Annotated in this window: 45 protein-coding genes (1 of these 45 cut by a window edge); 20 read left to right on the top strand and 25 right to left on the bottom strand. The window is 57.6% G+C overall.

What is annotated here, in order from left to right; all coding sequences use genetic code 11:
- Positions 1-1,002, top strand: the 3' portion of a protein-coding gene (locus tag EDB95_RS25665; protein WP_133999427.1) for a threonine aldolase family protein. Its footprint begins 15 nt before the window's first position; 1,002 of the gene's 1,017 nt are visible here — the last part of the coding sequence; its start codon lies beyond the left edge, outside the window; the stop codon is at positions 1,000-1,002.
- A 122-nt stretch (positions 1,003-1,124) separates the two neighbouring features.
- Here the strand turns inward: EDB95_RS25665 and EDB95_RS25660 are convergent, their stop codons facing one another.
- The gene (locus tag EDB95_RS25660) at positions 1,125-3,350 is read right to left on the bottom strand and encodes a carboxy terminal-processing peptidase (RefSeq protein WP_246073786.1); all 2,226 of its coding nucleotides are present in this window, start codon (positions 3,348-3,350) and stop codon (positions 1,125-1,127) included.
- 173 nt (positions 3,351-3,523) lie between these two features.
- On the opposite strand from EDB95_RS25660, the gene EDB95_RS25655 reads away from it, so the two are divergent.
- Entirely contained in the window at positions 3,524-4,801 is a 1,278-nt protein-coding gene (locus EDB95_RS25655; RefSeq protein WP_133999424.1) for a hypothetical protein, read from the top strand.
- Between the two features lie 15 nt (positions 4,802-4,816).
- Here EDB95_RS25655 and EDB95_RS25650 read toward each other — a convergent pair whose 3' ends face one another.
- Both EDB95_RS25650 and EDB95_RS25645 read right to left on the bottom strand, forming a co-directional pair.
- The gene (locus EDB95_RS25650; protein ID WP_133999421.1) at positions 4,817-6,076 is read right to left on the bottom strand and encodes a hypothetical protein; all 1,260 of its coding nucleotides are present in this window, start codon (positions 6,074-6,076) and stop codon (positions 4,817-4,819) included.
- 59 nt (positions 6,077-6,135) lie between these two features.
- Positions 6,136-7,806 carry a sodium:solute symporter family transporter gene (locus EDB95_RS25645; protein WP_246073785.1) on the bottom strand — a complete coding sequence of 557 codons (1,671 nt, stop codon included), beginning with the start codon at positions 7,804-7,806 and terminating at the stop codon, positions 6,136-6,138.
- Between the two features lie 232 nt (positions 7,807-8,038).
- On the opposite strand from EDB95_RS25645, the gene EDB95_RS25640 reads away from it, so the two are divergent.
- From EDB95_RS25640 to EDB95_RS25630, 3 genes are read left to right on the top strand one after another with little or no spacing between them, the layout of a single operon-like run.
- Positions 8,039-8,335: a hypothetical protein gene (locus EDB95_RS25640; RefSeq protein WP_133999415.1), complete on the top strand. Its 297-nt coding sequence runs from the start codon at positions 8,039-8,041 to the stop codon at positions 8,333-8,335.
- Positions 8,325-11,870: a sialidase family protein gene (locus EDB95_RS25635; RefSeq protein WP_133999412.1), complete on the top strand. Its 3,546-nt coding sequence runs from the start codon at positions 8,325-8,327 to the stop codon at positions 11,868-11,870. The genes EDB95_RS25640 and EDB95_RS25635 overlap by 11 nt, the downstream gene beginning before the upstream one ends.
- A 12-nt stretch (positions 11,871-11,882) precedes the next feature.
- Positions 11,883-12,068 carry a hypothetical protein gene (locus EDB95_RS25630; protein WP_133999409.1) on the top strand — a complete coding sequence of 62 codons (186 nt, stop codon included), beginning with the start codon at positions 11,883-11,885 and terminating at the stop codon, positions 12,066-12,068.
- Here the strand turns inward: EDB95_RS25630 and EDB95_RS25625 are convergent.
- Positions 12,054-13,472, bottom strand: a complete 1,419-nt coding sequence (locus EDB95_RS25625; RefSeq protein WP_133999406.1) for an alpha-L-fucosidase — start codon at positions 13,470-13,472, stop codon at positions 12,054-12,056. The genes EDB95_RS25630 and EDB95_RS25625 overlap by 15 nt on opposite strands.
- Before the next feature lie 35 nt (positions 13,473-13,507).
- Here EDB95_RS25625 and EDB95_RS25620 point away from each other — a divergent pair, with 35 nt between their 5' ends.
- From EDB95_RS25620 to EDB95_RS25605, 4 genes are all read left to right on the top strand, one after another.
- Entirely contained in the window at positions 13,508-14,467 is a 960-nt protein-coding gene (locus EDB95_RS25620; RefSeq protein WP_133999403.1) for a nucleoside hydrolase, read from the top strand.
- A 98-nt stretch (positions 14,468-14,565) separates the two neighbouring features.
- Complete coding sequence (locus EDB95_RS25615) at positions 14,566-14,814, top strand: DUF6364 family protein (RefSeq protein ID WP_133999400.1); 249 nt, start codon at positions 14,566-14,568, stop codon at positions 14,812-14,814.
- On the top strand, positions 14,807-15,220 hold the full coding sequence (locus tag EDB95_RS25610) for a type II toxin-antitoxin system VapC family toxin (protein ID WP_133999397.1): 414 nt from the start codon (positions 14,807-14,809) through the stop codon (positions 15,218-15,220). Before EDB95_RS25615 ends, EDB95_RS25610 begins: the two co-directional genes overlap by 8 nt.
- Positions 15,221-15,458: 238 nt before the next feature.
- Positions 15,459-15,839, top strand: coding sequence for a hypothetical protein (locus tag EDB95_RS25605; RefSeq protein ID WP_133999394.1), 381 nt, complete (start codon positions 15,459-15,461; stop codon positions 15,837-15,839).
- Between the two features lie 156 nt (positions 15,840-15,995).
- Here EDB95_RS25605 and EDB95_RS25600 read toward each other — a convergent pair whose 3' ends face one another.
- From EDB95_RS25600 to EDB95_RS25540, 13 genes are all read right to left on the bottom strand, one after another.
- Entirely contained in the window at positions 15,996-17,471 is a 1,476-nt protein-coding gene (locus EDB95_RS25600) for a glutamate synthase subunit beta (RefSeq protein ID WP_133999391.1), read from the bottom strand.
- 1 nt (position 17,472) lies between these two features.
- Positions 17,473-22,020, bottom strand: coding sequence for a glutamate synthase large subunit (gene gltB / locus EDB95_RS25595; protein WP_133999388.1), 4,548 nt, complete (start codon positions 22,018-22,020; stop codon positions 17,473-17,475).
- Between the two features lie 143 nt (positions 22,021-22,163).
- Positions 22,164-23,420, bottom strand: coding sequence for a threonine ammonia-lyase (gene ilvA, locus EDB95_RS25590; protein WP_133999385.1), 1,257 nt, complete (start codon positions 23,418-23,420; stop codon positions 22,164-22,166).
- Between the two features lie 97 nt (positions 23,421-23,517).
- Positions 23,518-24,570, bottom strand: a complete 1,053-nt coding sequence (gene ilvC / locus EDB95_RS25585) for a ketol-acid reductoisomerase (RefSeq protein ID WP_133999383.1) — start codon at positions 24,568-24,570, stop codon at positions 23,518-23,520.
- A gap of 33 nt (positions 24,571-24,603) precedes the next feature.
- A complete protein-coding gene (ilvN, locus tag EDB95_RS25580; RefSeq protein ID WP_133999380.1) occupies positions 24,604-25,194 on the bottom strand; it encodes an acetolactate synthase small subunit in 591 nt (196 codons plus the stop codon).
- Between the two features lie 10 nt (positions 25,195-25,204).
- Positions 25,205-27,067 (bottom strand): biosynthetic-type acetolactate synthase large subunit, encoded by a 1,863-nt coding sequence (gene ilvB, locus EDB95_RS25575; protein ID WP_133999377.1) that lies wholly within the window; start codon positions 27,065-27,067, stop codon positions 25,205-25,207.
- 27 nt (positions 27,068-27,094) lie between these two features.
- Entirely contained in the window at positions 27,095-28,774 is a 1,680-nt protein-coding gene (gene ilvD, locus EDB95_RS25570) for a dihydroxy-acid dehydratase (RefSeq protein ID WP_133999374.1), read from the bottom strand.
- Between the two features lie 345 nt (positions 28,775-29,119).
- A complete protein-coding gene (gene leuB / locus EDB95_RS25565) occupies positions 29,120-30,235 on the bottom strand; it encodes a 3-isopropylmalate dehydrogenase (protein WP_133999371.1) in 1,116 nt (371 codons plus the stop codon).
- A gap of 5 nt (positions 30,236-30,240) precedes the next feature.
- A complete protein-coding gene (locus EDB95_RS25560; RefSeq protein WP_162852791.1) occupies positions 30,241-31,872 on the bottom strand; it encodes an ATP-binding cassette domain-containing protein in 1,632 nt (543 codons plus the stop codon).
- Positions 31,853-32,431: a 3-isopropylmalate dehydratase small subunit gene (gene leuD / locus EDB95_RS25555; RefSeq protein WP_133999365.1), complete on the bottom strand. Its 579-nt coding sequence runs from the start codon at positions 32,429-32,431 to the stop codon at positions 31,853-31,855. Before leuD ends, EDB95_RS25560 begins: the two co-directional genes overlap by 20 nt.
- A 5-nt stretch (positions 32,432-32,436) precedes the next feature.
- On the bottom strand, positions 32,437-33,189 hold the full coding sequence (locus tag EDB95_RS25550) for a class I SAM-dependent methyltransferase (RefSeq protein ID WP_133999362.1): 753 nt from the start codon (positions 33,187-33,189) through the stop codon (positions 32,437-32,439).
- 3 nt (positions 33,190-33,192) lie between these two features.
- On the bottom strand, positions 33,193-34,596 hold the full coding sequence (leuC, locus tag EDB95_RS25545) for a 3-isopropylmalate dehydratase large subunit (protein ID WP_133999359.1): 1,404 nt from the start codon (positions 34,594-34,596) through the stop codon (positions 33,193-33,195).
- An 89-nt stretch (positions 34,597-34,685) separates the two neighbouring features.
- Entirely contained in the window at positions 34,686-35,852 is a 1,167-nt protein-coding gene (locus tag EDB95_RS25540; protein ID WP_133999356.1) for a 2-isopropylmalate synthase, read from the bottom strand.
- A gap of 150 nt (positions 35,853-36,002) precedes the next feature.
- On the opposite strand from EDB95_RS25540, the gene EDB95_RS25535 reads away from it, so the two are divergent.
- The 3 genes from EDB95_RS25535 to EDB95_RS25525 are packed head-to-tail and all read left to right on the top strand — an operon-like array spanning position 36,003 to position 39,493.
- A complete protein-coding gene (locus EDB95_RS25535; protein WP_133999353.1) occupies positions 36,003-37,568 on the top strand; it encodes a hypothetical protein in 1,566 nt (521 codons plus the stop codon).
- Positions 37,569-37,586: 18 nt separating this feature from the next.
- Positions 37,587-38,450, top strand: a complete 864-nt coding sequence (locus EDB95_RS25530) for a hypothetical protein (protein WP_133999350.1) — start codon at positions 37,587-37,589, stop codon at positions 38,448-38,450.
- Between the two features lie 8 nt (positions 38,451-38,458).
- A complete protein-coding gene (locus EDB95_RS25525; protein ID WP_133999348.1) occupies positions 38,459-39,493 on the top strand; it encodes a hypothetical protein in 1,035 nt (344 codons plus the stop codon).
- Positions 39,494-39,522: 29 nt separating this feature from the next.
- Here EDB95_RS25525 and murQ read toward each other — a convergent pair whose 3' ends face one another.
- Positions 39,523-40,332 (bottom strand): N-acetylmuramic acid 6-phosphate etherase, encoded by an 810-nt coding sequence (gene murQ / locus EDB95_RS25520; protein ID WP_133999345.1) that lies wholly within the window; start codon positions 40,330-40,332, stop codon positions 39,523-39,525.
- A gap of 33 nt (positions 40,333-40,365) precedes the next feature.
- A complete protein-coding gene (locus EDB95_RS25515; protein WP_133999342.1) occupies positions 40,366-41,208 on the bottom strand; it encodes an N-acetylglucosamine kinase in 843 nt (280 codons plus the stop codon).
- Positions 41,209-41,292: 84 nt separating this feature from the next.
- Here EDB95_RS25515 and EDB95_RS25510 point away from each other — a divergent pair, with 84 nt between their 5' ends.
- From EDB95_RS25510 to EDB95_RS25495, 4 genes are all read left to right on the top strand, one after another.
- Positions 41,293-42,891 carry a S41 family peptidase gene (locus tag EDB95_RS25510; RefSeq protein WP_133999339.1) on the top strand — a complete coding sequence of 533 codons (1,599 nt, stop codon included), beginning with the start codon at positions 41,293-41,295 and terminating at the stop codon, positions 42,889-42,891.
- A 115-nt stretch (positions 42,892-43,006) separates the two neighbouring features.
- Positions 43,007-44,365, top strand: coding sequence for a pyridoxal-phosphate dependent enzyme (locus tag EDB95_RS25505; RefSeq protein ID WP_133999336.1), 1,359 nt, complete (start codon positions 43,007-43,009; stop codon positions 44,363-44,365).
- Positions 44,362-45,063 carry a helical backbone metal receptor gene (locus EDB95_RS25500; RefSeq protein ID WP_133999333.1) on the top strand — a complete coding sequence of 234 codons (702 nt, stop codon included), beginning with the start codon at positions 44,362-44,364 and terminating at the stop codon, positions 45,061-45,063. Before EDB95_RS25505 ends, EDB95_RS25500 begins: the two co-directional genes overlap by 4 nt.
- Before the next feature lie 3 nt (positions 45,064-45,066).
- Complete coding sequence (locus EDB95_RS25495) at positions 45,067-46,161, top strand: hypothetical protein (protein WP_246073783.1); 1,095 nt, start codon at positions 45,067-45,069, stop codon at positions 46,159-46,161.
- On the opposite strand, the gene fbaA is transcribed toward EDB95_RS25495, so the two are convergent.
- A complete protein-coding gene (gene fbaA, locus EDB95_RS25490; RefSeq protein WP_133999330.1) occupies positions 46,158-47,225 on the bottom strand; it encodes a class II fructose-bisphosphate aldolase in 1,068 nt (355 codons plus the stop codon). The genes EDB95_RS25495 and fbaA overlap by 4 nt on opposite strands.
- A gap of 72 nt (positions 47,226-47,297) precedes the next feature.
- Between fbaA and EDB95_RS25485 the strand changes: the two genes are divergently transcribed.
- From EDB95_RS25485 to smpB, 4 genes are read left to right on the top strand one after another with little or no spacing between them, the layout of a single operon-like run.
- A complete protein-coding gene (locus EDB95_RS25485) occupies positions 47,298-48,356 on the top strand; it encodes a class I fructose-bisphosphate aldolase (RefSeq protein ID WP_133999325.1) in 1,059 nt (352 codons plus the stop codon).
- A 40-nt stretch (positions 48,357-48,396) separates the two neighbouring features.
- Complete coding sequence (gene accD, locus EDB95_RS25480; RefSeq protein WP_133999322.1) at positions 48,397-49,311, top strand: acetyl-CoA carboxylase, carboxyltransferase subunit beta; 915 nt, start codon at positions 48,397-48,399, stop codon at positions 49,309-49,311.
- Positions 49,312-49,325: 14 nt separating this feature from the next.
- Positions 49,326-50,840, top strand: a complete 1,515-nt coding sequence (locus tag EDB95_RS25475) for a hypothetical protein (protein WP_133999319.1) — start codon at positions 49,326-49,328, stop codon at positions 50,838-50,840.
- A gap of 17 nt (positions 50,841-50,857) precedes the next feature.
- Entirely contained in the window at positions 50,858-51,298 is a 441-nt protein-coding gene (gene smpB, locus EDB95_RS25470; RefSeq protein ID WP_133999316.1) for an SsrA-binding protein SmpB, read from the top strand.
- 37 nt (positions 51,299-51,335) lie between these two features.
- Here smpB and EDB95_RS25465 read toward each other — a convergent pair whose 3' ends face one another.
- Genes EDB95_RS25465 through EDB95_RS25445 form a run of 5 tightly spaced genes read right to left on the bottom strand, consistent with a single transcriptional unit; the run spans position 51,336 to position 57,445 of the window.
- Positions 51,336-53,840, bottom strand: coding sequence for a DNA gyrase/topoisomerase IV subunit A (locus tag EDB95_RS25465; RefSeq protein ID WP_133999313.1), 2,505 nt, complete (start codon positions 53,838-53,840; stop codon positions 51,336-51,338).
- 18 nt (positions 53,841-53,858) lie between these two features.
- Positions 53,859-54,245, bottom strand: coding sequence for a hypothetical protein (locus EDB95_RS25460; RefSeq protein ID WP_133999311.1), 387 nt, complete (start codon positions 54,243-54,245; stop codon positions 53,859-53,861).
- The gene (gene gloA2 / locus EDB95_RS25455) at positions 54,242-54,628 is read right to left on the bottom strand and encodes an SMU1112c/YaeR family gloxylase I-like metalloprotein (protein ID WP_133999308.1); all 387 of its coding nucleotides are present in this window, start codon (positions 54,626-54,628) and stop codon (positions 54,242-54,244) included. Before gloA2 ends, EDB95_RS25460 begins: the two co-directional genes overlap by 4 nt.
- Positions 54,629-54,631: 3 nt before the next feature.
- Complete coding sequence (locus tag EDB95_RS25450) at positions 54,632-55,540, bottom strand: DUF1835 domain-containing protein (protein WP_133999305.1); 909 nt, start codon at positions 55,538-55,540, stop codon at positions 54,632-54,634.
- Entirely contained in the window at positions 55,541-57,445 is a 1,905-nt protein-coding gene (locus EDB95_RS25445) for a DNA topoisomerase IV subunit B (protein ID WP_133999302.1), read from the bottom strand.
- Between the last annotated feature and the right edge of the window lie 226 nt (positions 57,446-57,671).

Below are 57,671 nucleotides of genomic sequence, written 5' to 3'. Positions count from 1 at the left end.
CGTTCCGACACCGTCACCAAACCCACCGAAGCCATGCTCACCGCCATGTTTCAGGCCAAAGTCGGGGACGATGTGTTCCGTGAGGATTCCACCGTAACCGAGCTGGAAACCCGTCTGGCAGCCGAGTTTGGCATGGAGGCCGGGCTTTTTTGCCCGTCCGGAACCATGACCAACCAGATAGCTATCAAAATGCATACCCAGCCTGCGGACGAGGTAATTTGCGACAGATCGGCGCACGTCTATATCTACGAAGGAGGCGGTATTGCCTTTAATTCCGGCTGCCAGGTGCGTGCCATCGATGGCATTCGCGGACAGATCAATGCCCTCCAGGTGGAAGAGGCGATCAATCCCGACGACGTCCACAAGGCCCCTACCCGTCTCGTTTGCCTGGAAAACACGGCCAACCGCGGCGGCGGCAGTTGTTACGACTGGGCCTCGATCGTGGCCATCCGGGAGGTCTGTAACCGGCACGGCCTTGTCCTCCACCTGGACGGCGCGAGGATTTATAACGCACTGATTCACAAGAAAGAAACGCCCAAACAATACGGTGAAGTTTTCGACTCTATTTCCATCTGCCTGAGCAAGGGTCTGGGCTGCCCGGTCGGAAGCGTGTTGGTCGGCCGCAAAAAAGACATCGACCGCGCCCGCCGCATCCGCAAGGTGTTTGGGGGCGGGATGCGTCAGGCAGGATACCTCGCGGCGGCGGGTTTATATGCCCTGGACCACCACGTCACGCGGCTCGAAGAAGACCACAAACACGCAAAGGCACTGGCGGACGCCTTGAAGGGCAAAGACTTCGTAGCGGACATCCTTCCCGTGGAGACGAATATTGTCATTTTTACAGTTAAAGGGCGGTATACGGCCGCCGGTCTGTCAGAAACTTTGCGCAAACATGATATCCTCGCAGTGGCTATTGCGCCCACGCAGGTCCGTATGGTGACCCATCTCGATTTTACGCCGGAGATGCTGAGCGCCGTGCAAGGAGTCTTGGCGGGGCTGTAAAGGCGCCGGGCGGCGCCCGCCCCGCCGGAGGACCGCTCGCGCGGCGGCCGCGCGCGTAGCGCGGGCCACAAACGAAAGGGCCCCGCGACATGCGCAGGGCCCCTTCCACTATAGCTGGTTGTCTATTGCTGCTGGTTGTTGAAATTGACCTTCCCCGAAGCAAGGTTCCCCTGCTTGATCATATCTCCCACGATATGTACGGATTCGCCGAGCTCCAGGTCGTTTTTAAAGCTGTTGAGGAACATCTGGTTCCTGCCGGCCAGGATGGCGCCCTTGCCGGAGGTGGTATCCTGGGCGCCGCCGATCGAGGAGGGCATCGGCATCAGGGTCATGTCCAGGGGTGAGGGCAGCTTCTGCACCTTTTCCAACTCCTGGTAGATCTTTTGCATCTGGGTCTTCTCGTCCTTGTAGGCGGTCATCTCCAGGGGATAGCGTTTGTCGTCCTGGTCGGCCAGCCAGCGGGCGTCCTTGGAAATGGTCTGGAAGGAAGGATTGCGGTCTACGCGCTCTTCACTTTCCTTACGGATCAGCACGGGGTCGTACCCGGGCCTCCACGGTTCGTATTCGGCCTTGGAGATCTCATCCCATTTCAGGGCGTCGGGGTTGTCCCGTTCGCGGTCCTTGAGGTACTCCATTTGGTCGGGTATAGCCACGTCGGGGGTGACACCCTTTAACTGGGTGGATCCGCCGCTGATGCGATAGAACTTCTGAAGAGTCAGTTTGATAGAACCGAGGTCGGCGACGGAGTCTTTCGGCCAGTTCCCGGTGATCCGGGGATCGAGCTCGATTTCCCTTTGCACGGTGCCTTTTCCATACGTATCGCTGCCGATGATCAGCCCGCGGTGGTAGTCCTGGATGGCGGCGGCAAAGATTTCGGAAGCAGAGGCACTGTTGCTGTTGACAAGGACGGCGAGGGGACCGCTATACAGCACACCCTGGTCATTGTCCCTCATCACGGAGGGCTGGGCGTCTCCCCTGCCCCGGACCTGGACAACAGGACCGGATTTGACAAACAGGCCAACCATATTGACGACGTCCATCAGCGAGCCGCCCCCGTTACCGCGGAGGTCGATGATGATCCCGTCTACCTTTTCTTCCTTGAGCTTCTCTACTTCTTTGGCCACGTCCACGGAACAACGGGCCCCGTCCCTATGGTCAAAGTCGGCATAGAAAACCGGCAGGTAGATGTAGCCCAGCTTGCGTCCATTGTCGTTGATGGTGGCGCTGCGGGCAAAAGTATCTTCCACGAGGATTTCGTCCCGGATAAGGGCAACCACCTTGGTGCTGCCGTCGGCTTTTTTGATGGTGAGTTTGACAACGCTGCCCTTGCTGCCCCGGATGATCTTGACAGCGTCCTCGCGGGCGTACCCGGTGAGGTCCTGGGCGGAGTCATTCCCCTGGGCTACTTTGAGGATAATGTCCCCTGCGGCGATCTGACCGGACTTCCAGGCAGGGCTACCCGCTACCAGGGTGGCGATTTTTATGTTCCCGGCGTCATCCTCTTCGAGGGAGGCGCCGATACCGTAAAAGTGACCGCTCATCAACTCGTTAAACGAACGGCGCTCGACGGGGGGGAAAAAGTCGGTATGGGGATCCATCGTGTTCGTGATGCAGTTGACCATGCCGTCGAACTGTGCGTCTTCCGTTTCCTGTGTTTTCAGACGGGTAAAATTCCGGTCCATGATTTTGTAGATCGCGAGCCGGGCCTGGGCTTCGAGCTGGACGTCGGTCTTGAGGGTGGTGGTATCTTTGCTCTTCCCCTTGTCGCGGGCTTCCTTCTCCTTGTCGCGGGCCTCCGTCAGGTCAACATACCGTTCCAAAACCAGGTATTTCAGCCGCTTCCGCCAGCGGTCGTAGAGATCGGCGTCGGAAGAGGCGAACGACATCTTATCGTAATTCATATCGACGTCTTCCTTTACGGAAAAGTCAAACGGCTGGGCCAGGATCTGTTTGAACAACTGCGAGGCGTGGTCGAGGTCGCGGGAGTAGACGGTACTGATGCCATAGAACGACTTCAGCGGCGCGCCATGCATCTCGTCGTCGATGCGATCCCCGTACAGGCCTTTCAGGGAGTCCACGTCCTTTTTCAGGAAGTAGCCCTTATCCCCGTCCAGGGTCGTGATGAATTTGTCAAACACTTTTTCGGAAAACGCGTCGTCTACGCGTTGAGGGCTGTAGTGGCCTTCTTCGAGGAAAGCGCCGACGGTCTGCAATATCCTTTCGTATTTGGAGGCGGGATTATCGAAGGATTTTACCTTCAATGCGTACAATACACTTGCGACACCAAGCAACACTAGGATAATGGGTACACTTTTCTTACTAAACATAGACTTAAGCCATTTTTGCATCTTGTAAATATAACGCAAATTGGGCGTACAATGTTTTTGACAAAACCCGAATTAACAAAGGATTTGATGTGCGGTCCACAACAAACGGGGGGCTAAAACGTTAAAACACGGGTAAAGCGTTGATTAAGACTCAAAAATACGTAACTTTGGCGCGTTCGCAACCGGAAGTAACTATGCACCGAAAATCGCTACTATCCCTGGGAATCTGTCTGGTCTTTACCACAACAACCAGCTACGCCCAGACTATCAAAGACACCACTTCCCCGGCGACCCTGCCCCTCCCCGCCGTTGCGACGGATACCGCTCTCCGCATCCGCAATCTGAACCCGTACTTCACCATCCATGTGGACTCCACCCTAAGCTACAAGCTTGAAATAAACAAGGATTCCTCACGATATTACTGGTTCCTCCGGAACTCCCCCGTCGGTCTGCGCATCAACAAGGACAACGGCCTGCTGACTTTCCGCGCCGACAAAAGCTTTTTCCTTTCCGGCCGTTTGAAATACGACTTCCCCTATAAAGTGTCCGTGGGGGTACAAAACCTCAACAATCCCCAGGACCGGGTGGACACCTCCTTTATGATCCAGTTTTACAATACCGAGATCATCCCCTCCCACGTGAAACCATCCGTGGCCGGTGGCAACCTCATGGTATTGGAAGGCGACACCGTCAGCTTTGCCGTACAATGCGACGACGGCAGCTTCCCCATCGAAAACATTCAGTTTTTCAGCAACACCCCGATCAACAAGTTTACCCTGGTCCAGAAATGCGGAGACAATTTCGTTTGGGGGGTACCGTATGATTTTATCCGGGAAGACGATCCTGTCAAGGAAAAAAACGTGGTCCTGAGCTTCGTGGGGACAGACAAATTCTACAACAAAGACACCGCCCTGGTGCACATCACGGTCCGCTTTGCCACCAACTACCCGGAACGGATGACCGAATACCATATGCTGGAACACAGCATCCACTTTTATATCCTCCAGCTCAAATACACCTTTATGGTGCTGGACCGCCAGATCAAACACAACAAGGGCACCCGCACCTCGTTCGACCTGACCAGCGCCGCCACGGCCCTGAGCGGAACCGTGGTGGGTTCCCTCCCCAATAACTCTGGGCAGCCCACCGGCACGATCCTCCCCAGCGTGGGTGTCGCGCTGGTGCCGGTCAAGGAAGCCGTTGCCCCGACAAAAAGCTACGAGCAAAACGCCGCTTCCGCCATCCGCTCCAACATCAAACGACTGGAATTCTCCCTCAACGAAAACGCGCCCATCGGGGACCGCGACCCCGACCTCACCAGCAAGATCAAAAAGATCCGGGACGACCTGAAACAGGTGCAGCTCCAACTGATCGATGTGCCGCTCGAAATTGCGGAGAACATGAATGAGGAGCAGTTGAACGCTTACTTTAACAATCCGAAGGTTAATAAGAAGTATCGGACCCGCCGTTAGGCGGTGGCTGCGCCGCTAGCGCCGCGCCCTCAGCCGCTCCTGCGTCTCCAATGCTTCCCTGGAAGGATATAACGCGACTGCGCGGTCTGCCCAGGCGCCCGCCTGCCGCAGCAAAGCGCTGTCGGCGGTCATGGTCGCCATTCGCCGCGCCCCCACCTCCAGTTGCGTCCCCACGAACCGGGCGACGGAGAGGTCCTCCGCCCGGTGGAAGATCGAATCCTGGCGGCGGAGCGAGTCTGCGTTAAAGGGCATCAGGAAGCGGTCGTAGTAGGTCTTTGCGAAGTCCAGGAAGTGATTGGTGTCGGCCACGCCATAGTAGAACTCCAGCATAACCCCTTGAAAGGCCCTGATCTTGGCGGTGGGGTTGTTGTTGGTATTGGCGGCGAAAGTCGCGGCCAGCGTGGCCTCCTCCTGGTCTTGGTCCTTGACGGCTTTGGCCCGGGTTTTCGCAATGACCTCGTTGTTGATGTGGATGCGTTCGGCCATGGTGAGGCTCTTCCAGACGATATTGAAGAGGTCGCCGTCCTGGCGCAAAACCTGGTTGGCGGTGCTGTTCAACACCGGGGCCTGGAGGGCGAGGAAACGAAGGACCCGGTAGGATCCCACCGAATCCTTGGGCAGGCCGTCTACGTACAGGTCCAGGAGGCTGTCGGCGGGCAGGCCTTCGCGGTTTCTTTCGGCGATGATGTCTTCGAGGTTGGCGGGGTCTTTGTCGCCGAGCACGCGTTCCGCTTCGAGGAGGCGGAGGTTGTGGACGCCGTTTTTGCGTTCGATCGCGGCGCGCAGGCCATCGAGGTAGGTTTCGGCGGTGGGCTCGCGAAGGGCAGAATAGCTGTACAGGGGCGTACCGTCGTCGAGGATGTAGGCAAAAACAGCGTTTCCGAGGGCCGCGGCGCCCTCCGTATCGGACGGGGCGAGGTAAACGCCGGCGGCGCACAGGAGGCGAAGACTGTCCATCACCATTTTTCCACCCAAAATCTTATCCTTTGCCAAAGAGGAGCCTTTGCGGATCAGGAACATACCGCCGGTCCCGGCGGCCTTGGTGCGGGCGTCAGCGTAAGAGAGCCAGAAGGGCGGCGGCGCCGCGGGCCTCCGGGTGGCCGGCGCGTGCGAAGGGTGCTGCGCCCGTGCCGTGGCGGCGTGCGAAGACGGTTGCGCCTGTGCCGTGGTGGTGTGCGAAGGCTGTTGCGCCTGTGCGGCGGCGGGCGCAAACGACAGGGCGGCCGACGCGAGCAACAGCGCGAAAAAAAGTATAAGGAGGAAAGTCTTTTGCATAAACGCCCCAAAGTACGCAGTTTTCCAGCGGACCTAAGAGGGGTTTAACAAAACCTTGCCTACCAGAACCGGACGTACAGGGCGGACAGCACCAGGAGGATGAACGCGATGAGCAGCCAGTTGGCGCGGCTGAGGCGGAACATGGACGCGTCGAGGCGGATGGCTTTGGCTTTGTCGGCCGTGCCGGCGAGGCTGAGCCCGATCATGAGCAGGAGGGTAAAGAAAAATACCCAGCCCATACAGACAAAGAAGGGGATCTCGTACGCACCGTGACCGTTCGGAAATGCGGTATAGAGGAGCGTTTCGGGACCAAAGAGCCGGACGGCGAACTGTCCGAAAAAGATGGAGCCGAGGAAGCCGGCCACGATGCCGGTGATGGCGGCGGTGCCGGTGGTTTTTTTCCAGAAGATCCCTAAGATGAACGTGGCGAAGATACCGGGGCTGATGTAGCCGGTATATTTTTGTATAAACGTATACCCCCCGCTGCCACCGATGCCGAGCATGTCGTGCCAGGTCAGGATGATGGCCATACAAAGCGCGACGATGGTGGAAAGGCGGCCGATCCATACCATGCGACGCTCGCTGGCGCCTACTTTGATATAGCGGCGATAGATGTCGAGGGTGAAGATCGTCGAGATGCTGTTGGACTTGCCGGCAAGCGACGCCACAATGGCGGCGGTGAGGGCGGCGATGGAAAGACCGCGGAGCCCATTGGGCAGGAATCCAAGGATGGCGGCATACGCGCCGTCCTTCCCGGTGGCGCTCAATTGCGGTAACTGGCCGTTCTTGTACAACACCCAGGCGACGATGCCCGGAAGCATGACGATGATGGGCATGAAAAGTTTCATCACCCCGGCGAAAAGGATCCCCGACCGGGCCGTGGGCAGGTCTGCGCCGAGCGCGCGCTGGGTAATGTATTGGTTACATCCGAAATAGTTCAGGTTGTTGATCCATTGCCCGGCCATGTACATCGTGATACCGGGGAGGATCAGGTATTTGTTGATGTCGACCTGGGGCGTGTTCGGGCCGGGTTTGTGGAAGATCATGTGGAAGTGGTCGGGTGCCTCACGAAGCAACACCTTGAAACCCGCGATGAAGTCTTTCCCGAAACCAAATCGTGTACTCACGATGGTCAGGGCGATATACACCGTGGCGAGCCCGCCGATGACGAGCACGGACACCTGGATCACGTCGGTGTACCCGATGACCTTCATCCCGCCGAGGGTAATGAACAGTGCAAACACCGACAGGGCGATCAGTACCAGGTGGAAGTAAGCGCCCCCCAAAAGACCGTTGATGGCCAGGGCGCCGAGGTATAAGATCGACGTCAGGTTGACGAAGACATACAGGAACAGCCAGAAGACGGACATGATCAACGCCACGGTTTCATTGTAACGCGTCTTCAGGAACTGCGGCATCGTGTAGATCCGGTTCTTCAGGTACACGGGCATGAAGAACACCGCCACGATGATGAGCGCCACCGCGCCCAGCCACTCGTAGACGGCGACGGCCATCCCGGCAAAAAACCCATCTCCGCTCATTCCAATGAACTGTTCCGCGGAGATGTTGGAAGCAATGATAGAGGCGCCTATTGCCCACCAAGTGAGCGATCCTTCGGCTAGAAAATATTCCTTGGTGCCACCCGAGGTGGCTCTCCCTTTTTTTCGATAGACCCAGAAGCCATAGAAAGCGACCAGGACAAAATAGCAAGCAAATACGATAGCGTCCACAATCGAATATCCCTCTTTTTTTTACATATCGCGTAATCGCAGCCGTTTTATTTACGAAACCGTTTTCATAATGTCAAGAGCGTGACCCCGGATTCAGACTTTATACGCATGATCTCAGGTAATACTACGCAACTTCGTTAACGATTCTTTCTTTGACTGGATTCTCTCTAGCTTGGCGGCACACACCTCCCTCCTCATGTCTCAGCAACCTTCAACACCAAAATGGCCCTCCTTGGAAGAACAACTTACCAAAGACAACATCCAGCCCGGAACGGCGTTGGATGCCCTGGTCAGGGCTAACCAGGATCTCACGATGCTTTATCCGGACGAGGTCAACGACGCGCTGAAGCAGCCGCCCTGGATCCGGATCTATTTCCGGAAACAACACCCGGAACTAGGGCCGCCGGGCTCCCGGGTGGCCTACCCGCTTGCCATAAGGGACATCCGGGAATGGATGGTCAATCACCAGGACCTGCCGCAAACCGGCGATTCTTCAACATCTGAAAAAGGAGGATCCCATGGCCACTAACCTCCTCCTCTCCGGTACGCAAACCAGCGGCCGGAGCGAGTCCGACGTCCGGTTCAACTACAACAACATGAACCAGATCATCGGCGCCTCCAACGTCAATACCCATCTCGGCGTCGTCGAAACCCAGGCACAGTTCTACTCCTCAGACGGAGGCGCCACCTGGGGACAATCCTACCTGCCCCAAGCGACCGGGGACAGTTTCCAAAGTGACCCCGCAGTCGACTGGACTTCGGACGGAACCGCCTGGGCGCTCACGATCGGCATCAACGCCGCGGTGACCAACCTTGCCTTGAGGAGCTTCAAATCCATCGATGGCGGCCAGAACTGGACCTTTGACGCGACCCTGTCTCCCAGCAGTCAGACCCTGACGGACAAGCCGGCAATATGGGTAGACCATAGCGCCAGTTCCCCACACCGGGACAATATTTACGCGACCTGGCATAACAACGAAAATGCCTTTGTGGCCCGGAAAAAAAGCACGTCTACTACCTGGGACGCCGCCGTTCAGGTCAACGGGTCAGAAACCACGTTCACCGCCGACGGGGGCGACGTCAAAACAAACGCAGACGGAGACATTTTTGTTTTTTGGCCAAACGCGGGCGGTCTGACCGTGCTGATGGTCAAATCCACGGACGGTGGCAATACCTACACCGCCCTGGGGAGCTCGCCCACACAGATCGCCACGCTCAAATCCTCCTTCCTGGTGACGATCCCCGCCCAGTCAGAGCGGTCTTGCCTGGTGTATATATCCGGGGGCTGTTACAAAACCGCTTCGTTGGACATGGTATATGCCGTATGGATGGACCTGGCCGGCGGTTCGGGCTGTAACGCGCAATCGGACGCCCCTGGCAGCGATACCAGCAGTCCGTGCAAAACCCGGATCTGGTTCTGCAGCTCCAGCGACGGCGGTCAGCACTGGGGAACGCCCACCAAGCTCAACGACCAGTCTTCCCTGAACGACCAGTTCTTCCCGCGTCTGGCCGTGGACGAAACCAATGGGGACCTGATGGTCATCTATTACGATACCGTTGCCGATCCCGGCCGTTTGAAGGCAGACGTCTGGATGCAAAGCTCCGTCGACAACGGGGCGACGTGGACAAAGGCCGTCAAGGTCACGACCGCGCCCACCAACGAAGCCGTCAACCCCCTGGACTCTTCGGACAATCCCCAGCAATACGGGGACTACCTCGGGTTGACGGGCAATGCCGGGCAGTTTTTTGCCTGCTGGACGGACAGGAGGGGCAGCACCAACGACTTCGAACAGGTCTGGGGCGCGCCCCTGGCGATGCCGTCGATCAACTTCCAGATCAACAAAAGCACGTATGGCGTCGACGAAGTAACCGACAGCCCTACGTACTCCGACGCCTTTTGCGTCGTCGTCGACAATATTTCTCCAAATGCGCTTGGAACGGGCACCGTACCCTCCCTTTCGGGGGCGTTTGACAACCTGGTGGTCAGCGGCACGCCCATTACCCAGGTGACCGAGGATCATACCGGAATCCTCGCCTTCCCCACGTACGAATTGATGGGGCAACCCGATATACCCCAGCGTATCCAATTTCCCTATAAGATCAATTTCCCTAACGGGGCACCCGTACCGCCTTTCCCTACACCGACAGGAGCCGCCGTGTACGAGCCGATGAACGCCTCGATCTCCTTTACCGGCCGGGCGTCCGGCATATCCACCAGCGCAGAATTCGAGCTGGTGGGAGGCGAAGATCCGTACTTCACCAACGTCGATCCCAGCCATGACAATGTGTTCTGGTTGAGCCAGGATCTGCGCGTCTTTACCATCACGCCCGGGGTTGCCGCGCTTGCCCAAGGCATGCCCGGGGCGCCTGCCTTTATGCCCACGGGGTCTACCCCTTTCACCCAACAGGACCCAACGGCCGCCTATAACTATATTCAAGGCGTGGTCGACTATCTCAATGGAAGTTATTCTTCTTCCGGTGACCCCTTTGCGTTGATGGCGGGCCAAAGCGGTGCGCTCACCGGCGATTCTTCGGTCACACCCAGCGTTCCGAATCCGGGGGACGCCATGCATCCTTTTATCAGCTATAACTTTGCCGTGGCGAGGGTAAGGCTCAAAGGCGCTACCGGGCATACGGCTTCGGGCGTCAAGGTCTTTTTCCGCCTGTGGAACACGCAGACCATCGACACGGACTATATCACGTCCACGACCTATCAAAGTCACTTCGATACAGGCGGTTTTCCCGATCAACCCCTGCCCGGCGTGGGGAACACGACCTATCCGTTCTTTGCCACCGGGGATTTTTCCACCGCCACCGAAACCTCCGACTATGGCCCCATGGGGTTCAACAACAAGGACATCACCATCGCCAGCGGGGACACGGCTTATCACTATTTCGGTTGCTTCATCAACGTCTATGACCTTTCGGTACAGGTCAACTTCACCGCCGCCGGCACCCACCACTGCATGGTGGCCCAGATCGCTTATGACCTGGCGCCCATACCAACCCCTCCGGGGGCTACCATCAGCCCCGAGAATTCGGATAAACTCGCGCAACGCAACCTGCAGATTACACCGGGGGATAATCCCGGGCCGGCGGACGCGCACCGGATACCTCAGTCGTTCGACCTGCGCCCAAGCCCTGTGTTGAGCATCGGGGGGCCGGGCATCTTGGGCTACCCCGACGAGCTCATGATCGTCTGGGGAGATGTTCCCCGCGGTAGTGTCGCCAGCATCTACTGGCCGCAGGTGAAGGCCGCCGACGTGCTCGCGCTGGCGTCCAAAATGTACGCGACCAACTTCTGGTCGGCATCCGATCCCCACACTTTGCAATGCACGGTGACCGAGGCCGTGACCTACCTCCCCATTCCACCTGGCACGGGGCAGAATTTCGCCGGTTTGTTCACGCTCGACCTGCCGACGACCGTCCGGGCCGGGGAGTCGTATAATGTGCTCGTGCGGCGCATCGGGACCTGGCGGTTCACCGAAAAAACCCCGCCCCCGCCGCCACCTCCGCCACCTCCGCCGCCTCAGTTGCAGGTCGCCAGCCGGTCGGTGGCGCCGCCGCGCCCCCGGGCCTGGAGGTACATCATCGGCACCTTCCAGGTCACGATCCCGATCGCCACCAGCAAGGAGCTCCTGGCACCTGAAGAAACAAAGCTCGCGATACTCAAGTGGAGGCTCGGGCAGATGGCACCGACCAACCGCTGGTACCCCGTCCTAAAAAGGCTCATTGCATATATAGAAGGGAGAGTTACGGGGCTTGGCGGAAACCCTGGGCTCATCCCGCCTTCGCCCACGGGGTATATCAATCCTATTTTGATCGTCCCGCCCGAGTATACCGGCAAGGTGACAGGCATCGTTTTTGATCGCTTCGGCGACTTCGAGGGTTTCGATTTCCTGACGCTGGCGGGCGAGCATAAGCACTTCAAAGGCCGCGAAAGAGAGGTGGAAAAACTCGTCTACCGTGCCTGGGAAGAACGGATCGAGGTCACCGTCCGTGTCAGCAGCCACGACAAACACTGGCCCGCCGCCATCATTTTCAAACGTCCACCCACTTTCTAAAAGACAACGACCATGTATACGTTATTGAATAAGCTCGGGACAAAATCGTTACTGTACCGTGAAACCCCCACCCTGCTGGCCTCTTGGGTGCTCGCCGAATGCTTTTACAAGTTCGGCAGCTTCACCCTGGAGACGGGCGCCTTCCTGGCGACCTGGTACCTGCTGGGGTGGGTGGTGAACCGGTTATGGAAGCACTAACCGGTCCGGGATACGGTACACGGTAAACTCCCCGATCAGCGGTTCCGCTTTGGCATCGGTCACGCGTAGACGAACAAACTTCGCTTTTTGCGCCGGAAAAGTCAGGATACGCTTATGCCCGATGGTGGTTTGTTGTACCTCGTACACGGTTCCGTCCTCGTTGACCGTTTGGATAGAAAAGGCCTTTACCCGTTGTCCCATTTGAATGGGTTCCTGGAGAACGACGCAGTTCACCATTTGGGGTTTGGGGAAAACAACCTCCAGGTAGTTGTTTTTATAACCTGCGCCCAGGGATACATAAGTCTGTCCATTCCCGTCTGCCAGCGCCCCCGCCTCGCCCGTTCCTATCTGTCCCGACATGACCATTCCCTTTAGAGGCTTATCGAAGCTCTCCTCCAGCAGGTGGCGGAATCCCACCAGGGCGGCGGAGTCATAGGCGGTAAACTGTCCTCTCCGGTCCGGGGGAACATTCAACAGCATGTTTGCGCCCCGGCCAACCGATGCCAGGTACAGTTGGAACAATTGCCCGGGCGTTTTTACGGCGGTGTCCTGATCAGCATGGTAGAACCAGCCCGGCCGGATACTGACGTCGCACTCGGCGGGAAGCCAAAGGTGCCCGTCGACATTTCCCTGGTTGAGGGTATCCACCGGCGGAGCCCCCGCTCCCCGCGTAAAACCGGCGGTATCCAGCAGGTCCCAATTGGTCGTGCCCGCGATCCCACGCTCGTTGCCCACCCAGCGGATGTCCGGGCCGATGTCGCTGAAGATGGGGGTATTGGGCGCGATCCGCCGCATCGTCTGTTCGAACTCGTGGAAAGTATATATCTGCTTCTTCCCGTTGGGTCCTTCGCCGTTGGCCCCATCCCACCAGAACTCAAAGAAGGGGCCATAGCGTTTTACTATTTCCTCCATCATGTGTATGTAGACCTGGTTGTATTCTTTTGTTCCATAAAGGGGATGGTTACGGTCCCATGGAGAGAGGTAGACCCCCATCTTCAACCCGTATTCCTTACAGGCCTTCGCCAGTTCTTTGAGCACATCCCCTTTCCCGTCCATCCAAGCGCTTTGGGCCACCGTATGGGTGGAGTAACGGCTGGGCCAGAGACAAAACCCGTCGTGGTGTTTGGCGGTGATGATGATCCCCTTAGCCCCCGCGGCTTTGGCGATGCGGCACCACTGGCGGCAGTCCAGGGCGGTTGGGTTGAAGACACCTTCTTTTTCCGTCCCTTTCCCCCACTCCAGATCGGTAAAGGTGTTGGGACCGAAATGCACGAAGAGGTAAAACTCCCGGTCTTCCCATTCCAGTTGCCGGGGCGTCGGCAAGGGGCCGTACGGCTGGACCTGGGCATATATGCGCAGGTTTGCAGCCAATGCGATCAACAGGCAAAGCGATGTTTTTGTCATAAGTCCCGTAAAAATATTCCTTTTACCTTAGACGGGTGAAAATCCTCCTTCTCTTTGTCTGCCTGGGCGCCGGCCTGACCCTTCAGGCCCAAAAGCGCGTTATTTTCGACAGCGACATGGGCCCCGACTATGACGACGTGGGGGCGATCACGATGTTGCATGTTTACGCGGATAGCGGGCTTATTCGTGTGTTGGCCACCGTAGCCAGTACGCGCTATCCCGGCGTGGGTGGGGTGCTGTCTGTGTTCAATACGTATTTTCACCGGCCTTCCATACCCATCGGGGTGGCGCCTTTGGGCGGTTTGATGCTAAGGGACTGGCAGCACTGGACGGATACGCTTTTGGCGCGGTATCCACATTCCAATTTTGACGACGATGCCGTTTCGGTGTACCGGCGGGTGCTGGCATTGGCGCCCGACTCTTCCGTGACGATCATTACCGTGGGGTTTCTTACGAATCTTTCTCATCTTTTATCTAGCGCTCCCGATTCGCTTTCCCCTTTGCCCGGCTTGGCGCTCGTCCGCCGCAAGGTCCGCCTGCTGGTCAGCATGGCCGGCCGTTTTCCTTCCGGGTACGAATTCAATGTAATGAAAGACGCGCCGGCTTCGGCTTTTGTATTTAGCCATTGGCCGACGCCCATCATTTTTAGCGGGTTTGAAATTGGGGAGCGCGTATTATGTGGCCTTCCGCTCATACATTCTTCCACCATTCAGCACAGCCCGGTCAAGGACGTTTTCCGCATTTCCATCCCTCTTGCACCGGAAGACAGCGCCGGGCGCAAAAGCTGGGATGAAACGGCGGTGCTGGTCGCGGTGAAGGGTGTGGCGCCTTTTTATCATTTAGAGTATGGGCACATTTCGATCGCCCCCGACGGAAAGGATACGTGGACACCCGGGCCCAACGCCGAGGCCGGACCCGGTACACAGGCGCGTTTGGTCGAGGCAAGGCCCCCTTCTGAGGTGCAGGCGTTGATCGACCGGTTGATCATGCGCTAACTCCGGCTGAGCGGGCGCAAAAGGACCGCCTTTCCGACCGATTAAAATTAGGAAAGTGCTATCGAAATACGTATTTTTGTAAAATAATTTACACGTGTATGACCACGAAACTGACATTGACTTTGGACGATAAGGTCATTCAAGGTGCCAAGCGATATGCAAAGGCAAAAGGTCGAAGTGTTTCGGAGCTGGTAGAAAGTTATTTCAAATCGCTAACGGGGCCTGTCAATGAGCAGGCTTCGGAATTGACGCCGTCTGTAAAATCATTGATGGGTTCATTTAAGGCTCCCGCCAATTTTGACTATAAGAATATTCTCACAGAGGCAAAGAGGCATAAGTTTGAATAAGATCTTTATAGATACCGATGTAATCCTTGATTTTATGATTGCCAGGGAGCCATTTGCGCTCGATGCGGCAAGGATTTTTTCATTGTCGGAAAAAAAGGAAATATCCATCTGCACAAGCGGCTTGGTGTTCTCGAATGCTTACTATGTTTTGAGAAAACTTGGAACGCACAAGAAAGTCGTCGAGAAACTTAACCAACTGGCAAGACTGATCGATGTTATCGGACTTTCTAAAGGTGCTGTTATGCAAGCCCTGGGATCGGATTTCAACGATTTTGAAGATGCATTGCAACACTATGCTGCCGTGGATGAAGGGGTTGCGCTAATTATTACCAGAAATATCAAAGACTACAAACAGAGTCAGTTGGCAGTATTGACTCCGGATCAGTATTTGAGGAGCAGGAATTAGTCGCATCCTTCTTCAATAGCCTTTTCAATGGCCTCAGCGTCCTCCTTGCTCCACAAGCCCACAAATTCCCGGGCCGATGGTCGGCCAGCCAGGTTATCTCGGCCGTAAGCAGGCGCCAGCAGTGAATAGAAGAGCTAACGCACCAGGCGGTGAAAGGTGGAGGTGATGATGCAACATCAGTCGCGGATTTGTAGGATTTATAACAATGGATCGTTACTTTAACGACAAACCCACAATCATGACCTCTCATTTCACCCCTCGCATTTACGCCATCCTACTAATGGCCGCCGGCTACGGCTGGGCCGGCGGCCACTATATCCCGCAGGACGCACCGGCAACGGCATACCTTTTCCAGGCAGTCATTCTAACCATTTTGCTCATCCTCTCCGCCGGCGTGATCCGTGCGATGGCGGCGCCGACGCCGCTCGGGCGGCGCTATGTCCTGGCTTTGACGATATTCGCGATCCTCACCCTTCTGATCAATCTGGCCAACATCGTGCGGGGTATGACCGGGGCAGGGCCGGGGGGCTCGCACAATGCGCTCGTGGACCTGGTACCCATCGGGCTGATCATCGCGGGAGACGTGTTGTGGCTGGCGAGTCTAAGGCGGAGCCAGTGACGGTCCCAGGCAAAAATGAGGGCCACAGGCTAAAATGAGGACCGCGGGCGCCAATGTACGGCGCAGGGCGCCCCCCACAAGAGGGCGCCGCAACGGCAAAAGCCCCGGGGAACCGGGGCTTCCATCGAGACATGAAGAAAAAACGCTATGTCGGGTTTACACAGCCTGACTAATGAGGGAGCGGTCCTTGCTTTCGAGCAGGGAGGCTCCGACCAGGAACTCGTCCACACGACGGGCGCATTCGCGGCCCTCGCTGATGGCCCATACGACCAGGGACTGGCCACGGCGCATGTCACCGGCGGTGAAGATCTTGGCGATGTTCGTCTGATAGTTCTTTTCGGTTGCTTTGACGTTGCCGCGGTCGTCGAGTTCGACGCCGAGCTGGTTCAATAAACCTTCGTGTTGGGGGTGGACGAAACCCATGGCGAGCAGGGCGAGCTCGCAGGGCATGTCGCGTTCGGAGCCTTCGCGCTCGACAAAGCGGGCGGGGCGGCCGTCTTCGGCAACGGCCCATTCGAGGTCGACGACGCGGAGGGCTTTCAAATTGCCGTCGGCGTCACCGACAAAGGCCTTGGTGGCGATGGCCCAGTGGCGCTCGCAACCTTCCTCGTGGGAGGTGGTGGTTTTGAGGATCATGGGGTATGTGGGCCAGGGCATGAAGTCTGTGCGGCCCGCGGGCGGTTTGGGCATGAGCTCGAACTGGGTGACGCTGACAGCGCCCTGGCGGTTGGAGGTGCCTACGCAGTCGGAGCCGGTGTCGCCACCACCGATGACGATGACGTTTTTCGCACCGGCGAGGATCTCCTCGGCGGCGATTTCGGCGTTGCTGACGCGTTTGTTTTGTTGTTTGAGGAAGTCCATCGCGAAGTGAACACCCTTCAACGAACGGCCGGTAACGGGGAGGTCGCGGGGAATGGTACTGCCACCGGCGAGGATAATGGCCTGGTATTCGCGGAGGATGTCGTTGATGGAAATGTTGACGCCGACGTTGGCGTTGAGGCGGAATTCGACGCCTTCTTCCATCATCAACTTGATCCGGCGCTCGACGACCCATTTTTCGAGTTTGAAGTCGGGGATGCCGTAGCGGAGGAGACCGCCGGGGGCGTCGTCGCGTTCGTAGACAGTGACCTGGTGACCGGCGGCGTTGAGTTGGGCGGCGGCGGCAAGACCGGCGGGGCCGGAGCCTATGACGGCAACCTTTTTGCCGGAGCGGACCTTGGGGGCCCGGGGTTTGACGAGGCCTTTGTCGAAGGCGATCTCGATGATGTGTTTCTCGATCTCCTCGATGGCGACGGGGGGCTGGTTGATGCCGAGGACGCAGGCGCTTTCGCAGGGCGCGGGGCAGATGCGGCCGGTGAACTCGGGGAAGTTATTCGTAGAGCTGAGGATCTCGTAGGCCTCGGCCCAGTTTTTCTGATAAACGGCGTCGTTGAATTCGGGGATGACGTTGCCTAATGGGCAACCGCTGTGGCAGAAGGGGATGCCGCAGTTCATACAACGCGCGGCCTGCTGGTTGAGCTTGTTGTCTTCCAGGCGCTCCACGAATTCGTTGTAGTCATTCACGCGCTCTTTTGCCGGCCGCTTGGACGGCATTTCCCTTGTAAATTCCAAAAATCCTGTTGGCTTACCCATCTTATTTCACGTTGGACTTTTTGTAATCTTGTTGAACGCCGGCGGCAACAATGCCGGGGCCGGCGCTTTGCAGCACACGCTTGTACTCCTGCGGGAACACCTTGATGAAATGCAGGAGCTGGTTTTCCCAGTCGTCGAGGATGAACCGGGCCACGGAGCTTCCGGTATGCGCGTAGTGGCGGCTGACCATCTCCTGGACGAGCGCGACGTCGTCGGCGGCCAGGGGATCGAGGTCGACCATCTCCTTGTTGCAATTGCGGGAGAAGCGGCCGGAGGCATCGTAGACGTAAGCGATGCCACCACTCATACCGGCGGCAAAGTTGCGGCCGGTGTCACCGAGGATGACGACGCGTCCACCGGTCATGTATTCGCAACCGTGATCACCGACGCCTTCGACAACGGCGTTGGCGCCGGAGTTGCGGACGGCGAAGCGTTCCCCGGCCTTGCCGCGGATGAAGACCTCACCGTCGGTGGCGCCATAGAGGGCGACGTTTCCGATGATGATGTTGTCTTCGGCGACGAAAGCGGCTTCACGGCTGGGGTATACGACCAGGCGGGCGCCCGAGAGGCCCTTGCCGAAGTAGTCGTTGGCGTCGCCTTCGAGTTCCAGCGTAATCCCGCGGGTGTTGAAGGCACCGAAGCTCTGACCAGCGGTACCGGTGAAGGAGAAATGCAGCGTATTATCGGGCAGGCCGGCGGCGCGGTACTTCTTGGTGATCTCGTTGGAGAGGATGGACCCGACCGTGCGGTCGGTGTTCCTGATCGGGAACGACGCCTGTACGGCCTGTGCCTTTTCCAGGGCGGGCCCTGCGGCCTTGAGGAGCTTCCAGTCAAGAACGCCGATCAAACCATGGTCCTGGTCTTCCTGGCAGAAGAGCCCGGTCGTTGCGGCCGCGGGTTCTTCGTAGAGGATGGGGCTCAGGTCAAGTTTTTTATACTTCCAGTGTTTGATATCCTCGCGGACCTGCAGGTTGGAGACCTGGCCGATCATCTCGTTGACCGAGCGGAAACCGAGTTCCGCCATGATCTCGCGCAGTTCGCGGGTCAGGAATTTGAAAAAGTTGACGACGTGGTCGGGGTCCCCGGCAAAACGGCTGCGGAGCTCGGCGTCTTGCGTGGCGATACCCACGGGGCAGGTGTTGACGTGACACTTGCGCATCATGATACATCCTTCCACGACCAGGGCGGCGGTGGCGATACCCCATTCTTCGGCGCCAAGGAGCGCGGCGACGGCGAGGTCGCGGCCCGTGCGGAGCTGGCCGTCGGTCTGAACGGTGACCCGGCTGCGCAGCTTGTTGCGGACCAGGGTTTGGTGGGTTTCGGCGAGGCCGAGTTCCCAGGGCAGACCGGCGTGACGGATGGAACTGATGGGCGATGCGCCCGTGCCCCCGTCGTGACCGGCGATGACGATGACGTCTGCCTTGGCCTTGGCCACACCGGCGGCGATGGTGCCGACACCCGCCTTGGACACCAGCTTGACGCTGATGCGGGCGGCCCGGTTGGCGTTCTTCAGGTCGAAGATCAGTTGGGCGAGGTCCTCGATGGAATAGATGTCGTGGTGGGGCGGAGGCGAAATCAGGCCTACACCGGGCGTGGAGTGCCGGGTCTTGGCGATCCAGTCATCCACCTTGTGACCCGGGAGCTGTCCGCCTTCCCCGGGCTTGGCGCCCTGGGCCATCTTGATCTGGAGCTCGTCGGCCTCGGTCAGGTAGAGGCTGGTCACCCCGAAACGGGCGGAAGCCACCTGTTTGATCGCGGAGCGCATGGAGTCCCCGTTCGGCAGGCGTTCGAACCGGGCGGGGTCTTCCCCCCCTTCGCCTGTGTTACTTTTCCCACCCAAACGGTTCATCGCGATAGCGAGCGTGGAGTGGGCTTCGTGCGAAATGGAGCCAAAGGACATGGCGCCCGTCGCAAAACGTTTATAAATGTTCTCTTCGGGTTCCACCTCGTCGATGGAGATCGAGGGGCGGGTCCGTTTGAACGTTAACAGGCTGCGGAGCGTGAGCGCCTTCTCATCCTGGTCGTTGATGGTCTTGGAGAACTTCTTGAATACACTATAGTCGTTGGTCCGGGTGGACAACTGGAGATAGTGGATGCTCGTCGGGTTGAACAGGTGCGCTTCCCCTTTGCGTTTCCATTGGTACACGCCACCTACGGGGAGACGGTCGACCGGGGCTTCCTTACGGCTGAATCCGAGGAAGTGACGGGCGAGGGTTTCCTTGGCGATCTCGTCAAGCCCCATGCCTTCGATGCGGGAGACCGCACCGCTGAAGTAGGTATCGACGACGGCTTTGTTGAGCCCGATGATCTCGAAGATCTGCGCGCCTTGGTAAGATTGCAACGTGGAGATCCCCATCTTGGAGAAGACCTTCAACAACCCGTCGCAGACGGCTTTGATATAATTCTTTTTGAGTTGTTCTACGTCGAGGTCGGTCTGGAGCTTGCCAAACAACTTCATGTCGCGGATGGTGGACAACGCCAGGTAAGGGTTGACCGCTGTTACGCCAAAGCCGATCAGGCAGGCGAAGTGGTGGACTTCCCATACGTCCCCGGCCTCGATAACGATGCCGACCTTACCCCGGAGTCCCTTGCGGGACAGGTGGTGGTGCACCGCCGATACGGCGAGCAGGGACGGAATGGCCGCGTGTTCGGAGTCGATGGCGCGGTCGGTCAGGACAAGGACCTTGAAGCCGTCGTCCACGGCATCCACCGCGTACCGGCAAAGCCGGTCGAGACCCGCTTTGAGGGCACCGGGTTGCCCGTTGGCCCGGAAATAGGTTTGGAGCGTTTTTGCCTGGAAAATACCCGTGTCTATAGAACGGATCTTTTCCAGCTCGTGGTTGGTGAGCACCGGTTGGTGCAACGCCACCGTATGGCAGGCCAGGGGATCTTCCGCCAGCAGGTTGTCCGTGCTGCCCACAAACGTCGCCAGCGACATGACCATCCTTTCGCGGATGGGGTCGATGGGCGGGTTGGTCACCTGCGCAAACAATTGCTTGAAGTAGTTCGCCAGGTGTTGGGGCTGATCGCTCAGGACTGCCAGGGGTGTATCGTTCCCCATGGAGCCCACGGGTTCTTTCCCGCCGAGGGCCATGGGCGCGATGAGGGTATCCAGGTCCTCCGTGGAGTACCCGAAGGCCTTTTGGTATTTGAAGATCTGGTCGTGCTCCAGGTGGGTAAAGGTGACCCGGGGTTCCGGGAGCTCGTCCATGCGGATCTTGTATTTGTTCAGCCATTCGCCGTAAGGCTTCTGGGAACAGATCGTATTCTTCAGTTCTTCGTCGCTGATGATCCGGCCTTGTTCCATGTCGACGACAAACATCTTGCCCGGCTGGAGCCGGCCCTTTTCAATGACCGTCTTCGGGTCCACCGGCAGGGCGCCCGTTTCGGAGGCCATGATGACGCGGTCGTCGTTGGTGATGCAATAGCGCGAGGGGCGGAGACCATTACGGTCCAGCGTAGCGCCGATGATCTTGCCGTCCGTGAACGAGATGGAGGCGGGGCCGTCCCAGGGTTCCATGATGGACGCGTGGTACTCGTAGAAAGCCTTTTTCACCGGGTCCATCTGGTCGTTGCCGTCCCAGGCCTCGGGGATGAGCATCATCATGACGTGGGGCAGCGAACGGCCGGTCAGCGACAGGAGTTCGATCATGTTGTCCAGACAGGCCGAGTCCGACTGGTTGCCGGCGACGACGGGCAGGATCATGTCCATCTCTTCCTGGCTGAAGTAAGGAGACGTAAACCCGCGCTCGCTCGTCTTGAGCCAGTTCAGGTTCCCCTGGAGGGTGTTGATCTCCCCGTTGTGCGCGATAAACCGGAACGGCTGCGCCAAATCCCAGGAAGGGAACGTATTGGTAGCAAAACGCGAGTGTACCAACCCGAAGGCAGACACCAAACGTTTGTGCGAAAGGTCGGGGAAATATTGGCGGACTTGTCCGGAGGTCAGCTGGCCCTTATACACCACCGTCTTGTAGGACAGAGAGGCGATGTAAAATCCTATGGCATCCTTACGAACCGTATTGCGGATCGTGTGGGATGCATAGTTGCGCAGCACAAACAGCTTCCGTTCGAAGTCGTCCGGGTGCTGGATGTGGTCCGGGCAGGCGATAAAGACCTGTTCCATTTCCGGCTCCACGGACAAGGCCGTGGGGCCGATGGGATCGGCGATCACCGGCACACGCCGGTAAGTCAACACTTCCAGGCCCAGGCGCTCCGCGGCCCTTTGGAAAATAGACCTGCATTCTTCCCTGAGTCGTATTTCTCTGGGGAAAAATAAGACGCCTACGCCATACCGCCCGTACGCGGGCAGGTGGATGCCTAGTTTCAGGCACTCCTCAAAAAAGAATTCGTGGGGTGTTTGGATCATGATCCCCGCTCCGTCACCCGTGTTGTTTTCACAACCACAGGCGCCGCGGTGTTCCATGTTTTCCAGGATGGTGAGGGCATCTGAAACAATCTGGTGGGATTTATGACCCTTGATGTTTGCAACAAACCCGATACCACAGGCATCATGCTCGAAACTTGCGTTATATAAGCCTCCATTACTCATAGCAAATGTTGTTTACAGTTGTACACAATGTCTCTTTCTCAAAATGAATAAATCAGCGTACGGAGGCAGCAATCGTTGCGAAGTGTTCAATATTACGACAAAAATCCGAGATTTTATTCAAAAATCTTATGAACATATGTGAATTACACCAAATACCCAAACAGCTCGTCGTCATCGTTCAGTGTCGTAAAGTTGATCTGGTAGGCTTTCATCCTGGCCAGGAGCTGGTGATAGTCCTCGCGGGCCTGCAGCTCGATCCCCACCAGGGCGGGACCCGACTCTTTGTTCGTCTTTTGCATATACTCGAAGCGTACAATGTCGTCGTTGGGGCCCAATACATTGGAAACAAATTCTTTGAGTGCACCCGGCCGCTGGGCGAAGCGGATCAGGAAGTAGTGTTTCAGGCCTTCATACCGCAGGGACCGTTCCCTGATTTCCGGCATCCGGTCCAGGTCGTTGTTGCCGCCGCTGACCACGCACACCACCGTCTTGCCCTCGATTTCCTTTTTATAGGCTTCCAGGGCGGTGATGGCCAGGGCCCCCGCGGGTTCCGCGACGATGGCGTTTTCGTTGTACAGCCGGATGATGGTCGAGCACACCTGGCCTTCGTGCACCAGGCGGACGTCGTCCAACACCTCTTTTAAGTATTGGAACGTGACCTCCCCTATCCTTTTGACGGCGGCGCCGTCCACAAAGGTGTCGATTTGCTGTAGCGTCACCGGTTCCCCTGCTTTCAGGGCAAGGGCCAGAGAGGGCGCGCCCTGGGGCTCCACGCCGATGATTTTTGTTTGCGGGCTAAAGGTCCGGAAGTAAAAGCCGGTCCCCGCCGCCAGGCCCCCCCCGCCCACGGGCAGGAAAAGCCAGTCGATCCCGGGAAGCTCGTCGAGGATTTCCTTTCCGACGGTGGCTTGTCCTTCGATGATGCTTTGATGGTCGAAAGGCGGGACAAACGTCATCCCCTTCTCCGCGGTGAATTGCAGGGCCTCTTTCAGGCACTGGTCGAAGGTGTCTCCGACCAGTACCACGGAGACCTTGTCGCCCCCGAAGTTGCGCACCTGCTGCAACTTCTGTTTGGGCGTGATCACGGGCATGTAGATCGTACCGTTTACCTGCATCTGGTGACAGGCATACGCAAACCCTTGCGCATGGTTCCCGGCGCTGGCGCAGACGACGCCTTTGGCCAAAAGGTCCGGGGACAGCTGGGCCATCATATTATAGGCGCCCCTGATTTTGTAGGAACGAACCACCTGGAGGTCTTCGCGCTTCAGGTACACATGGCAGCGGTACCGCTGGGACAGGCGCTGGTTGTATTCCAGCGGGGTCTTGCGGACGACCTTGCGCAGGCGCTCGTATGCGGCGTCGACGGATAAGGGTGTTAGTGAAGTAGTAGATGGCATCATGTATCTTTTAAAAAAGCCCCGGGGCCGGGTCGGCGCCCGGGGCGGAAAAAACTTGGATCGCGGGTGGCGGCCCTTTGCGGCGCGCCGCGGGCGCGCGTTACACCTTCTGGTTCTCCGGACGCAGCGAGCGTACGGCTTTGCCGGCCTGCCACAGCTCGCTTTCGCGGAGCTCTTTCAGCTCGGCGTCGAGCTTCTCGCGGTAGTCCTTCTGGCTGTTGGACGCGATGGAGCGTGCGGACTCTTTGCCGGTCGCTACGCTTTCATACAGCTCGTCGAACACCGGCTGGGTGGCTTCCTTGAACTTCTTCCACCAGTCCAGGGCGCCGCGCTGGGCGGTCGTGGAGCAGTTGGCGTACATCCAGTCCATCCCGTTTTCGGCCACCAGCGGCATCAGGGACTGCGTCAGCTCTTCGACGGTTTCGTTGAAGGCTTCGGAAGGAGAGTGCCCGCGTTTGCGCAGGGTTTCGTATTGGGCGGCGAAGATCCCTTGAATGGCGCCCATCAGGGTACCGCGTTCGCCGGTCAGGTCGCTGTATACTTCTTTTTTGAAATTGGTCTCGAAAAGGTAGCCGCTACCGACGGCAATGCCGAGGGCGATGACGCGGTCACGCGCCTTGCCGGTGGCGTCCTGGAAAATGGCATAGCTGCTGTTCAACCCGCGGCCCTGGAGGAACATCCGGCGGAGCGATGTCCCGGAACCCTTGGGAGCGACCAGGAATACGTCCACGTCCTTCGGAGGAACGATGCCGGTTTGCTCGTTAAAGGTGATGCCGAAGCCGTGGGAAAAATAAAGCGCCTTCCCAGCGGTGAGGTGTTTTTTCACCGTCGGCCAGAGTTCGATCTGGGCGGCGTCGCTCAGCAGATAACAGATGATGGTCCCTTTTTCCAGGGCTTCTTCGATCTCGAAAAGGGTCTCGCCGGGTACGAAGCCGTCTTTTACGGCCTTGTCCCAGGTCTTGGAGTTTTTCCGCTGACCGACGATGACGTTGATCCCGTTATCCCTTTGGTTCAGCGCCTGACCGGGCCCCTGGACGCCATAGCCGATGACGGCGATGGTTTCGTTCTTGAGCGTTTCCTGCGCTTTCGCCAGGGGGAATTCTTCGCGGGTAACTACATTTTCTTCAACCCCGCCGAAATTGATTTTTGCCATTTGTTTAGTTTGATGTTATTGTGTGTTGCTGTTTTACATGCTGAATACTTCCGTACCCTTGCCCAGGTACTCGTTCTCGATCACGCCTTCGCCGGGTTCCTGCGCCTCGAATTCCTTGAGCTTCTCGTGGAACCCGCTGCTGTCCTTGATGATGGCGACGCGGGCGGAACGTACGAACTCGATCAGGCCGTACGGCTCCAGGGCCTTGATCAGCCGGTCGGTTTCTTCCCGGTGTCCCGTGGCTTCGAAGACCGTATAGTCTTTGCGGATCACGACGGCCCTCGCCCCGTACTCGCGCAGCAGGCGTTCGACCTTGACTTTCTCCGCGATGACGTCGGTGGGGACCTTGTACAAAGCCATTTCCTGCCAGATGAGCTCTTCGTTGGTGTTGAAGTAGGCCTTCAGTACCTCGACCTGTTTTTCGATCTGGCGGCACAGCTTGCGGACCACGTCTTCGAATTCCTGGATGACGATGGTAAAGCGGTGGATGCCCTCGATTTCGGAAGGAGAGGTGTTCAGGCTTTCGATGTTGATTTTCCTGCGGGAAAACATGATGGCGATGCGGTTCAGCAGGCCGATCTGGTTTTCGGTATAGACGGTGATGGTAAATTCTTGCTTTTGCATAATCCAAAGTTTAAGAAAGACGGATTTCGGCAACGCTGCAGCCCTGGGGTACCATGGGGAAAACATTATTTTCCTTCCCTACCATGACTTCCAGGAGATACGATCCTTTGTGGTCAAGCATGGTCTTCAAAGCCCCTTTGAGCTGCGCCCTTACGTTGATGCTGGCACCTTCGATGCTGTATGCTTTGGCCAGCGCCACATAGTCCGGGCTGGTGATGTTGACAAAAGAATAGCGCTTATCGTTGAAGAGTTGCTGCCATTGTCTGACCATGCCGAGGAACTGGTTGTTCAGGATGAGGATCTTGACCTCGGCCCCAAACTGCATGATGGTCCCCAGTTCCTGGAGCGTCATCTGGAAACCGCCGTCCCCGATGATGGCGACCACCGTCCGGTCGGGCGCCCCGTATTTGGCGCCGATGGCGGCGGGCAGGCCGAAGCCCATGGTGCCCAGCCCCCCGGAGGTGACGTTGCTCATCGTCTTGTTGAAGTGCGCATAGCGGCAGGCGACCATCTGGTGTTGACCGACGTCGGTGACGATCACGGCGTCTCCACCGGTCAGCTCGTTGAGGATCTTGATGACCTCGCCCATCGTCATTTGCTCGGTGGTCGGGTTGAGTTCGTTATGGATGACTGCCTCCACTTCCTTTTTCCCTAACTCTTTAAACTTGCCCATCCACTCGGAATGTGTCTTTTTCTCCAACAAGGCGGTCAGCAACGGGAGCGTCTCTTTACAATCTCCCCAGACAGGGACCGTGGTCTTTACATTCTTGTCGATCTCCGCGGGGTCGATGTCCAGGTGGACAACCTGCGCCTGTTTGGCGTATTTGTCCAGCCTGCCGGTAACGCGGTCGTCAAAACGCATCCCCACGGCGATCAGGACGTCGCACTCGTTGGTCAGGACGTTGGGGGCATAGTTGCCGTGCATGCCCAGCATCCCCACGTTCAGCGGGTGGTCGGTCGGCAGGGCGCTCAACCCAAGGACCGTCCAGGCCGCGGGCAGGCCGCCCTTTTCGATAAAGGCCTTGAACTCCGCTTCGGCGTGCCCCAGGATAACGCCTTGTCCAAAAAGGACGAAGGGCTTTTTGGCACCGTTGATGAGTTTTGCGGCTTGTTCGACGTATTCCTTACGGACAATGGGTTTCGGCCGGTAGCTCCGGACGTGCTGGCAGGGAACATACCCCGCGTAATCGAACTTTTGTTGCTGCGCGTTCTTGGTAATGTCGATCAGGACCGGGCCGGGACGGCCGGTTCGGGCGATATAGAAGGCTTTCGCCAGGGCCGCGGGGATCTCCGTGGCATCGGTGACCTGGTAGTTCCACTTGGTGGCCGGCGTGGTGATGTTGATGACGTCGGTTTCCTGGAAAGCATCCGTCCCCAGCAGACTCGCAAACACCTGGCCGGTGATCGCCACGAGCGGCGTGGAGTCGATCATGGCGTCCGCCAGACCGGTCACGAGGTTCGTCGCCCCGGGGCCGCTGGTGGCGAAGACCACGCCCACTTGTCCGGAGGTGCGCGCAAAACCTTGGGCGGCGTGGATGCCGCCTTGCTCGTGCCGCACCAGGATGTGTTCGAGTTTGTCCTGGTAGTCGTAAAGGGCGTCATAGATCGGCATGATCGCGCCCCCGGGATAGCCGAAGATGGTGCGCACGCCTTCCGCCAGGAGGGCTTCCAGGACGGCCTGGGAGCCGGTGAGGGTGGTCGTGGGCTGCGCCGCAGGTGCGGCGCCTGCGGCGGCGGCGCTTGTCGCGGCGGCTCCGCTGGCGGCGCCCGTTGCAGCTGCTTGCGGCGTGGCGCCTGCGGCTGCGCCCTGCGCGCCCGCCGTCTGCGCGGCTGCGCCTTGCGCTTGGGTCTTCGTTATTTTGGCCGTTTCCATATCGTCTGTTTTGATAGAATGAATGGTTTATTGTTCGTCCGTTACGCAGCCTTCGGCCGCGGTCTTTACGGAGCGGGCGTATTTGAAAAGGATACCTTTCGTTGCATTCGGAGCGGGCTTCTTCCATGCTTTACGGCGTTGCTCCAGCTCCGCGTCGGACAGCTTTACGTTGATCGTATTGTTGACAGCATCGAGCTCGATGAGGTCGTTGTCCTGGACCAGGGCGATCCCGCCGCCTTCGTAGGCCTCGGGGGTGATGTGCCCCACGACAAAGCCGTGTGTGCCGCCGCTGAAGCGGCCGTCCGTGATCAGGGCCACCGACTTGCCAAGACCGGCTCCGATCAGGGCCGACGTGGGTTTGAGCATCTCGGGCATGCCGGGGGCGCCCCTTGGGCCCACGTAGCGGATGACCACTACGTCCCCGTCTTTGACGCGGCCGCTGGAGATCCCCGCGATCAGTTCGTGTTCCCCGTCGAAAACTCGGGCCGGGCCGGAGAAGCGTTCGCCTTCCTTGCCGGTGATCTTGGCCACGCTGCCGCCGCCGGCCAGGTTCCCGTAAAGGATCTGGAGGTGGCCGGTGGGTTTGATGGGTTGTTCCAGGGGGTAGATAATCTTTTGTGTCTCGAAGTTGAGGTCGGGGACATTTTTTAGGTTTTCCGCAAGTGTCGCCCCCGTCACCGTCAGGCAATCCCCGTGGAGCAGGCCTTTGGACAGGAGGTATTTCATTACCGACGGGATACCGCCGTGATCGTGCAGGTCCTGCATCAGGTATTTGCCGCTGGGTTTGAAGTCCGCGAGCACCGGTATCCGGTCGCTGATCGCCTGGAAATCGTCCTGCGTCAGCGGGACGTTGACCGCCTTGGCCATTGCGATCAGGTGGAGCACCGCATTGGTGGAGCCGCCCAGGACCATGATCGTGACGATCGCGTTTTCAAACGCTTTGCGCGTCATGATGTCGGAGGGCTTTATATCTTTTTCGAGCAACAGGCGGATGGCTTTGCCTGCCGCGGCGCATTCTTTTTGTTTCTCTTCGCTCAGCGCGGGGTTCGATGAAGAGTACGGCAGGCTCATGCCCAGCGCCTCGATCGCCGCCGCCATCGTATTGGCCGTGTACATCCCGCCACAGGCGCCCGCACCCGGACAAGAGTTCATCACGATGCCCTTGAAGTCCGCGTCGCTCAGCTTGCCGGCGATCTTTTGCCCCAGGGCTTCGAACGCGGACACGATGTTCAGGTCCTGACCTTTATAGTGCCCCGGTGCGATCGTACCCCCATACACCATAATCGCCGGGCGGTTCAACCGGCCCATGGCGATCAACGAACCCGGCATGTTTTTGTCACAACCCGGGATGGCGATCAGGCCGTCATAATATTGGCCGCCGCACACCGTCTCGATCGAATCTGCAATGATGTCCCGGCTGACGAGCGAAAACCGCATCCCATCCGTGCCGTTCGCCATGCCGTCGCTGACTCCGATCGTGTGAAAGATCAGGCCCACCAGGTCGCTCGCCCACACCCCTTTCTTCACCACCTGTGCCAGGTCGTTGAGGTGCATGTTACAGGTATTCCCGTCATAACCCATGCTCGCAATGCCCACCTGTGCCTTCTTCAGGTCTTCGTCCGTCAGGCCGATCCCATAGTACATGGCCTGTGCGGCCGGCTGGGTCGGGTCCTGCGTAAGCGTCTTCGAGTACTTGTTCAATTCCATTGTCCTTTTCGGGTTTTCGTTTTTATCGTTGTGCGCGGCCCGCGGCCGCAAAAAAAAACCGCCTCTTTGGGGGAGGCGGTTCGAGTTTCGTTTGTTTTGGTCTACACGACACCACCTCCAGTTCGGCCAATAATAATAATCACCACGACCACAATAATGCGGACCACTACTGCACTGTGAAAGATAGCATTGATGTGACGGTTGGATAACATGGTGTAATTGTCGTCAAACAAATGTATCTATTCATTGTTACACTGCAAAATTTATTTTCCTCAAATCCCGCGTCCTGCGCGGCATACGGGCGTTTGTGCGGCCCGCCACTTTGCGGCGGCGGGCCGCTGCGACTTATATAATCGTCGATTTGCTGATCGACAGGTGCTCACGATCCACGCCCGCGGGGAGCTTTTGCTCCACATAGTCGCGGATCAGGTCCCCGATCGTCGACGTACTATAATAATTAACAGGGTCGATGTCTTTCGTCACAAAGCCATGGGCGAGTGTCCATTCTACCCCTGCCCTTACCTGGGAGGCTTCTTCCGCCATGCCGAGGTGGTCCAGCAACATGGCCGCCGACAGGATGGAGCCCGTGGGGTTGGCGATGTCCTTGCCTGCCGCCTGGGGATAAGACCCGTGGATGGGTTCGAACAGGGCCGAGCCGGTGCCCACGGAAGCGGAGGGCAACATGCCCAGCGACCCGCTGATGATGCTGGCCTCGTCGGACAGGATATCCCCGAACATATTTTCGGTCAGGACGACGTCAAATTGTTTGGGGTTCAGCATGAGTTGCATGGAGGCGTTGTCCACGAACATAAAGTCTACCTTGACGTCGGGGTATTCCGGCGACAAATCCTGGACGACCTTGCGCCACAACCTGGAGGTTTCCAGGACGTTGGCCTTGTCCACCAGGGTGAGGTGTTTGCGCCGGCCTTGGGCATACGCAAAAGCCAGGCGGCTGACGCGTTCGATTTCGGCGCGGGTGTAGGTGCACTCATCGAGGGCGGTGTTGCCGTCTTCGCTGAGTTGTTTTTTTCCAAAATAAATTCCGCCCGTCAGTTCACGGAAAATCACCATATCGACGCCCTCCAGGTTCTTGCTCTTCAGGGGAGACAAGTGGTGCAGCGTGGAATACGTGCTCACGGGGCGGATGTTTGCAAAGAGCTGGAGCGACTTGCGCAGCTTGAGCAACCCTTGCTCCGGTCTTACTTTGGCGGTGGGGTCGTTGTCATACTTCGGGTGGCCGATGGCACCGAAAAGAATGGCATCGCTCGACAGGCACACTTCGATCGTCTCGTCGGGTAACGGGCTCCCCGTCTTGTCTATGGCGTCCGCGCCCATGAGGCAATAGGTATACTGAAACGTATGCCCGTAGCGCGCGGCGACGGCGTCCAGGATCTTGACGGATTGTTTCGTCACTTCCGGGCCGATCCCATCTCCATTAATGACGGCAATGTTTTTGTTCATATGACTTAACGTTGTACGGTTTGAGTTTTGTAATGATAAGGTCCTTTTTCTACTTGCCGTCCGGCCTCCAGCGCCAGTACATGGTCGATGCACTTCGGTAGTTGGTCCAGGCGGTGGCTGACATATAATAAAGTCCGGCCGGGGTGCTCCATGAGCTTGTCGACGACACGGATAAAGTGTGCGGCCTGGTCTTCGTCCAGCCCCTGACAGGGTTCGTCGAGGATCAATACAGGCGGATTTTTGACGAGGGCTCGCGCCAGCAGCGTGAGCCGTTGACGGCCGATCGAGAGGTCCTGCAATCTTTTGTCGCGGAAGGGAGTCAGGTCGAATACCTCCAGCCATTGGTTGACCACCTCGCGTTGTTCCTCGCTGACCGCCCTATACAAACCGGTCGTATCGAAAAAGCCGGTGGCGATGGCGCCCGCGCAGGTGGTTTGCTGGTCAAAATACCAGTGGAGCTCCGGGGAGATATAGCCGATCTTCTTTTTTAGATCCCAGATGCTTTCACCGCTTCCTCTTTTTTTGTCAAAAAGATAAATGGGGTTCGCGTATGCCTGCGGGTTGTCGCCGACGACCAGGCTCAGGAGCGTGGACTTTCCCGCGCCGTTGTGGCCCTTCAGCCACCAGTGTTCGCCCCGGCGAACCGTCCAGTCGATGTTGTCGAGGACGAGTTTGTGTTCGTATTGGACGTGGACGTGCTCCATGCGGAGGAAGGTCGCGAAAGCGGGGGGCGCGCCCTCTCCGGAAAACGGCGCGTCACGCAGATACGCCGGCAACATGATCGGCGCCGGCGGCAGCGCCGTAGGCGCGCTATGAATAAGTTGATACGCCGCCTTCGGTACGATCTCCAAAGAGCCGTCCGACAAGGTGGCGATATGCGTAACGACGGACGGCAGATTCGCCGTGTCGCCGATGATGATCAGTTGGGTGCCCACCGCGGCGGCCTGTTCAAAAAGGGCCTCCAGGTTGGCGCAGGTGGCGGTATCCAACCCGAGATAGGGATTGTCGAGCACCAGGAGCTGCGGCTTGGAGATGAAGGCGCGGGCCAGTTGGAGTTTCTTATGTTCCCCGCTGGACAGTTGTACAAGGGAGGCATAAGCGCGGTGGTCGACGTGAAGCGCACGCAACAAGCCCCAGGCTTCGGCCTCGGCGCCGGGCGCGGCGGCCAGCAATTCTTCGAGCAGCGTCACCGCGTTTTCAGCATCCTGGCTGTTGTAGCGCTGCTGGTAATAAAATTGAGAAGACAGACCCGTGTGGTCCTTGAAGTGGTGCCATTGATCGACGAACAACGCCCGGGGGGCGGCGGCGCCGGGGGTGGCGAGGGGTGCGTAGTCGATGTGGAGGGCGCCGCGGTGAAAGATCAGACCGCACAGCGCTTTTCCGAGCGTGGATTTGCCGACGCCCGCGTGACCGGTCAGTACCCAGTGCTCTCCGCGGCCCATGACGAAGGTCAGGTCCGTCAGCAGCGGACGGGCTCCGGCCTGGATCGTCAGGAGCTCGGCGCTGAGGAAGGGCGCGGCGCCCTGGGCCGGCCCGGCGGACGCCCCGGAAGGCGCGGAGGGCGCCGCCGCGGCGGTTCGCCCGGGCGAAGCGCCCGGGCCGCCGGTGGCGGGTTCACTATGACCGGGAACGCTCATACTGTTCAATTTCGGGACGGATGCTGAGGAGGTAGTCGATGTCGTCGTACCCATTCAGCAGACACGTCTTTTTATAGCCGTTGATGGCAAAGCTTTCTTTCTCACCGGTGGCGTCGATCGCAATGGTTTGGGCAGCGAGGTCGACGGTGATGGTGGCGGTACGGTCGAGGTTCAGGAGCTTTTGCAGGAAGGGCTCGGAGACCTGGACGGGCAACAGGCCGTTGTTGAGGGCGTTGTTGCGAAAAATGTCGGCAAAAAAACTGGACACCACCACGCGGAAGCCGAAGTCGGCGATGGCCCAGGCGGCGTGCTCGCGGCTGGAACCGCAGCCAAAGTTTTTACCGGCGACGAGGACCTGGCCTTCGTAAAGGGGGTTGTTGAGCACAAAGTCCCGGACGGGGGCACCGGACGCGTCGTAGCGCCAGTCGCGGAACAGGTTCTCGCCAAAGCCCTCTTTGGTCGTTGCCTTGAGGAAGCGGGCGGGAATGATCTGGTCTGTATCCACGTTTTCCATGGGCATGGGCACTATCCTGGAGGTGATCGTCGTAAATGCGTTCATAAGTTTTATTTAACCGCTTTAATTCTGAGTCGTTTGTAATCCGCGTACCAGGCGCCTCCCCGGTAGTGGCCGGGTTTGAGGAGCTCGACGGCCCGCGCGATGATCTTGTTGGTTTCTTCGGGCGAGAAAAGGCGGAAAAGAAATCCACCAAACATCCGGATCCAGCCCTCCATTCCACCTTCCAGGGGTGTTTCCCTGTCAAAATGAAGGGCGGTCGTTACCCGGAAGCCGCCTTTTTCGAGGAGGCTGGTGTATTCCCCGATGCTGGGGAAGTACCATCCTTCACCGGTCAGGCGTTCCCGGCAACCGGCTTCCCACATCGCTTCTTCAAGGGCCTGGATGATTTCCTGGACGTTGCCTTTGCCGCCCATCTCCAGGACGAGACGTCCACCGGGTTTCAGGGCTAGGTACATGGAGGCGATGGCGGCCTCCTGGTCGTCGACCCAGTGCAGCATGGCGTTGGAGAACAGGGCGTCGAAGGGTTCGCCGTATGTAAAGTCCCGGACATCCTTGACGTCGAATGGCAGGCCGGGATAGGCCGCGCGGGCTTTTTCGATCATCTGCGGGGATTGGTCCATACCGGTGACCCGGGCGCCGTACTCGGCGATTTCCGCCGCCAGCTGGCCGGTGCCGCAGCCTACGTCGAGGATGCTTTCGCCCTTTTGGGGGGCGAGCCAGCCGATGAGGTCTTCGCCGTATTTGGAGACGAAGGCATACTTATCGTCGTAAAGATTGGCATTCCATTTCAACTCTGGCATACACTATCCAATTAACTCACGAATGTCGGTAACACGTCCGGTGATCGCCGCCGCGGCCGCGGTCAGCGGACTCGCGAGAAGCGTCCGCGCGCCCGCGCCCTGGCGTCCCTCGAAGTTGCGGTTCGAGGTGGAGACGCAGTACTCGCCGGCGGGGACCTTGTCTTCGTTCATACCAAGACAGGCGCTGCAACCCGGCTGGCGGATCACGAAACCGGCTTCTTCGAATATCTTGTCAAGGCCTTCGGCTTTGACCTGGGCGGCGACCTGTTGGGAGCCGGGGACGATCAGGACGTTGACGGATTCGGCGCGGTGGCGGCCCTTGATCACGGAGGCGACCATGCGCAGGTCTTCGATCCGGGAGTTGGTGCAACTGCCGATAAAGACGTGCTGAACGGGCATGCCCAGCAAGGGTTTGCCGGCTTCGAGGCCCATGTATTGGAGGGCTTTCGAGAGGACCCTTTTTTCCATGTCGTCGGCGACGGTATCGAGCGTGGGAATGTTGCTGGTCACGGGGATACCCAGGCCGGGGTTGGTGCCGTAGGTGATCATGGGGGCGATGGCGGCGGCGTCGATGACGATTTCCTTATCGAACACGGCATCGGCGTCGGAAACGAGCTGGCGCCACTCGGCGACTTTGCGGTCCCATTCGGCACCCTGGGGAGCAAAGGGTCGTCCTTTCATGTAGGCAAAAGTCGTCTCGTCGGGCGCAATCATCCCGCCACGGGCGCCCATTTCTATGCTCATGTTGCAGACCGTCATCCGTGCCTCCATGCTGAGTGCGCGGATGGCGGAGCCGGCGAATTCCACGAAATAACCCGTGGCGCCCGCGGCAGAGATCCGGGCAATGATGTATAAAATAATATCCTTCGCAACGACGCCGCCGGCTAACTCTCCTTCCACGCGGATACGCATGAGTTTCGGGTGGGACTGGAGCAGGCACTGGGAGGCAAAGACCATTTCCACTTCGCTGGTGCCGATGCCAAAGGCAATGGAACCAAAGGCGCCGTGAGTGGAGGTGTGGCTGTCGCCGCAGACGATGGTCATCCCGGGCTGGGTGATCCCCAGTTCGGGCCCGATGACGTGTACGATCCCCTGGTAGGCGTGCCCCAGACCGTACAGTTCCACGCCGTGACGGGCGCAGTTGTCGGTGAGCATCTGGACCTGTTTACGGGAGAGTTCGTCCCGGATGGGGAGGTGTTGGTTTTCGGTGGGGACGTTGTGGTCCGCGGTGGCCAGGATCTGCTGGGGGCGGAAGAGGTTGACGCCGCGCTGCTCGATGCCGCTGAAGGCCTGCGGGCTGGTGACCTCGTGGATCAGGTGCCGGTCGATGTACAATACGTCGGGGCCGTCGGGTATGGACTTTACAACGTGTTTTTCCCAGATTTTATCGAATAATGTCTTTCCCATCTATCATAGCTTTTAAAAGTTCGCTTGTGGGCGCCCTGCGGGCGCCGGTATTCGCATTCAGGGCGCCAGGGGCGCCCGCGGGCGGCGCGCTACACGGTCGCGGTTTCTTTCTCGTACTGATGCGCGAGGCTCTTCAAATCGGCGTCCTCGACCTCTTTTTTGCTATCAGCCACCACCAGGAAGCGCTCGTACAACACGTCCACGTCGTTGCGGTTGAACTCGTAGCCCAGCTTGCGGAAACGGTGAGCCAGGGCCGAACGGCCGCTGCGGGCGGTGAGGACGATCAGGGAGCCCGCGGCGCCAACCTCTTCGGGGCGGATGATCTCGTAGGTTTCGGCTTGTTTGAGGAAGCCGTCCTGGTGGATGCCGGAGCTGTGGGCGAAGGCGTTCATGCCGACGATGGCCTTGTTGGGCTGGACGGGAACGCGCATGGTTTCTGACACGAGCTGGCTGATGGGGTTCAGGTGCTCGGTATGGATTCCGGTATAAAGACCGAGGCTTTGGTGCTGTTTGATCACCATGACGACCTCTTCGAGGGAGGTATTCCCGGCTCTCTCCCCTATCCCGTTGATCGTACACTCGATCTGGCGGGCGCCGGCAATGGCGCCGGCAATGGAATTGGCGGTGGCCAGGCCGAGGTCATTGTGGCAATGGCAGGATATGACGGCCTTATCGATGTTGGGAACATTGTTCACTAAGTAGGCGATCCGCTCGCCGTACTGGTGCGGAAGGCAATAACCGGTGGTATCCGGGATATTGACGACCGTTGCACCGGCCTTGATCACGGCCTCGATCATGCGCGCCAGGAAGCCTAAGTCGGCCCGGCCTGCGTCCTCTGCAAAAAACTCTACGTCGGGGACAAACTTACGGGCGTATGCCGTTGCCTTTACGGCACGCTCCAGGATTTGCTCCCGGGTCGCATTAAATTTATGCTTAATGTGGATATCAGAGCTGCCGATACCGGTATGGATACGGGGATGACGGGCTTTTTTGAGGGCCTCGGCGGCCACCTCGATGTCTTTTTCCACCGCGCGGGTCAGGCCGCACACGGTAACATCCTTGACATGGGCCGAAATGGCGGCTACGGATTCGAAGTCTCCAGGGCTGGAAATAGGGAAACCCGCTTCGATAATGTCCACACCCAGGGCCTCCAGGGCTTGCGCTACCTCAATCTTCTCCTTCGTGTTGAGTTTGCAGCCAGGAACCTGTTCTCCGTCCCGGAGGGTGGTGTCGAAAATGAATATTTTGTCGGGCATGGGCAAGGTCCTTTTTTTGGTACCTCTAACGAAGGTATCTTTGCATGTTATCGATTTCAAATCAAAATGGAAGGGTAAATACACTGGCTATCCCCCCCCAAATGGTACCAAAGCGACTGTGGACGCGGATTTCACCCTAAATGAATTACGATGCCCAATAGAACAAGAGATGAAGTGTTTCAACTGGTTAAATCTTTGCAAAAGGCCGAAAAACGCAATTTTAAGCTCTTTGTGACCCGGCATGGCTCGGAGGCGGAGGACCTGAAGGTGGTCACCCTTTTCGACGCCCTGGACAAAATGGACGCATACGATGAAGATACCCTTCTCCGTAAGAACCCGGCCATAAAAAAGCAGCAGCTCTCGAATTTAAAGGCGCAGCTTTTCCGTCAAATATTGTCTTCCCTCCGGCTGATCCAGGACGCCAATAACGTGGACATCGACCTCCATGAGCAGATGGATTATGCTAAAATATTGTATGACAAAGCCTTATACAACCAGAGCCTCAAAATCCTGGACCGGATCAAGGAGCACGCCTACGAGTACCACCAGCTTTCGTATATCCTCCAGGCCCTGACCTTTGAAAAAAAGATCGAATCCCTGCACATCACCCGGAGTATGGAAAACCGGGCGGAACAATTGGCCCGGGAAACCGAAAAGGTCAACGAGCAGTGGCTGATGATAGGGAAACTGTCAAACCTGGCCCTTCAGTTGTATGGCTGGTATATCCAGATGGGTCACGCCCGGGACGAAAAAGACGTCCTGGCGGTCAAGGCTTTTTTCGAAACCAACCTGCCTTCGAGCGCCAAGTCGGCCGAAAGCTTTTACGAACGGCTGTACCTCTACCAGGCGCACTGCTGGTACCACTATATCCTCCAGGACTTCCTCCTGTTTTACCGGAGCTGCCAGAAATGGGTGGACCTGTTCGAGCAGAACCCAATCATGAAGGGGGTGGAAACGGTGCAATACATCAAGGGGGTGCACAACCTGCTGATCGCGCATTTTGTGTTGCTCAACCACGAGAAGTTTATGCCTACCCTCCAGGCGTTCGAGGACTTTACCCATTCGGAGCTGGCCAGCCGCAACACCACGACCACGGTCCAGTCCTTTGTATACCTGTACATCTCCAAGATCGACCGGCACTTTATGGAAGGAACCTTTACGGAAGGGCTGGCGCTGATCCCGGAGATCGAGGAGAAGCTGGAGGCTTACGAAATCCACATGGACCGGCACCGGGTCCTGGTTTTTTATTACAAGATCGCGTGTCTTTGTTTCGGGAGCGGCGACAACGAGCGGGCCATCGAATACCTGAACAAAATCATCCACTGGAAGGTGGACCTGCGCACGGACCTCCAGTGCTATGCCCGTCTGCTCCACCTCATCGCCCACTACGAGCTGGGGCACTGGGAGCTCCTGGAATACCTGATCAAGTCGGTCTACCGGTTTATGGCCAAGATGCAAAACCTGAGCGTGGTGGAAGAGGAAGTCTTCAAGTTCCTGCGGAAATCCTTTTTCCTCAAACCCAACCAGGTCCGGGGAGCCTTTGTCACCCTCCGGGATAAACTGCTTAAGTACGAAAACAGCCCGCTGGAAAGCCGGTCCTTTATGTACCTGGACATTATTTCCTGGCTGGAGAGCAAGATCCAGCAGAAACCGGTCCAGGAGATTATGCAGGAGAAATACCAGGTAGATTATCAAAGGAAAAAGCGCTATATTTAGGGACCAAAATCCGATCCTATGCAAAAGAAGCTCGCCAGCGCGGCTTTTATTCTCCTTGTATGTCTTTCTGCGTGCAGTAAACACGACTCCTCTCCTTCCGGTCTTAGTGTAGACGGCGGTACCGCGGGTCCTTCGAATACCTGGCTGAGCGGTTATCTCGTACAGAAAAGCGGGAACAATTTGTTTACGGAGGTCCGTTTCAACAGCGACCATTCCGTGTCAAAGGTCATTACCCTGAATATGCCCGACGCAGGTGAGACGGATTCGCTCGGCAATCCGATCGATACGACGTATACCACGATCATCCCGGTATACAGCGGGGGCAAACTGTCCGAACTCCAAAGCCCCGCTGATTCCAATGCCGCCTCCGGTCCGGTCACCACGAACTTCGACTATGCATCCAATGGCGACCTGCTGCGTATCCGCTACAATCCGGGGACCAATACTTACGCCTATGATTCCCTGGTGCTGGCCACGGGTGGCATGCTGGCCATGAGCTATCATTTCGTGCTGGACAGCTCGACCGGTGTCGTTTCGGAGCAGTACTGGGATACCTTTTCCTGGACGTCCAAAAAAGACATCAGCCAGGTCCTTGTTAGCACCGCCAGTTCTGCCTACACCGTTTCGTATACGTATGACGGGTATTATAACCCATACAAAACCGTCAAAGACCTCCCCTTTATGCTCGGCACCCTGGACAATATCGTGCCCCTGCTCTCCGCCAACAACGCCATTACCGACGTGTTGGTGGGCTATAATTCCGAAACCACGTACGCCTACCAGTACAACAATTCCAGCGTCCCCGTTTCCCAAAACATCAGCGTTATCGTTTCCGGGTCCACAAAACAATCTACATTTGTGTATTTTCAATACATTCAGTAAAATTGACCATGAATCATCGTTGGGGACTGTGGGTCTGTCTTTTTGCTTTGCCGGCTTGCCATAAAAGTGGGACCTGGGTGGACGGGCAGATCGATCCGTCCGTGCGCGCTGCCATCCGCCAGCTCAACACCACCGTCATCCGGGATATCAGCACCAAAGACACCGCCGGTCTCCGGACCCTTTTCAGCGACACGCTCTGGAACCGCGTCGGGTCCAACTTTGCCGGACAGGTAGAGCGGAACGAAGTGGCCTTCGACCCTGCCAAATACAAGGAAAAAAACCAGTTTTACATCGTCTATACGGGGGCGAAAACCCACGCCGACGTCCACCGGGGCAAGGGCAGCGAACACGATTACACCCTGAACTTCCAGCCGATGACCGAGGAAACGTCGGTCACACTAGGATACTTTACCGGGCCTTCCGAATCGTTTGCCCTGACAACCTCCTTTGGTAAATATGGCAAGGACTGGAAACTTAACATCCTGGAGATCGGCCTGCTCAAAATCATGAACGGGGACGCCATCGACTGGTACCACCGGGCCCAACGCGACTTCGATTCGGGCTACCTGGCCGACGCCGCCAACGACCTGCTGATCGGTGAACAACTGCTCCGGCCGGCAGGGGACCTGCTCCATTATCAAAAGGAAAAGGAGCTCAGCGAGCTCGACCAGCGGCTCAGCAGCGCGATTACGACGGCGTATCCTTTTCCCATGACCGACAGCCTGGTCCGGACAAAACCCAGCATCTTCCGCATCTCGCTATACCGGACGCCGGAGGGGTATTATCCCTTTCTTTTGTATAAAACCCAGTTACCCATGGGGGATACGATCGCCCTGTCGCGGGAGTGTGACGCGGTTTGCGCGCAACTGGGGCGGATGTTCAAGGGGTTGCCCGACGGGAAGCGTTTCCTGTACTTCCGGGCCTACAGCAGGATTCCGGGCGACACTTCGGAGGCATTGGCTTACAAGGAGTTCCGCCGGGATGGGCGGCCGCCGTTTGTGCATGGGGATCCACCGGATGCGACGGCGATTGCGAAGCCCTGACGGGGAGACAGCGGTCCGCGAACGGCGCCCTAGTGCTTTTCCACTGCTTTGCGCACACTCCCATAGCGCAGCAACAGGTCCCTGGCCTGTTCGTACGTCAGCCCCGGTACCTGTTCCATCACCATTTTTGTCCCGCGGTCCACGAGTTTATCGTTGGACAGCTTCATGTCGACCATACGGTTGTCCTTTACGCGCCCCAGGCGGATCATGACGGAGGTCGAGATCATGTTGAGGACGAGCTTGGCAGCGGTCCCGCTTTTGAGGCGGGTGCTCCCGGTGACAAATTCGGGGCCCACGGGGACCTCTATGGGGAAATCGGCCACCTCTGTGACGGGCGCGCCGGGGTTATTGGTGATACAGCCGGTCAGGATGCCGGCCTTGCGGCAGGCATCGAGGGCGCCGATGACATAAGGGGTGGTCCCGCTGGCGGCGATGCCGATCACGGAATCGGAGGCACTGACGCCTTCTGCCTGGAGGTCCTTCCAACCCTGGGCGGCAGAATCCTCGGCAAACTCCACGGCAGTGGTGATCGCCTTGCTGCCCCCCGCGATGATCCCGGTAACCAACCCATAGGGCACCCCAAAGGTGGGCGGGCACTCGCTGGCGTCCACGACCCCCAACCGGCCGCTGGTCCCCGCGCCGATGTAAAAAAGACGGCCGCCGGCCAGCATCCGGTCGCTGACGGCTTCCACGAGGCGCTCGATCTGAGGAATGGCCCGCTCGACGGCCAGGGGGACGCCCTGGTCCTCGCGGTTCATGCTGACCAGGAGGTCGTGGATGGACATTTTTTCCAGGTCGTGATAGTGGCTGGGGGATTCGGTGATCTTCTCAAAAGGCATAAGAATGTTTTTAAGCGCCGGCAGGCGCGCGGCCTAGCCCGCGTGGTATTTGACAAGCCCGTCCATCGGCATCTCGACAATTTTGCCGATCTCGAACTCGTAGGCTCGCCCAAGGTCCCGGAGCACATCGGCAAAAGCATGGGCTACCCCTCCGATAAAGTGTATGGGCTTGCTCCAGCTCTCCCGGTATTTACAGAGGTGTTGGAAAAAGAAATCGTTCAATCCATCCTCGATAATGTTCTCCACCATATAGTGACCCCGGTTCTCCGAAAGAAAACGGGCGTACGACGCCAGGTAGCGGTTGGGCAAGGGTTGTTTGTACACCGCGTCCAGGATGGCGGCGGGATCGCTGGTATATTGCCCCTCGAATTTGGCCTTCAGTTCTTCGTCAAACGTGCCGTAGAGGTAGTATTGGAGCACCCTTTTGCCCAGATAGGCGCCGCTGCCCTCGTCGCCCAGGACGTACCCGAGCCCCGGACTGTTGCGGGTAATGGCCTTCCCGTTGTAATACCCGGAATTGGACCCGGTACCCAGGATACAGGCGATCCCCTGTTCCTGTCCGCACAAAGCCCGGGCCGCGCCCATCAGGTCGTGGCGGACCTCGACGGCAGCGCCTGGAAATACTTTTGCGAGTACGCCCTTGATCATTCGGGCATTGGCGGGATTGGCGTTGCCCGTCCCGTAAAAAAAGACTTCCGCCGGGTGCTCGGGCAACTTAGGCAGCAGCTCTTTCCGGAGAACCGCCTCGATCTGGGCCGCGTCCAGGAAATAGGGGCTGAGCCCTTGCGTGAAAATCGTTTTACTCCGTTTGGGCTGTTGTAGCAAGCGCCACTCCGTTTTGGTGGACCCGCTGTCAGCAATCAGTACCTTCGACATGTCCTTGATCCTTGAATAACCCGTGTTAGTTTGCCAAATTTTAGTGAAATTCGCACTTTCACAAGCGCAAAGTACACCATTCAAATGAACAATAACAGAAGAATACAGGTCTGGTTGCCGCTCTTGTTCGCGTTGACCATGATCGTGGGTATGTGGATAGGTTTCGCTCTGAGCAGGGATATGGGCGGCTCCGGTGGGGGCCTGTTCAGCAGGACGGGCGCCAGCACCTCCCTCCAGGAGATCCTGGACCTTGTCCGGAACCGGTACGTGGATTCGGTCAACGTACCCGCCGTCACCGACAGTGCCATCGGAACCGTGTTGGATCAACTGGACCCGCATTCTGCGTTTATCCCTGCCAGTGAGCTGGCGGAAGTCAACGAGGACCTGGAAGGCGGCTTCGAAGGCATCGGCATCGAGTTCAACCTGCTCAACGATACCCTCAATGTCGTGAGCGTGGTACCCGGCGGACCTTCGGAAAAGGCCGGCCTGATGGTGGGCGACCAGATCCTGAAGGTCAACGACTCTTTGCTCAACGGGCGAAAGCTCACGAACGACCTCGTCCGCAAAATGCTCAAAGGCCCTGAAGCCAGCCAGGTCAAGATTTCCGTCCTGCGCCAGGGGCAGCCCAAGGACTTTGTCATCACCCGGTCGCTGGTCCCCCTGAACAGCCTCGACGCCGCGTATATGCTCGAACCGGAAGTGGGGTACATCAAACTCAATAAGTTTTCCGCCACGACCTACCAGGAGTTCATGGACGCCATGGATTCCCTGAAGAAGAAGGGCATGCAACGCCTTGTCCTGGACCTCCGCGATAACGGGGGCGGATACATGGAACAGGCGGTCAAAATCGCCGACGAATTCCTGGACGACAATAAACTCATCGTGTATACGCAAGGGGTCCACAGCCCCAAAAAGGAATACAAGGCGGACCACCCCGGTATTTTTGAAAAGGGCAAGCTCGTCGTCCTGGTCGATGAAGGCACCGCCTCCGCCAGCGAGATCCTGACCGGCTCCCTCCAGGACTGGGACAGGGCCACCATCATCGGCCGCCGGAGCTTTGGCAAGGGGCTTGTCCAGGAACAATATTCGCTCACCGACGGGTCCGCCCTCCGGCTCACCATCGCCCGTTACTATACCCCCCTCGGCCGCTGTATCCAGAAGTCTTATGCGAAGGGGATCAAGGTGTACGAGGACGACCTCCTGAACCGCATCCACAATGGGGAGCTCGTCAATGCCGACAGCAACAAGGTGGCCGTGGGCCAGGTATACACCACCCCCCTGGGTAGAAAGGTCTATGGAGGCGGGGGCATCATGCCCGACCTTTTCGTCCCGCTGGACACGACCGAATACAGCCCGGTGATCACCCGCCTGTTGCGCTACAACACCCTGGTCGATTTTGCCTACAAATACTATGTCGGCCACCGGTCCGCCATGGACCAGTATGGGTCGCCGGCCGCTTTCGCCCGTGACTTTCATACCACCGAAGCCCTTTGGGCGGACCTGGCCCGTTTTGCCGTCCGGGACAGCGTCCAGTTGCAGTACCTGCCCGCCAGGGACAAGGACATGCTTTTGCTCAGGACCAAGAGCCTGCTGGCGCACCAGATTTGGAGGATGGAAGGGTTTTATGAGGTGTATAACCAGGATGATACGATGATCAAAAAAGCCGAAGAAGTACTTAAATAGCGCGGCAGCCCACGGCGCCTTTCGCGCCCTGAGTTCGCCGCGACCAGCGGCCTCCGCGGCGGGTTTTGCCCGCCGTCCCGAGGTGGTCGCCGGGGGAATTTTGTAACTTTACAATATGTGGAAGAAAAACATCTTGGAAACCATAGGGAACACCCCTATGATCCAGCTCAATAAAATCACCAAAGACCTGCCCTGCACCGTTCTGGCCAAGGTGGAATACTTCAATCCCGGCAACTCGATCAAGGACCGTATGGCCCTGAAGATGCTGGAGGTCGCGGAAAAAGAAGGGCGCATCCAACCGGGCGGCACCATCATCGAATGCACCAGCGGCAATACCGGTATGGGCCTGGCGCTGGCCGCCTGTGTCAAAGGGTACAAGTGTATTTTCACCACCACCGACAAACAGTCGAAGGAGAAATTCGACATCCTCAAGGCCGTGGGCGCCGAGGTGATCGTTTGCCCCACCAACGTGGAGCCCGAAGACCCCCGCTCCTACTATTCGGTCGCGCGCCGGCTGGCCAGGGAGATCCCCAATTCCTTCCACGTCAATCAATACGACAACCTTGCCAACCGGGACGCCCACTACGAGACCACGGGTCCGGAAATCTGGGAACAAACCGAGGGCAAGATCACCCACCTCGTCGTAGCCACCGGCACGGGCGGCACGATTGTCGGTACGGGTAAATTTTTGAAGGAAAAAAATCCGGACATTCAGATCTGGGCCGTCGATCCTTTCGGCTCGCTCCTCAAAAAATACCATGACACCGGGACCCTGGACGCCAGCGAAGTTTATCCTTATATTTCGGAGGGCATCGGCGAAGACTTTATCCCCCAGAACTACGACATGAGCGTCATCGATCACTTCGAAAAAGTGACCGATAAGGACGGCGCCCTGATGGCGCGCCGCATTTCCAAAGAGGAAGGCATCTTCGTGGGTTACAGCGCGGGCAACGCGCTCAAGGGCATCCTCCAGCTCAAGGACAGGCTGAAAAAAGACGACCTCGTCGTCGTTATTTTCCATGACCATGGCAGCCGGTATGTGGGCAAGGTCTACAACGACCAATGGATGATGGAGCGCGGCTTCATGGACGTCAAAACCGTCAAGGACATCGTCAACAGCCGTCCCGGCGGCCGCCGGCTCATCACCCTCCTACCCCACCAAAAGGTCGGCGAAGCGATCGACCTCATGAAAAAATACGACATCGAAAACATCCCCGTGATGAACGGCGAGTCCCCCCTGGGCTCGATATCCGAAAGCGGTCTTTTCTCCCGCCTGCTCAACCAGCCGGATCTCCGCAACCATACCATCCAGGCTGTCATGGAGCCCGCGTACCCGGTCGTCGCCTTTGATACGCCCGTGGAGCGGCTCAGTACGCTGATCTCCCGGGATAACGGGGCGATTCTTTCCAAGGATGATATGGGGGATTATCATATCGTGACCAAGTACGACCTGATTCAGAGTTTGCGGAAATGAGGATCGTCTCCCTCGTGCCTTCGCTCACCGAGCTGCTTTTTGACCTGGGGTTGAGCGATGAGGTCGTGGGGATTACCAAATTTTGTGTGCATCCTGCTGCATGGTTTTCTACCAAGCGCCGCGTGGGCGGGACGAAGAACGTGTCTCCTGACATCGTTTACGGGCTCCGGCCCGACCTGATCCTGGCCAGTAAGGAGGAGAATGTGCGCGAGCAGGTGGAGGCCTTGCAGGCGTTTGCGCGTGTATACGTGACCGATGTGGCGGATTTGCGCGGGGCGCTTGCGATGATCCGTGAGGTGGGGCGGCTCACGGAGCGGGAGTCGCAGGCTTCGGAGCTGGCCGAAGAAATCGAGGCGGAGTTTGCCGCGCTAGTCGCGGCGCCGGTTCCGGCCGCCTACTTCATCTGGCGCTCCCCCTGGATGGTCGCCGGCGGCGACACCTTTATCAGCGACATGATGGCCCACGCGGGGTTTACCAACGTATACGGACACCTGAAGCGCTATCCCACGGTCGATCCCGCGGAGGTAACGGGGCTGGCGCTCCTGTCCAGCGAGCCCTACCCTTTTAAGGAGCCGCACGCGGCGGAGTTGCCTAACGCGCGGTCGATCCTGGTTGACGGCGAGATGTTCAGTTGGTACGGCAGCCGCCTGAAACACGCGCCGGCCTATTTCAGGGCCCTTCGAAATTCCTTACCTTAGGTTATGCAATTCAGGATGGACGCAGGTCAGGAGGCGGGCAAGCCGTCGCGTAAAAAGCCTTTTTTCCCGGTACAGGAACCCCTGAGCGCCTATTTACGCAAACATGGGCGGGAGGTCAAACTTCCCGTGTCGTATAAGGACCTGCTGCACTTCCGGACCAGCATACCGCTCAAGGACAAAAGAGGCAACGATACGCTTTGGGAGACCTGTTCGTATGACCTTCGGGAGTGGGAATACCTGGCGGAAAAACTGGTTTTTATCTATGCAATATTAAAAACGGAAGGAGACCTTACTTTTGCAGGGCATCTGAATGTCGCGCGCATCGATTTTTGCCGGTTTGGGAACTCGCAGCCCTTCCGGATCCGGATCGTCAATAAATACAACGACAACTACGACCATTATTACATCAAGGTGGCGGACGCCTCCCGCATCTATGGGTTGGAGCTGGAGCACCTGTTGTCCCCGAACCGGATCACGTTTCTCACCAGCCGGACGACGCTGGTGGAGGAGCACATTCCGGGGATACCGGGGGACGTTTTCATACAGCAGTACCTGAACGATCCTTTTACGAACCGGATCAGGCTGGCTAAGGAATTCGTGAAGTTCAACGAGCGCTGTTTCGTGCGCCTGCTGGGGGACATGCGGTCGTATAATTTTGTGGTGGGGATCACCCCGGACATCGAGGACTATCAATATCGCATCCGGGCGATCGACTTCGACCAGCAGTCTTACGAGGGGAGGATGAACCTCTATTTGCCGCAGTTCTTCAAGGAGAACAATCCCTACGTGGAGCTGGTCATGAAACACCTGAACCGCAGCTCCATCGAGCAATACCAGGTGGAGGAACGGACCATCATGGCGTACCGGGTCGTGGCGTCGCGGTTCCGGTTGATGGAGCTGTTCAACATCATGGCCTCGGACGCCATCTCCAGCCCCGAAAAATTGAGCCAGCTCCGTGGGGAGCTGGCCCGGTATTTTAAAGCGCCTGTTTTCGAAAAGAGCAGGTCCATGGGGCAGTTGGTCAAGCGGCAGCTCAAGCAGACGCTCCAGAAGAACCTGATGTATATTCAGAAGCAGACGGGGAGCTTCAACGACTAGAGGTTCCGCCCGACGCAGTTCAGGTCGCCGAACGCCTCTTCCAAACGCTTCACGAAGTTCTCCTCGCCCTTGCGCAGCCATACGCGCGGGTCATAGTATTTTTTGTTCGGCTTCTCCGCGCCTTCGGGGTTACCCAACTGGCCCTGCAGATAGCCTTCATTCTTCTTGTAGTACATGAGCACCCCCTCCCAGAACGCCCATTGCATGTCGGTGTCGATGTTCATTTTGATGACGCCGTAGTCGAGGGTTTCGGTGATCTGGTGTTTGGGGGAGCCGCTGCCGCCGTGGAAAACGAAGTAGACAGGTTTGTCACCGGTCTTGTAGTGTTCCTGGATGTAGGTCTGGCTGTTGCGGAGGATGTCGGGGCGCAGCTCGACGTTGCCGGGGCTGTAGACGCCGTGGACGTTCCCGAAGGAGGCGGCCACGGTAAAGAGGGAGCCGATCTTGGAAAGGGCTTCGTAGGCTTCGGCTACTTCCTGGGGTTGGGTATAGAGCTTGCTGTTTTCCACGCCGCTGTTGTCAACGCCGTCTTCTTCACCGCCGGTCACGCCGAGTTCGATTTCCAGGCTCATGCCCAGGGCGTTGATGCGTTTGAAGTATTCGGTGGAGATCTCGATATTTTCGTGGAGGGGCTCCTCGCTGAGGTCCAGCATGTGGGAGCTGAACAGGGGTTGCCCGTTCTTTTGTTTGTATTCTTCACCGGCTTTGAGCAGGCCGTCGATCCAGGGCAGCCATTTTTTGGCGGCGTGGTCGGTGTGGAGGACGACGGGTACGCCGTAGTAGCGGGCGACGTTGTGTACGTGCAGGGCGCCGCTGATGGCTCCGGCGATATTGGCCTGAAGGTGGTCGTTGGGCATACCTTTGCCGGCCACAAACTGGGCTCCGCCGTTACTAAACTGGATGATGACCGGGGAATTCACCTTGGCGGCGGTTTCCAATACGGCGTTGATCGTATTGGTGCTGATCACATTAACGGCCGGCAAGGCGAACTTGCCGGTCTTTGCGTCTTCGTATAACGCGCTTAATTCATCGCCGAACAAGACGCCGGCACGGTACTTAGCCATGTTGTATTACAAATTTTGTCAATTAAAAAAAAGCGTCGCTAAGATACTATATTTGGGGACAAAACACCCTCTATGTCGTTCTCTAAAATTTCAGAATTATTGGGAGAAAAAGCAGCCTACCTGCTGGATCATAAGTGTACAACCGTTCCAAAAGAAGGTCTGCACCTGCCTTCTCCCGACCATGTAGAAAGAATTTGGACCAACAGCGACCGCAATAACCAGACCCTGCGCAGCCTCCAGATCCTGCTGGACCACGGCCGCCTGGGCGGGAGCGGCTATTTGTCCATCTTCCCGGTAGACCAGGGCATAGAGCACAGCGGCGGTTCCGCCTTTGCCCCCAATCCGATGTATTTCGACCCGGAAAATATCATCCGGCTGGCCGTGGAAGCGGGTTGCAGCGCCGTGGCCTCGACCTTTGGCGTGTTGGGCATCATGAGCCGGAAGTATGCGCACCGCATCCCTTTTGTGGTGAAGATCAACCACAATGAATTTTTGAGTTACCCTAACCGTTACGATCAAACGCTTTTCGGGACCGTACGCAGCGCCTGGAACATGGGCGCCGTTGCGGTGGGCGCGACCATTTATTGGGGCAGTGCCGAGAGCGACCGTCAGCTCAAAGAGATCGGGGAAGCCTTCGAACTGGCCCACGAGCTGGGCATGGCGACCATCCTCTGGTGTTATACGCGTAACGCCGCCTTCAAGGTGGACGGCGTCGACTATCATACCTCAGCGGACCTCACGGGTCAGGCCAACCACCTTGGCGTGACGCTGCGGGCCGACATCATCAAACAAAAATTACCCACCAACAACGGCGGCTACCTGGCGCTCAAATTCGGCAAAACGTCTCCGTTGGTGTACGAAAAACTGACCACCGACCACCCCATCGATCTTTGCCGTTACCAGGTGCTGAACTGCTACAGCGGGCGCGTGGGCTTGATCAATTCCGGCGGGGAATCCAAGGGCGCCTCGGACATGGCGGAAGCCGTCACTGCGGCCGTCGTCAACAAACGCGCCGGCGGGATGGGCATGATCATGGGACGCAAGGCTTTCCAGCGGCCTTTCAACGAGGGTGTCGACATTATACAGGCGGTACAAGATGTGTATTTAGAGAAAAAAGTTACCGTCGCATAGGAAAAATCCCGACATTAGCGGTTTAAAAAAGGAGCTAGCGATGTCCCAACATGAGGAGGATTTCGAAGTAAACCTTACCGGAGAGGAAGGCCAGTCTGAAGAATCGAAGACCCGATGGTTTAAGCGGATCAAGAAGGGGATCCAGACCAGCACCGCAGAGAAAAAGGAAGTGCCGGAGGGATTGTGGACGAAATGTCCGCAGTGTAAGTATACCTGCACGATGATCGAACTGAGGGAAAGCTGGTTCGTTTGTCCGCAATGCAACTACCACCATCGCATCGGCAGCGCCGAATATTTCGAGCTGTTGTTCGACAACAAGGAATATACAGAACTTTTCGCGGACATCCGCTCCAAGGACTTCCTGGGTTTTACGGACCTCAAACCTTATAGCAAGCGCCTGGAGGAGGTGTGGCGTAAAACAGACCTCAAGGACTCCATACGCGTTGCCACGGGCAAAATGGCGTGTGAAGGAATTGTTGTGGCCTGTATGGACTTCGAGTTCATCGGGGGCTCCCTGGGCAGCGTGATGGGGGAAAAGATCGCCCGTTCCGTGGATTACTGCCTGCACCACCGTCTTCCGCTGCTGATCATCTCCAAATCCGGGGGCGCCCGTATGATGGAAAGCGCTTTTTCCCTGATGCAAATGGCCAAAACCATCGGTAAGCTGACCCAGCTGGCGGAAGCAAAGCTCCCCTACATCTCCCTGATGACGGATCCCACCTTTGGGGGCGTCACCGCCTCGTTTGCAATGATGGGCGACCTTAACATCGCGGAACCCGGCGCCCTGATCGGCTTTGCGGGCCCCCGGGTCATCAAGGAAACGATCCGCAAGGAACTTCCCGAAGGTTTTCAACGAAGCGAGTTCGTCCTGGAACACGGCTTCCTGGATTTCATCGTGGACCGCAAGGTGATGAAGGAGCGGATTGCTGAGGCGCTGATGTTGTTCGCGCACTAGCTATACCCTGCATAATGAAGGCTTTCCTGTTCACCCTTTGCTTGCTGGGCAGCGCGTTTTTGCATGCCCAGGATACTGTTCTCCGTTTCCCGGTTCCGGACGCCGCGGACATCGTGTCCGCCCGTTTAGTGACACCCGCTTCCGGCGGCGCTTCCTGTCTTGCCCTGGACATGGGGCAGCAGCAACAATACATCCTCCTGGACAGCCAGTGTCAGGTCCTTCATCAGTTTACAGAGAAAGGGGATCCCGCTTCCAATATGTTTTTCCTGGACCGGGCCTGCCGGTTGGGCACAGCCGTCAGGGGGAATGTCTATCACCATTATTTTACCATACAATCGCCAAGACGGGAGGAAACACTCTACGACAAAGTGATCGATTTTTCATCCCATACGACCGAAGAAGTCCCTATCCTGAATCCCGCCCAAAGCTCGATCCGCATGGGCTTTTTCCTGGATAGCGAGGGCAAACCTTACCTCTTGTCGTCCTCACGGTATGGACACGCGTTGTATTTCGAAAGGCAAGGTCCGGGAGGGGACATTCTGCTTGACAGCATCGTGTTGGATAAGATAAAGCAACCGGCGTTGGCCATGGGCTATGTGCACTATGTTCCTGAAGGGAGTGCCCAACGGCTCGACCTCAATGCCGGGGCCACGCTGGCCTTTACACGCGGGCGTCAGCTGGTGCTGGTCGCCCAGCACCGGAACACCGATCCATGGTTCATGATCGTGGACCTCGAAACGTTCCAGGCGCATATCAAAGCGTTGTCGGCCCTGGCTGCCTTTAACGACATGGACACGACCCAACCCTTCTCCATTAGCGCCAGCATCTTAGGTGACAGGTTTTTTGTCTTAAAAACACAAAAGGCCCAAACCGACGTCGGAATCTTCCAGATCCCCAGCCTGGATATGCTGGGGGACGTGGCCTTGAATGAAACCAATGCGTCGTCTTTGTCACAAACGCCCATCCAATACAATTCCTGGCAATCGGGCAAGCACGACATCATCAACGACTATTCCGCAAAACAATTTTACCAGGACCTCGTCGCCAGCCGCGCCGGGCTGGCCGCCGGATATGATAAGGATGGGCGTTACGTGCTGACGTTCGGATACGTGTACGATCCCTGGAGCCGGTACGACGATCAGGGCAACCCCTTCTTTTACCTTGGACATTTGGGCCTGTCAGACGATCGTGCGCCCATGCCCGACAGGGATTTCGACCCACTCGTCTTTGGCGTCCATCCAAAACATGCCGCGGGATGGGATCCCCAGACGACCGACAGACACCATCCCCTTTACCCCGGGAAAATGTACTTCCACTCGGGCTTTGCCAAGGTTACCCTGGACCCCCAATCCCTGGAACCCGTGCGGGCAGCCGCACCGGCCGATGCGGAGGAAAACCTCTGGAACGTGGTGAGCCCTGAAAGCAAGACCCGAAGCCCCGTGCAGCACTTCCGGATATGCGGGCATTCTTATGCGGGCGCCTTCAACAAGGCCACCCGGATATACGCAATCTGGGAAATTCCCGAATAATTAGGACCTTTGCGCCCATGAGCACGATTTCGAACCGGGGCGCCTATCATGAATTCTTTATCGAGGATACCTATACCGCGGGCATGGTCCTTGCGGGGACCGAGGTAAAGTCCATCCGGGAGGGAAAAGTCAGCTTTAACGACAGCTATTGCCTTTTCCACAAGGGCGAGCTGTGGATCAAAAGCCTTTATATCGCCGAATATACTTTTGGTACCGACAACAACCACATCGCCACCCGGGATAGGAAGCTCCTGCTACACAAAAGGGAACTGGATAAGATCCAGGCGAAGATAAAGGAGAAGGGATACACCCTGGTTCCCCTGAAAATCTTCTTTAACGACAAAAGCCTCGCCAAGATGGAGATTGGCCTGGCCAAGGGGAAAAAGCTGCACGACAAGCGCGAGACGCTGAAGGCGAAGGACAGCCAGCGGGAAATGCAGCGTTACCTGAAGCGATAAAGATGGCGGCCCGGCGAAAACCGCCGGGCCGCCATCTTTAAAAGAGTTCCGCCTGGATATCGTCCGACTTCGTCGACCGCTGGTCCCACAACAGCGTCACGCCCTTCTTATCGACCAGCTTGTTGCCGAGGGCCCTCCAGCCCATGACGTCGACAAAACCGGCGATCTTGATCTTCTCGACATGGGGGTCGGTTTTCTTGCCGGTCTGGATCAGCACCACGGGGCTTTCCGCCGTGGTGACGAGCGCCACCTCGTTGCCTTCGCCTTCCTTGATGAAGAGGAATTTGCTGTTGAGCGTGGTGGTTTCGATCTTGAACCGTTTGACGTTGTATTGGGCCTTTTCGGCGTCGAGATAGACGGCGGTAATGGTGGCCTCGGGGTTGAATTTGCCGATAAAGATGACCTTTTCGGGCTCGAAGCGCTGGGTGGGTTCCTGGCTGGCGATCTCGTAGTAGCCGTCGTTGTAGACGACGAGGATGCGGTCTTCGGTGTCGAAGCTGCCAAGATAGCGGCCCTTTTCTTCAAGGCTGAGACGCCCAAAGGTGTCGTCGTACCAAAGCTTGCGGGCGGACAGGGTGGACTTGCCGGCTTCCTTGAGCTTTACGCTCTTGACCCCGTACTTGGTGACCTGGTTGCCCATCACGTTGCGGCCCTTGATCTCCAGCTCTTCGAAAAAGAATTCCAGGTTCTTATTGCGGGCGGGTGAGTTCGGGCTGAGCAGGATGGCCACACTTTCGGCTTCCCCGTTTGGATTGGCGGAGAAATAAAGCACCTTGGATTTGGGATCGCCCTTCGTGAGGTCGTATTCCTTGTCCCGGGTGACACCGGTGACGTTGAAGCGTTTGGCATACGTCACGCCGCTGGCGCCGTCGAGATAGATCATATTGTAGGTCGTGCGCTCGTCGTTCTTATTGAAGACGGCCACGTGGAGGATGTCCTTCCCGATAAAGACCTTGTCGGCCAGTTTGACGACCTTCATTTTGCCCGCCTTTGTAAAGGCAATGATGTCGTCGAGGTCGGAACAGTCGCTGATGAATTCGTCCTTTTTGAGGCCGGAACCGATAAAGCCGTCGGCCCTGTTGACGTACAGCTTGGCGTTGGCAATGGCGACCTGTTTGGCCTGGATGGCTTCGAACAAACGGATCTCTGTTTTGCGTTCGCGCCCCTTGCCGTATTTTTTCAGGAGGTTTTCATAATACGCTACGGCGAAGTCGACGAGGTTGGCGAGGTCGTGCTTGACCTGTTTGATCTCGGCGTTGATCCCCTTGAGCTGCGCGTCGAGCTCGTCGATATCCAGCTTGTAGATCCGGCGGACGGGCTTTTCGGTCAGCTTGAGGATGTCTTCGCGGGTGATCGCGCGTTTCAATTTGGGGGCAAAAGGAACAAAGGCCTTCTCGATCCCCGCCAGTACTTTGTCCCAGGTATCGTAACGCTTTTCTAATTCCTTGTATATTTTTTCCTCAAAAAATATCTTCTCCAAAGAAGTATAGTGCCACTTTTCCTCCAGCTCCCGGAGCTTGATCTCCAGTTCCTTTTTCAGGAGTTCCTTGGTGTGGTCCACCGACGCGGTCAGGAGGTCGTGCGCGCCCATGAAGCGGGGTTTCTCGTCCACGATCACGCAGGCGTTCGGGGAGATGCTGACCTCGCAGTCGGTAAAGGCGTAGAGGGCGTCCGTGGTGATGTCCGGGGAAATACCGGGCGCCAGCTCGACCTGGATCTCGACCTCGGCCGCGGTATTGTCGCGCACCTTTTTGATCTTGATCTTACCCTGGTCGTTGGCCTTCAGGATGGAATCGATGAGCTGGGTGGTCGTGACCCCGTACGGTACGTCCTTGATGAGGAGCGTCTTTTTATCCGCCTCTTCTATGTGTGCGCGGACCCGGACCTTGCCGCCGCGTTTGCCGTCGTTGTAGTTGGTGACGTCGATCATGCCCCCGGTATTGAAGTCCGGGTAGAGTTCGAACTTGCGCCCCTTCAGGTATTTAATCGCGGCGTCGATGAGCTCGCAGAAGTTGTGCGGAAGGATCTTCGTGGACAAACCCACGGCGATCCCTTCGGCCCCTTGGGCGAGCAGCAACGGGAACTTCATCGGCAGCGCCACGGGTTCCTGTTTGCGGCCATCATAGCTGACCTGCCAGTTGGTGGTCTTGTGGTTGAAAGCCACGTCCTGCGCAAATTTGCTCAAACGGGCCTCGATATACCGGGAGGCCGCGGCCTCGTCCCCCGTACGGACGTCTCCCCAGTTGCCCTGGGTGTCGACCATCAGGTCCTTCTGGCCCATGTTAACCAGGGCGTCACCGATGCTGGCGTCGCCGTGGGGGTGGTATTGCATGCTTTGGCCGATGATATTGGCCACCTTGTTGAATCGTCCGTCGTCCATCTCCTTCATCGCATGCAAGATGCGGCGCTGCACGGGTTTTAGACCGTCTTCCATCGCGGGTACGGCGCGTTCCAGGATCACGTAGGAGGCGTAATCCAGGAACCAGTGTTCGTAAAGGCCTTTCACGCCTTTGTCCTTAAAGTCTTCTTGTGCGTTATCCATTATCGTCAAATATAGTGTTTATCCCAGCTCCTCGGGCAACATCCAATACGTATCCCCCTTCCCGTCCGCCGTGGAGTTGAGCTCCATCATGACAAAGTCGGTGACGGCGATGACCTCGTGCCAGACCCCGGCCGGGATGACGATCAGGGCGGGGCCGTGGACCGGCTGGCTGCCGTGCGCGTCACCGCCGACGTGCTTCCAGTTGAGGAGGATGTCTCCCTTCATCAGGACAAGCCGCTCGGGGTTTTTACCCGGGTGGATGCCCTGGTGGAAGTGGCGGCCGCTGACGCTGCCGGCCCGGCGGTGGGTCATCATAAAAGGGCCGCTCCTGCCGCTGGTGTCGAAAACATAGGTGCCGCCCCGTTCGTCGAGGCCGATCTGCTCCATGGGGGTAACGTGAATCATAGTTCGTATAATTCCAACGGCAGGCCGTCGGGATCTGCAAAAAAAGTAAACCGCTTTCCGGTGAACTCGTCCACCCGCACCGGCTGGACGGCAACGCCCTTGCCGGTGATTTCCGCGGCCGCTGCATCCACATCCTCCACTGCGAAGGCCAGGTGTCTCAGGCCCCGGGCCTCGGGGTAGGATGGGCGCTCGGGTGCGCCGGGGAAGGTGAACAGTTCGATCACGTATTGCCCGTTCAGAGATAAGTCGATTTTATAAGAATCGCGTTCGGCCCGGTAGACCTCGCGGTCGATCCGGAAGCCGAGGACGCCGGTGTAAAAGGCTTTGCTGGCCTCCAGGTGGGCGGTGATGATGGCGATATGGTGGATGCCGGTGAGGCGCATGGGTCATTTCGTTGGAGGCGCGGCCGCGCCGGAGGAAGGGCCAGCGGCACTCGCCGTGCCGGCGGCAGCCGGAGCCCCCTCGGCGCCTTCGCCTTCGGCGGCCGGTCCGCCGGGCAACTTCACTTCTGCGGCGGTCCACCCTTTGGACAAGTCCCCAGTCATCTGCAGCGCCCCGGAGGCGACGAGCGTCCGCAACCGCCACAAGAGAAACGCATCCCCCGTCTTCACCTTCATCCGGTGCAAGGTATTCCCCAGCACGCGGCTCACCTTCTGCCACTGCGTCGTTATATTGGATAAAAGGTCCTTGTCAAAGTGGTCGTACGCGCGGCCGGCGATCTTTTTCCCGCCTTCGAGCAAACGGACACCGGCGTCTTCCTGGCACAGGCGTGCCCATTCGTCGGGGTCGATCTCGAATTCGCTGGGGGTGATCGGACGGGCGAGGCGCTTGGCCTTGCGGAACTCGGAGGGCTGGATCTCGAACAGGTAAACCGGGTAAAAGATCGTGCCTTTTTCCGTGAGAAAAGGAAGGTTATTCAGGTACAACACCTGTACCCTACCCTGGTAGTCTTTCAAACGGTTCACCAGCCAGTAGTAGCCGCAGACGTCGTGGGCGTTTTGGGCCATCCATACCCAGACCTCGACCGTGGGGTCGGCGTCCAGCACCTGGCGCAGCTTGTGGAGGGTCATCTGGTCGTCGGACATTCCCGAAGCCTCGGTGTAGGGCGTGAACTCGACCACGGTCTTCCACCAGTCCCGGCGGGTTTGCCAGCCATCGGGTGTATCCAAAGAGGAAAGCGGTCCCACCGCAAGGTCGTCATGGATCTGCAGGACGTCGCCCTGGAGGTCAGGGTCGAGCGCCATAGCCTGTTGCAGCACGTGGACGTCGGAGGTTTGGAAAACGATATGAATCATTTATTTGCCTGGAGCCTCCTCCAGCTCTGCCGCGTCCATTTCCACCCTGAGGTTGTTGATGATGAATTCCTGTCTTTCCATGGTGTTTTTACCCATATAATATTCGAGCAGCCCCTGGATGTGGTCGCCGTCTTCGAGGAGGACGGGCTGGACGCGCATGTCGGGTCCGATAAACCGGCCGAACTCGTCGGGGGAGATTTCACCGAGGCCTTTGAAGCGGGTGATCTCGGGTTTGCCGCCAAGCTTTTTGATGGCGGCCTGTTTTTCGGCCTCGTCATAACAATAAATGGTCTCCTGTTTATTGCGAACCCGGAAAAGCGGGGTTTCAAGGACGGACACGTGTTGTCTTTTGACGAGGTCGGGGAAAAATTGCAGGAAGAAGGTCATCATCAGCAAACGGATGTGCATACCGTCGACGTCGGCATCGGTGGCGATGATGATCCTGTTGTAGCGAAGCCCTTCGAGCCCCTCCTCGATGTTGAGGGCGTGTTGCAGGAGGTTAAACTCCTCGTTTTCGTAGACCACCTTTTTGGTCAGGCTGTAACAGTTGAGGGGTTTACCGCGGAGCGAAAACACCGCCTGGGTATCGACGTCCCTGGACTTGGTGATGGACCCGCTGGCGGAGTCGCCTTCAGTAATAAATATGGTGGTTTGTTGCTGGCGCTCGATGAACTCCTCCTTGCCGCGGCCCGGGGGTTCGTCGTCCAGGTGGACCCGGCAGTCTCGCAGTTTTTTGTTGTGGAGGTTGGCCTTTTTGGCGCGCTCGTTGGCGAGCTTTTTGATCCCCGCGAGCTCTTTGCGTTCGCGTTCGCTTTGCTCGATCCGCTTTTTGAGCGCGTCGGCGGAGGTGGGATTTTTGTGGAGGTAGTCGTCCAGCGCCTTTGCGAGGAAGTCACCCACAAAGTTTTTCATGCTCGGACCGCCGTCGAAAACGTTGAGGGAGCCGAGCTTTGTTTTGGTTTGGGACTCGAAGACAGGTTCCTGGACGCGGACCGAGACGGCCGCCACGATGCTTTGGCGGATGTCCTGGACGTCATAGTCCTTTTTATAAAAATCACGGATGGTTTTTACAAAACCTTCCCGGAAGGCCTGCTGGTGCGTCCCGCCCTGGGTGGTGTATTGACCGTTGACAAAAGAATAGATGTCTTCGCCGTAGTCGTTGTTGTGGGTCAGGGCCACCTCTATGTCGTTCCCTTTGAGGTGGATGATGGGATAACGGATCTCGTCAGGGTTGGACTTCCGCTGGAGCAGGTCCAGGAGACCGTTTTTGCTGACGTATTTTTTCCCATTAAACTGGATGATCAGCCCGGCATTCAGGTAGCAATAGTTCCAAAGCTGGTTGTCCAGGTATTCGTGGACGAAGTGGAAGTTCTTAAATACGGTTTCGTCCGCGATAAAGGTGACTTGGGTACCGTTGGGCTCGTTGGTTTTGGCCTCCTTGTGGTCCTTGGTCAGCTCACCCCTTTGGAATTCGGCGACCTTCGACTTCCCGTCCCGGATACTCTCCACTTTAAAATAGCTGCTCAAAGCATTCACCGCCTTGGTACCCACCCCGTTCAGCCCCACCGACTTCTGGAAAGCCTGGCTGTCGTATTTGGCGCCGGTATTGATCTTCGAGACCACGTCGACCACTTTTCCCAGGGGGATACCCCGACCGAAGTCCCTGACGGTCACCGTCTTACCTTCAATGGTCAGGTCGACCTGTTTGCCATAGCCCATCGTGTGCTCGTCGATGCAGTTGTCGAGCACTTCCTTGAGGAGCACATAAATCCCGTCGTCCGGGCTGGTTCCGTCGCCCAGCTTCCCGATATACATCCCCGGACGAAGACGGATGTGCTCCCTCCAGTCCAGGGACCGGATGGAGTCTTCCGTGTAATTGAATAAGTCTTTATTATTATCAGCCATACTAAAATTCTTAGTAATAACACCCGGGGCAAATATAATACATGGAGGTATTCGGCCCACTTTTTGGTTATCAACAAAGGTGAACAGCGCAAAGGGCGCCTCCGGCGCCCTTTAAAATCATGAGCGGTACGGTTGCGGCGGACTAAATTGTCCGCTTAGTCCGCCGCAACCGTACTTCTACCTGGTCGGAGCAAAAATCTGTTAATAAAAAGTTACCGGTCTGATG

This window comes from Dinghuibacter silviterrae, from assembly GCF_004366355.1.
GTDB lineage: Bacteria > Bacteroidota > Bacteroidia > Chitinophagales > Chitinophagaceae > Dinghuibacter > Dinghuibacter silviterrae.
This window is presented reverse-complemented; position numbering and strand designations above follow the sequence as displayed.

Excerpts from the sequence above, each read along its gene's own strand:
- EDB95_RS25660 (WP_246073786.1), bottom strand. The coding sequence starts at position 3,350 with ATGCAAAAATGGCTTAAGTCTATGTTTAGTAAGAAAAGTGTACCCATT.
- EDB95_RS25655 (WP_133999424.1), top strand. The coding sequence starts at position 3,524 with ATGCACCGAAAATCGCTACTATCCCTGGGAATCTGTCTGGTCTTTACC.
- EDB95_RS25650 (WP_133999421.1), bottom strand. The coding sequence starts at position 6,076 with ATGCAAAAGACTTTCCTCCTTATACTTTTTTTCGCGCTGTTGCTCGCG.
- EDB95_RS25635 (WP_133999412.1), top strand. The coding sequence starts at position 8,325 with ATGGCCACTAACCTCCTCCTCTCCGGTACGCAAACCAGCGGCCGGAGC.
- EDB95_RS25630 (WP_133999409.1), top strand. The coding sequence starts at position 11,883 with ATGTATACGTTATTGAATAAGCTCGGGACAAAATCGTTACTGTACCGT.
- EDB95_RS25625 (WP_133999406.1), bottom strand. The coding sequence starts at position 13,472 with ATGACAAAAACATCGCTTTGCCTGTTGATCGCATTGGCTGCAAACCTG.
- EDB95_RS25615 (WP_133999400.1), top strand. The coding sequence starts at position 14,566 with ATGACCACGAAACTGACATTGACTTTGGACGATAAGGTCATTCAAGGT.
- EDB95_RS25605 (WP_133999394.1), top strand. The coding sequence starts at position 15,459 with ATGACCTCTCATTTCACCCCTCGCATTTACGCCATCCTACTAATGGCC.
- EDB95_RS25600 (WP_133999391.1), bottom strand. The coding sequence starts at position 17,471 with ATGGGTAAGCCAACAGGATTTTTGGAATTTACAAGGGAAATGCCGTCC.
- gltB (WP_133999388.1), bottom strand. The coding sequence starts at position 22,020 with ATGAGTAATGGAGGCTTATATAACGCAAGTTTCGAGCATGATGCCTGT.
- ilvA (WP_133999385.1), bottom strand. The coding sequence starts at position 23,420 with ATGATGCCATCTACTACTTCACTAACACCCTTATCCGTCGACGCCGCA.
- ilvC (WP_133999383.1), bottom strand. The coding sequence starts at position 24,570 with ATGGCAAAAATCAATTTCGGCGGGGTTGAAGAAAATGTAGTTACCCGC.
- ilvN (WP_133999380.1), bottom strand. The coding sequence starts at position 25,194 with ATGCAAAAGCAAGAATTTACCATCACCGTCTATACCGAAAACCAGATC.
- ilvB (WP_133999377.1), bottom strand. The coding sequence starts at position 27,067 with ATGGAAACGGCCAAAATAACGAAGACCCAAGCGCAAGGCGCAGCCGCG.
- ilvD (WP_133999374.1), bottom strand. The coding sequence starts at position 28,774 with ATGGAATTGAACAAGTACTCGAAGACGCTTACGCAGGACCCGACCCAG.
- leuB (WP_133999371.1), bottom strand. The coding sequence starts at position 30,235 with ATGAACAAAAACATTGCCGTCATTAATGGAGATGGGATCGGCCCGGAA.
- EDB95_RS25560 (WP_162852791.1), bottom strand. The coding sequence starts at position 31,872 with ATGAGCGTTCCCGGTCATAGTGAACCCGCCACCGGCGGCCCGGGCGCT.
- leuD (WP_133999365.1), bottom strand. The coding sequence starts at position 32,431 with ATGAACGCATTTACGACGATCACCTCCAGGATAGTGCCCATGCCCATG.
- EDB95_RS25550 (WP_133999362.1), bottom strand. The coding sequence starts at position 33,189 with ATGCCAGAGTTGAAATGGAATGCCAATCTTTACGACGATAAGTATGCC.
- leuC (WP_133999359.1), bottom strand. The coding sequence starts at position 34,596 with ATGGGAAAGACATTATTCGATAAAATCTGGGAAAAACACGTTGTAAAG.
- EDB95_RS25540 (WP_133999356.1), bottom strand. The coding sequence starts at position 35,852 with ATGCCCGACAAAATATTCATTTTCGACACCACCCTCCGGGACGGAGAA.
- EDB95_RS25535 (WP_133999353.1), top strand. The coding sequence starts at position 36,003 with ATGCCCAATAGAACAAGAGATGAAGTGTTTCAACTGGTTAAATCTTTG.
- EDB95_RS25530 (WP_133999350.1), top strand. The coding sequence starts at position 37,587 with ATGCAAAAGAAGCTCGCCAGCGCGGCTTTTATTCTCCTTGTATGTCTT.
- EDB95_RS25525 (WP_133999348.1), top strand. The coding sequence starts at position 38,459 with ATGAATCATCGTTGGGGACTGTGGGTCTGTCTTTTTGCTTTGCCGGCT.
- murQ (WP_133999345.1), bottom strand. The coding sequence starts at position 40,332 with ATGCCTTTTGAGAAGATCACCGAATCCCCCAGCCACTATCACGACCTG.
- EDB95_RS25515 (WP_133999342.1), bottom strand. The coding sequence starts at position 41,208 with ATGTCGAAGGTACTGATTGCTGACAGCGGGTCCACCAAAACGGAGTGG.
- EDB95_RS25510 (WP_133999339.1), top strand. The coding sequence starts at position 41,293 with ATGAACAATAACAGAAGAATACAGGTCTGGTTGCCGCTCTTGTTCGCG.
- EDB95_RS25505 (WP_133999336.1), top strand. The coding sequence starts at position 43,007 with ATGTGGAAGAAAAACATCTTGGAAACCATAGGGAACACCCCTATGATC.
- EDB95_RS25500 (WP_133999333.1), top strand. The coding sequence starts at position 44,362 with ATGAGGATCGTCTCCCTCGTGCCTTCGCTCACCGAGCTGCTTTTTGAC.
- EDB95_RS25495 (WP_246073783.1), top strand. The coding sequence starts at position 45,067 with ATGCAATTCAGGATGGACGCAGGTCAGGAGGCGGGCAAGCCGTCGCGT.
- fbaA (WP_133999330.1), bottom strand. The coding sequence starts at position 47,225 with ATGGCTAAGTACCGTGCCGGCGTCTTGTTCGGCGATGAATTAAGCGCG.
- EDB95_RS25485 (WP_133999325.1), top strand. The coding sequence starts at position 47,298 with ATGTCGTTCTCTAAAATTTCAGAATTATTGGGAGAAAAAGCAGCCTAC.
- accD (WP_133999322.1), top strand. The coding sequence starts at position 48,397 with ATGTCCCAACATGAGGAGGATTTCGAAGTAAACCTTACCGGAGAGGAA.
- EDB95_RS25475 (WP_133999319.1), top strand. The coding sequence starts at position 49,326 with ATGAAGGCTTTCCTGTTCACCCTTTGCTTGCTGGGCAGCGCGTTTTTG.
- smpB (WP_133999316.1), top strand. The coding sequence starts at position 50,858 with ATGAGCACGATTTCGAACCGGGGCGCCTATCATGAATTCTTTATCGAG.
- EDB95_RS25465 (WP_133999313.1), bottom strand. The coding sequence starts at position 53,840 with ATGGATAACGCACAAGAAGACTTTAAGGACAAAGGCGTGAAAGGCCTT.
- EDB95_RS25460 (WP_133999311.1), bottom strand. The coding sequence starts at position 54,245 with ATGATTCACGTTACCCCCATGGAGCAGATCGGCCTCGACGAACGGGGC.
- gloA2 (WP_133999308.1), bottom strand. The coding sequence starts at position 54,628 with ATGCGCCTCACCGGCATCCACCATATCGCCATCATCACCGCCCACCTG.
- EDB95_RS25450 (WP_133999305.1), bottom strand. The coding sequence starts at position 55,540 with ATGATTCATATCGTTTTCCAAACCTCCGACGTCCACGTGCTGCAACAG.
- EDB95_RS25445 (WP_133999302.1), bottom strand. The coding sequence starts at position 57,445 with ATGGCTGATAATAATAAAGACTTATTCAATTACACGGAAGACTCCATC.